This window comes from Shewanella sp. BJSY2023SW007, assembly GCF_047314525.1.
GTDB lineage: Bacteria > Pseudomonadota > Gammaproteobacteria > Enterobacterales > Shewanellaceae > Shewanella > Shewanella chilikensis.
Window position 1 is genome coordinate 1 of sequence record NZ_JBKORL010000096.1, and the last position, 57671, is coordinate 57671.

The window sequence follows — 57671 nt, forward strand, 5'->3', positions numbered from 1 at the left end:
TGTTGGGCTTGTATATCTCAGACACTGAAGGTGCACATCAGTGGCTAAGTATACTAACCGATCTTCATAGTCGCGGAATTAAAGACATCCTGATTGCCTGTGTCGATGGCCTTAAAGGCTTCCCTGAAGCCATTGAAACCATTTACCCACATACAGAGGTGCAGTCATGCATCATTCATCAAATTCGTAACTCAATGAAATACGTAGCGTCTAAAAACCAGAAGGCGTTTATGGCTGATTTAAAGTGTGTCTATAAAGCCACAACCCTCAATGCAGCTGAGATGGCGCTGGACGAGCTGGAAGCCAAATGGGGCGACAAATATCCTGTGGTCATCAAGTCCTGGCGCAACAAGTGGGCGCTGTTATCGACCTATTTTAAGTACCCGGAATACGTGCGTAAGGCTATCTACACCACGAACGCGGTTGAGGCCGTACATCGTCAGTTTCGTAAACTGACGAAAACCAAGGGTGGTTTTGCCAACGAGAACAGTTTACTCAAACTGCTCTACGCCGGTATATTGAAGGCTCAGGAGCGGTGGTCACACCCGATTCAAAACTGGAATTTAACGCTATCTCAGCTGTCCATCCATTTTGAAGGACGACTGGATGCTCACATCGATCTGTGATTTTTAACGTGACACAGAATTTTGAACACCCTCCGCGCCCTCGCCGAACTCAAATCAGCCTTGAAGATACGCCTTACTACCACTGTTGCAGCCGCGTGGTCCGGCGTGCCTTCTTGTGTGGTGATGATGCCTACTCGGGCAACAATTATGACCACCGCCGTGGTTGGGTGGAATCGTTATTGTTTGAACTGGAGGCCGTTTTTGCCATTGATGTGGCGGCATTCGCCATCATGAGTAATCATCTGCATCTGGTGTTGCATATTGATATAGAGACAGCAAACCGATGGACAGACAGAGAAGTGCTTTGTAGTGCTCAAATCCCCTACCGGTGCTTGAATACAGACAGAAAGAAGATTAAGTTATTGTTTTACAGTGGGTGGCTTGATTTTTCCTGAAAATTACAAAATAGATTATAGATTAAAGAACGAATATGGATATTTTAATAGAAACACCTCGTCTCTTAATGAGAGAGTTTTGCTTGGATGATGTAGATGCTGTCTTTGAATTTTCTACTAATCCAGAGGTTATGCGTTATACGGGTGATGTGGGTGCCGTTAATACCAAAAAAGATGCAGAGAATTTAATTGTTAATTGCTGGCAAGCAGAATATAAGAAGTATGGTTACTCTCGGTATGCATTGATTTATAAAGAAGATGATAAAGTCATAGGGTTCTGCGGAGTTAAGTACGAACCTGATTTGAACTGTCCAGACATAGGTTGTCGGATGCTACCCGAATACTGGGGAAATGGATTGGCCACAGAAGCTGTAAAAGCCACTTTAGAGTATACAATAAATACGCTTGGGCTTACTAAAGTAATTGGTGAGGTCTTAGTTGAGCATCCAGCATCAGGTAACGTTTTACTTAAATCTGGTCTACGTAAGGTTGACACTTATGAAAAAGATGGGTTTATATTGAATAGATATGAATAAAAACTTAAGTTTACAAGTAATAGTAAAGAAAGATAACAAGTTACTGAATTCGATAAACGAATTGGCGGAGCGTTATTTTTCAAGGAAGATATTATGAGAATTTGGCACGTCGCTTTTTTAAGCCTCCTGTTACCAGGTTGCTCTTCGTCCAATAAAACCACCTATCAACCTGTTTGTTTTCAATCCGTAGAACAAGCAATAAACATTGGTGAATCTCTTATATCCGCGGGGTATTTTGAAAAAGTAAGTTACTGGGTTAACGGAGACCCCAGCATACCTGTTCGTGGGTTGGGTTTGGAATGGGATGGATTCGAACATTCAAAGTATTGTCCCAGCGGCGGGTATCCTGTCCTCATCTCTTACCTGGATAAGGATGAACTTGGGAACTCTGAAATAGTAATTAAATGGGCTCAAATAGTTTTTAAAAATATGCTTAAGGAACGAGGCATTGAAACATAACGAGTGACGGTGGCAACCCGTCAATAAGTATTTCGCTAATTGTGATAGCTTTCACCCATCGGGTTCGATTTTTCATCATGGTATTGAGCGTAACCAACGGCTCTCGCATACAGGATATCAACGCTACTTTGGGAAGCGATTATTTCCTGAGGGGCGTCCCTTTGCAATGTTATTTGTGCCAACGGCTTTCGGCGACACCGAGGGGGGAATTGGTGCAACTCTGTTAGTCCTAAATAGCTTGAAATATTTGAGAGATCTGCAGACATACACCTATTTTCCAGGCATAGGCGGAACTGTGACCGTCGAAAACAGGGTCGAATTTTGTTCCCGACAAATTCGGCATTTCCTACGTCCTTGTAGGTCAGACGTTTTCGTCGAGCGCCCAAGGATGGGTTCACAACAACTTCCCTGTTTAACGGCCAGCTCACCATCCCTGTTTAACGGCCAGCTCACCATCCCTGGTTCGCGCTCGAAAGCATGTTGCTATGCAACTCTCGCCGAGTCACAGGATCGCCTGTGCGAAAGGCGCACCGCAGGTGATTGGCTACAACTAGCTAGCCGCTAGGATTAAGTTCATTGGTGAGTTTTGGCTTAAAGCCATGCTAGCCACTGTGCCAGTGGCCTAAAGTCGTGGAACAAGTGCATCCATGCACAACGGCCAGCTCACCATCCCAGGTTTGCGCTTGAAAGCATGTTGCTGCGCAACTCTCGCCATGTCACAGGGGAGTCTGTGCGAAAGTTCGTCTCGAACATCCTGTTTTTCAATTGCATTCTTGCTTCTTGCCCATCCCAGCGGCAGGCAACGAGAAACATCCATTGCCGGAAACTTGACCAGTGCTTATTGGCAGCATCAAGGGGGGCATTATCGCCATTTGGCAAGATTAGCCTTGTTGGAAATAGGTAAGGATGGGGAATGAATGTACCATTCCCCAATCTCAACTTCTGGGTAAAAACAGAGTGAAGCGGGCGCCGCCCAGGGGAGATTGATCTATTTGCCACTGGCCTTGGTAGCTCTGCAGCAGATCTTTGACTATCGCCAGTCCTATACCATGACCTTGTTGGTAGTTATCGGCTCTGACACCGCGCTCGAACAGCTGGGTTTTCTGCTGCTCTGTAATGCCCGGGCCATCGTCTTCGATGCAGATGTTCAGCCCTTTTTCGCTAACCCAGGTTTTGAGGGCGACCTTGCTATTTGCTGCCTTGCAGGCGTTATCCAATAGATTGCCGAGGAGTTCGGCCAGGTCGGCTTCATCACCGTAAAACAGGGCATTTGTTGCCAGGTCAGCCTCAAACTCCAGCACCTTGTCGGCATAAATCTTGCCAAGGGTTCGCAGTAGTTTGTCGGCCACGGTTTTGCTGTTTACCCCTTGATGCCAAGGGCCGCTGCCGGCACTTTGGGCTCGCTTCAACTGGTGCCCTATGCTGGCGTTAATTTGGCTGATGGGCTCTTGGGCATCGCTTGGCAAAGACTTGAGGCTTTGCAGTACCGCCAGCGGTGTTTTCAGGCTATGGGCCAGATCCGACAGGGCGTTGCGATAACGTTGGCGTTGGCGCTGCTCGTTGCTTATCAGGGCATTGAGCTGGGTCGCAACCTGTTGCAGCTCCTTGGGATAGTCACTGCCGAGATGTTGCCGTTTGCCTTGCTCAACCGCTTCGAGCTCGGCGCGAAAGCGCGCCAGTGGTTTGAGTGTCCACCAGAGCCAGCCTCCTTGTACCAGTAACAGGAACAGCATCAATAGTCCCAGGTATTGCCAGAGCTGGCGGCTGAAGGCGCCTTGGGTTTGCTCAAAGCCGGTCTGATCTTTGATGATGTGTACGGTAAAGGGAATATCCCGGCCATTATCCGAGGCCGAGGCAAAGCTGGCGCTGAAGCTGTAATTGAAGTGGGGTTTGCCCAGGAGAAGCATTTCGCCAAAGCGGCCTTCTCCGAGTGGTGGGCTTGGAAGCTTGCCCGGAGGCGGCATACCGATAAAGGAAGGCGAATGCCATACCAGTTTGCCTTGGCTGCTGACCAAGGCGTAGAGCCCGGATTGATCTATGTTGAACTGTTTGTCCTGTAATTGATCCGGCAGAACCAGTTCGCCCTGTTCCACTTCTGCCAATGCCAATACTCCATAAAGGGCGGCGCTGAGTTCATCTTTTACCGCGTGGGCCAATTGGGCACGAAAGGCATCGCTCAGGGTCACGCCGATAAGCGGCAAGAGTACCAGATTCAACAGCAGGGCGCTGATCACCAGCCGGCCCTTGAGTGAACCGGGCAAAAGCCTTGCTGGCAAGGGTTTCATCAGGGGTTATCTCTAACTGGAAGCGCGTTGAGGCGATAACCCTGACCACGCAGGGTTTCAATAAGCCCAAGCGTGCCCTCGGGATCCAGCTTCTTGCGCAAACGGCGAATAAATACCTCAATCACATTGGAGTCCAGATCAAAGTCCTGATCATAGATATGCTCGATAAGCAGACTCTTGGAAGTGACTTCTCCCTGATGCAGCATCAGATACTCGAGCAATTTGTATTCGGAGGCGCTGAGGCTGACGCTGTGTTTGCCAAGTCGGACTTCACCGCTGCTGGTATTCAGGGTGACAGGGCCACTTTGCAGCAAGGGGCTGGCCTTTCCGGCGCTGCGGCGGATTAAAGCCTTGATCCTGGCGGTGAGTTCCATGGGGTGGAAGGGTTTGGTGAGGTAGTCATCAGCGCCGGCATCCAGGCCTTCCACCTTGTCCTGCCAGCCATCTCTGGCGGTGAGGATCAGCACAGGGTAATCCAGTCCCTTGGCTCGCATCTGTTCAATCAGTGCTATGCCGCTGAGTTTGGGCAGGCCGATATCGATAATGGCGGCATCATAGGGATATTCCGCCGCCAGAAACAGGCCTTCTTCGCCGTCTGATGCCGTATCCAGATTGAAACCTGCCTCTTGCAGATGTTGTTTTAAGTTGGCTTGTAAGGCGGCATCATCTTCTACCAATAACAGTCGCATAAGCTATTTCCTGTCAGTTTGCCTGCAGTCGGCCGCTGCGGGCATCCACAGAGACATAGACAATTCGGCCACTGTCCTGCAGCAGTTTGACCCGATAACCCGGGTTGCCGTTGACCTTCACAGACTGCACCCTGAGTACTTTACCGCCATAAGCCTGCTTCACCAGTCTGGCGGCTTCATCGCCGCTGCGGACTTTCAGCTTGGCCTCCTGGCCCTGAGTTGTTCGTTCCGGCTTGGCAAAGGGGCCGGCATGCAGGGGCTGAGCGAAAGCCAGCGACAGCAATAGCATGCTTGCCGCGATAATTCCGCTTGAGTGATAAGCTTGATGCTTGATTTTACTGCCCCTTTTCATGGTTTTGCCCTTTTGGAAACGCTTGGCCCAGTGTAAAAGATCCCCGCGGTGGATGAAATAGCCAGCCGGGTCTTCACTCTCTATCTGTCCTTCCCCCTGGTTTTCGCTCTGGCCCGGTCAGTTGTACTCCTTCCAAGATGAACATCGGCTGACAGAAACCGTTCATCTCATGTTCACCCAGGCTGACTTTTAATAATGCCAACAACCCGGATAAGCGCGAGATGCGCCCTGTGGAGAAGCACTATGAAATTATTATCTTACACTGTATTTGGCCTGTCGCTGTTTTTGGCTCTGTTTTGGGGGGCGCCCGCTGCCTATGCCAAGGAGCCTGTCGGCGGACAAGCCTCCATCGGCCAAAAAGCGCAGCAACCAAGCGATGAACAGGATAGCCCAGGCACCGAGATACGGGCGGCACAACACAGGCAGTTGCTCAAGCAACTGCAGCAGGAGTGGCAATTTGCCGGAGCTCAAGTTTCCGGTGAGCGCATGACCCGCGAGCAGATGATTGCCAAGAAACAGAAACTGCCCGAGAGCCAAGCCGCGCCGCAGCGGATGGTCTCCACTACGGCCCACAGCTATTACCATGAGTTCAGCTTTTATGAGGCGGCCAGCTACCTTTATGACGATTATGACTCTGATGGCTTTTATCGCAGCTTTGCGGTGCGCTTCGATGCTGATGTTTACGGCAATGATCCGGCCGAGTCTGTGCCCGTTTATGCCGAGCTTTATCTGAGCCGCAACGGCGGTGACTGGGAGCATTACTACAGCACTGAGGTGTTCTACATTCAGGGAGACAGTACCCAGGATGACTTTGAAGTGCTCACCACGTTAGAGAGCGGCTATCCCAGCGATCACTATGATGTGCTGATCGACCTTTATGAACCCGGTTACAGTGACATAGTGGCGACCATAAGTTCTTATGAAAGCAATAGCCTCTATGCCTTGCCGCTGGAAAGTCGCGAATGGGACAGAGATGATGGCGCGACCGTGATAGTCGATGCCGGCGGCAGCCTGTCAGTGGTGGCGCTCGTAAGTCTGGTACTGCTTGGCGGCTTGCGTTACAGACGCGGCCGAGTTGCCCCCTGAAATCACAAAATTTAACTACACAGGCCGGGGTCTCCCCCGGCCTGTTTCTTTCCGGGTTCCCAACGGGGGCCGGAATGGGTCAACAAGGTTTACGCTTGTTGGCTTTTTATTTAGAGGCTTGCAGGATCACAAACTTACCATTGGAGGCTATGGTTTTACAGTTGCCGAACAGGCGCTTGAGCTTGATGTGGTAACCCAGGTGACGGTTGCCGACCACATGCAGTATGCCGCCGTTCACCAGGCGCCGTCTGGCATCGAGGAACATCTGCCAGGCAATATGATCTGTGATGGCCTCTCCCTGATGAAAAGGCGGGTTACAGAGCACCAGATCCGGTGCGACCCCGGCGCTCAAATGACTCAGACAGTCGTCCCAATAGAAGTGGCCGCGTTCGGCTTCAAAGCCATTGCCGTGCCAGTTGAGCCTGGCACTTTCCACGGCCATCTCTGAGTCATCGACAAAGTGAATACTCGCCTCGGGATAACGCTTGGCCGCCGCCAGCCCCAAAACGCCATTGCCGCAGCCCAGGTCCACCACAGAGCTAAACTCACCTTCGGGGAGGTTGGCCAACATCAAACGGGCGCCGATATCCAGTTTGCCGGCGGCAAATACATTGCTGAGATTACAGATATTGAGGCCGAACTCGCCAAGGGGCCACTCGCTGGGGGCCGGCAATTCGCGTGTCTGGCCATCGGCGAAGGCGGTAATCACCCGGGTCTTTTTCCATGCCAGACTGGCGCTGGCCTGGCCCAGATGTTTGCCAATCAGGGCCAACAAGGCTTGATTGATGGATTTGGCCTTGGCGCCAATCAATACCCGGGTACCGGCGGGAAGCATATTGGCCAGCAGGGTCAGCTGCCAGGCAAAGAAGTTGAGGTTCTTGGGCAGCTTCAGCAATATGGTATCGGGTACACAAGCAGGTATTTCCCGACTGTTTAGCCAGTGAATGTCGGCATCGCTGAGATGGTTTTTCTCAAGATTTTGTCGAGTGCCAAGGTGGGAAGTGCGGGCATCCGAGCTCCAGTGAATCTTTGCATCGGGGTAACCTTGACGAATGGCGCACAGCAGGGCACCAAAGCTGTCGTTGATAATAAGCACAGATTGAGGTGCCTCTTCCTCGGCGAGCTGTTTGAGCAGGTGTTCATCGGCGGCATCCCAGGCCTGGAGGTTGGATTCCTGCTCTTCGGGATAGCGGTGCAGAGTGAGCTGAATATCAGCGGCTGAGAACTGGCTGGTCATATAACTGGGCTTAAAGGACGAATTTGCGCGGATTATCGCAAATACTGGCGCTCAAGGCGATATTTGCGAAAATCTGCCTTGGTCATTATCTAATAAAGAAGGCTTAAGCCTGGCAATAAGCCACAGAGAAACAATGCCATGAAGTTCAAAGATGAGTTCAAAGATGAGTTCAAATATGAGTTCAAAAGAGATACAGCAGTCGCTGTTTGCGCTTGAGCCTGGGTCATCTGCTGAGTCGGCAACAGGCGTGCAGCGGTTTGAGCAACCGCCTATGTTGCTGGTGCGCGGTTATCTCAATCCAGCCCAGCAGGATGCCATTTGGCGCGAGGCGGAGCATTATCCCCTGACTCGCCCCGAGCTTGAGATATTCGGTAAGCGTCACGCCATTCCCCGTACTCAGGTGTGGTTCGGCGATCCCGGCTGTGATTATCGTTACTCAGGGTTATTGGTCAGGGCGCTTCCCTGGCCCAAATATCTGTTAAGGCTAAGGCAAAAGCTGGATCGGGATTGGCAGCTTGGCAGCAATGGCGTGCTGGTAAACCGTTATGCCGATGGCCGCGACGCCATGGGTTGGCACAGCGACGATGAACCTGAGCTGGCAGAGGGGGCCGATATCGCGTCAATCAGTCTGGGCGCCGGGCGCGATTTTGATTTGAGACACAAGCAAAGCGGCGAGAAGCTGCGGCTCAGGCTTAACTCGGGCGATCTCTTGTTGATGCGCTGGCCGATGCAGCAGGAGTGGCAACATGCATTGCCAAGAAGGCTGAAACTCACAGAGCCCAGGCTCAATCTCACCTATCGGCGGCTCAAACCGGGTTTTCATCCTCCTGGTGGTTGAAAATTGTCGGATTGATCTTTGTTCGCCGAAGCAGTAACCTGCCGCCAATCCCAACAGCTTATATCAGGTTTTACCATGTCCGTTGCTCAGACCATAGAGCAGAAGTTGCGCCTTGCCCTGACGCCGAGTCATATAGAGGTCATCAACGAGAGCCACAATCACCATGTGCCGCCTAATTCAGAGACGCACTTCAAGGTGATCATTGTCAGTGAAGCCTTTGATGGCAAGCGTCTGCTGGCTCGCCATAGAGAAGTGAACCAGGAATTGGCGGAAGAACTGGCCAATGGCGTGCACGCTCTGTCCATGCATACTTATACTCAGGCCGAATGGGATGCTCAAAGCGCCGTGCCTGAGTCGCCCAAGTGTCGTGGTTAAAAGTCCCTGCTTGATAAACCGCCTCCAGGGGCTGCATTTGTGTTTTGGCGCTGTAATAATAGCGCTTTGAGACGCGAAACCATTTAACAGTGCAAGCCAGCTTGCCATCCAAGGGAGAATACCCATGCCATTGTTAGACAGCTTTACCGTGGACCATACCAAGATGGAGGCACCGGCAGTGCGGGTGGCCAAGACCATGAGCACACCAAAGGGCGATACCATTACGGTATTTGACCTGCGTTTTTGCGCGCCCAACAAGGATATTCTCAGCGAGCGCGGCATTCATACACTGGAACACCTGTTTGCAGGCTTTATGCGTGATCACCTCAATGGTGACGGAGTGGAGATCATAGATATTTCGCCAATGGGCTGTCGCACCGGCTTTTATATGAGCCTTATCGGGACACCGGAAGAAGGCCGGGTTGCCGATGCCTGGTTGGCAGCCATGGAAGATGTGCTCAAGGTACAAGATCAAAAGGCTATTCCTGAGCTGAACGAATACCAGTGCGGTACCTATCAGATGCATTCTCTGGAGCAGGCACAGGATATTGCCCGCAATATTATTGCCGCCGGTGTCAGCGTTAACCGCAACGACGATCTCAAGTTGAGTGAGGAACTGCTGAAGCAGCTCTAATCCCGCCCGGCTTACCTCGCACAATCAAGCGACTTGATATTTACTCAAGTCGCTTTTTTTTTGTCCGCAAATCAGTTAGTTTACAAAAATATAACATCAAATATGCGGTAACTGCTGATAGGGGATTGGGATATGAGTCAGAGGCGAGGCTTGCTTAAGGTGAGTGCTGTGGCCGGTTTGGTGAGCGGGAGTTTGGCCGGGCAGTGGGCGCACGCTTCCGAATCTTTGGTTGCTGACCATCCGGCTTTTGAGACTGCAGCAATCAATGCCATGTACTATGACTCGGCCGAGCGGCAACTGACCGCCGGTGGCGAGCTTATCCCAACCTTGCCTGGCAGTTTCAGTATTCGCGGCGCCGGTGGTAGCGGCCATTCCGGAATAGCGATTATCGAAGACAGGGTCAATCTGGCGCCGGCGCCTTATTCTGCGCCTTATCTGTGGCAACTGCCGGATCCCGATACCCTGGTTGCCAGCTCGGCCAATGCCGCCGGTAGCTTGCTCTATGGTGGTAGCGGCAGTTTTGGTGTTTTGGAAACCCAAAGCCTGGGGTTGCATGATACTCCGGGCAACAGTTTGCGGCTTCAGGGCAATGAGGATAAAGGTTGGGGCGCCGAGGGCCGCGGTCTGATTGATGCCGATGACTATAAGGTATTGCTGCAGGCGAGCCACAGGCGCCAGCAACCCTGGCAAGAACCGAGAAGCGCTGAGCTGGGGCAAGATGACAGCCAGACCAAGGTCCTTTTCAAGATAGCGGCCAACAGCTTGCCGGGTGCCCGCAGTCGGCAACATACTGAATTTAAGTATCAATATTCACAGCAGCGACAGTTTTTACCGGGAATGGGGCTGACGCCTGCCGATTGGCAACTGAACCCTGAGCTGTTGTATGGCGCTGCCACGCAGGATAGACTCAAGAGCCGCAGCCACAGATATCAGCTGTCACACCGCGTTGAGCCTACCGCCGGCTCCCGGGTGTTTACCGAGCTTTACTACCATAGCCATCACAGCTCGCAGTTGCAGATGAGTTTTGCCGATGGCGCCTTTATTCAAGGTGACGCGCTTGAGCAACTGGCGGCCTTGGATGCCGCTGCTATCGGCGCGGTTTCATTGGTCGACTTTCGCCGTGATGATGACTTCGAGGCTATGGGGATCCAGACTCAGGCCATTACTCAATATGGTCGTCACAAGGTGAGTTACAGTGCCCGTTGGCACAGAGACAAGGCCGAGCTGGCACCCGGCCTGGGGAGTTGGCTGTGGCAGGGTGGACGACTGAGTGATACTGCGCAGAGTCTGAGTATCAGGATTGATGACAAGGCCAGTGTTTGGAGCTCGGCGGTGACGGCTGAGCTCAACTGGTCGGCTGTGACTCTGGAGCTCGGCGTCGGCTATGAAGATGTCAGCTTGGAGCGCAGTAGCGAAACCGTGCCGCTTTCAGCCGCGGATTTCTCCGAAAGTGAATGGTTACCCACGGCAAAGCTTAGTTGGCGCGGGGAGGCACTGAGCCTGTTCATCAGTGTCGGCAGAGCTTGGGCGGCGGCGAGCCCCGGCAACCAGGGGCAACGCTCCCAGCAAGCCTGGCAATATGAACTGGGTGGCCGCTTTGAATCAGGTAGGCTGAAAAGTGCACTGAGCCTGTACCAGCGAGACTTCGATAATCTGCATTTTGATTGCACGGCAAATAGCTTCTGTGACCCAGCGCTGCGCCTCAATCAATACAATCTCGGAGAAGTCGATGTCAAAGGCGTCGAACTGGCGCTCGACTACCGCCTGGACTCAGGTAGTGTCAATTGGCCCATGGGGCTCAAGTACCATTACACCCAAGCCAAGGCGCTGCACTCGGGTTGCCTTATGCTGAGCGGACCTTGCCTGATGGCAGATGAACAGTTGCCCTGGTTGCCCGAGCATGCCTTGAGTCTCCATGTTGGGTTGGAGTGGGACGGCTTTAAGGCCAAGGCTCAGGGAATTTATCGTTCAGAAGTGGCAAGTCTTAGCCCTCAGGAGACGGCAAAAGACAGCATGCAGCTGGATCTGCTGCTGAGTTATGACTTCAACTCAAAACATCAGCTCTATTTTCGCGCTGAGGATCTGCTTGATGACGCTAGTCCGTTACGTGAAGATGACAGTGGTTTATTGGCAAGTGTTGGCCGACGTTTACAGCTGGGCTACCGAATGAAATTTTGAAGCAGAGCCTCCCCGGCAAGGCCCTGAAGATGAAATAAGTATTTTTGACTATTTAGTCTATTATTTCTTTAAAAATTAAAGGTATAACTTTGTGCGTCAGGACAAAATCCTGCCTTTTGCCTACTTGTCGCTATCTCTGGTTAACTCGTTTGGCTCAATTCTCTCTTGGTCACTTTGAAAGCAGGTTAAAACACTACAATTTTCGTGGCGATAGCGTTGCAATTGGGGTAAAATGCGCGCGACCAGCGTGATTGCGATCGCATTTCTGTGATAAATCTGCGCTAGCTCAACGCTCGATTTTTTTGTGTGAGAGTCGGGGGTTAGCAGGAACGCGGCGCATTGTCTTTCCTTCAAAACGTAGTGCATGTGGATATGATTACAATTAAGAAAGGATTGGATTTGCCTCTAGCAGGCGGACCAAAGCAAGTTATCCATGATGGCCCAGCCATTAAACACGTAGCTACTTTGGGTGAAGAGTATATTGGCTTACGTCCGACGATGAAGATCAAAGTGGGCGATAAAGTGCAAAAAGGTCAGGTGATTTTTGAGGATAAAAAGAATCCTGGCGTTAAATATACGGCTTTGGCCAGTGGCACAATATTAGAAATCAACCGCGGCGCCAAACGTGTTCTGCAGTCGGTCGTCATAGAGATAGAAGGGGACGAAGCCGTCTCTTTTGCCAAGTATGATGTCCAGGCTCTGGATACTCTGGAACCGCAGCAGGTTCGCGATAATCTGATTGAATCAGGTATGTGGACCGCATTGCGCACCCGTCCTTTCAGTAAGGTGCCGGCAGTGGATGCGACAGCAGCGGCTATCTTCGTGACAGCCATGGACACCCAGCCACTGGCGGGCGATCCTCAAGTTGTTATCGCTGAGCATAAAGACGATTTCGTCAACGGCCTGAAAGTACTGGCCCGACTGACAGACAAAGTCTTCGTCTGTAAAGCACCAGGAGCAGACATTCCAGCGGGTAATGCCCAAGTGGAAGAGTTTGCCGGCCCCCATCCGGCGGGTCTGCCTGGGACTCATATCCACTTCTTGATGCCTGCCTCTGCCCGTCGCAGCGTATGGTACCTGGGTTATCAGGACGTCATCGCGATAGGTCAGCTGTTTACCTCAGGTGAATTGAACAACCAGCGCATAGTGGCCATCACAGGCCCCAAAGCCAAGAACCCTCGCTTGGTGCGTACTCTGCTGGGTGCCAGCACTCAGGCCCTGACCCAAGACGAAGCCGATGGCCAAGTTCGGGTTATCTCAGGTTCTGTGCTTAACGGCCGTACAGCAATAGGTCCTCATGCTTATATGGGACGCTACTTCCAGCAGTTGACCCTGATTGAAGAGGGGACCGAGAAAGAGTTCTTCGGTTGGGTGATGCCCGGATCCGATAAATACTCCATTACCCGTGCCTTCCTGGGGCACTTGAGTCCTTCCCGACTGTTCAATATGACCAGCAGTACCGGTGGTTCCGAGCGGGCCATGGTGCCTATTGGCAACTATGAGCGGGTGATGCCTCTGGATATTCTGCCCACTATGTTGCTGCGCGATCTGCTCTCCGGTGATACCGATGGCGCCGTGGCATTGGGTGCGCTGGAGCTGGATGAGGAAGACCTGGCACTGTGTACTTTCGTATGTCCCGGTAAGTATGACTATGGTTCATACCTGCGTGACTGCTTGGAGACCGTCGAGAGGGAAGGCTTATGAGCTTGAAAGATTTTCTTGAGCGTATTGAACCGCAATTTGAAAAGGGCGGTAAATACGAGAAGTGGTATGCGCTCTATGAAGCCGCAGCGACCATTTTTTACACCCCGGGTAAAGTGAACAAGGGCAAGACCCATGTGCGCGATAACCTGGATCTGAAACGCATGATGATTACCGTTTGGGCCTGTACTTTCCCCGCCATGTTTGTCGGGATGTACAACGTGGGTCTACAGGCACAAATCGCCCTGGCCGCTGGTTTCGGTACTCCCGATGTTTGGCAGGTGGGGCTGTTTGAGCTCTTCGGTACTCAACTGACTGCCGATTCCGGCTGGGCCACCTTGATGTGGTATGGCGCCTGCTTCTTCTTGCCTATATATGCAGTGACCTTCGCGGTTGGTGGTATTTGGGAAGTGCTGTTCGCCTCGGTTCGTGGCCATGAAGTCAACGAGGGTTTCTTCGTAACCTCAGTACTGTTTGCCTTGACCTTGCCGGCAACTATCCCATTGTGGATGGTGGCACTGGGTATCACCTTTGGTGTGGTCGTGGCCAAGGAAGTGTTCGGTGGTACCGGACGTAACTTCCTCAACCCTGCACTGGCCGGTCGTGCTTTCCTGTTCTTTGCCTATCCGCTGAATATGTCCGGTGACACTTCTTGGGTCGTTGCTGACGGTTTCTCCGGCGCCACAGCGCTGAGTCAAGCGGCTTCAGGTACTCTGGACTACGCCTTCAACCAGAACTGGTGGGACGCCTTCTTTGGCTTTATTCCTGGTTCCGTCGGTGAAGTTTCTACCCTGGCTATTCTGCTCGGTGGTCTGGTTATCATCTATACCCGTATCGCTTCCTGGCGCATCGTCGGCGGCGTGATGGTAGGTATGATTGCCGTCTCTCTGCTGCTGAACCTGGTCGGTTCTGAAACCAACCATATGTTTGCCATGCCTTGGTACTGGCACCTGGTACTGGGTGGTTTTGCCTTCGGTATGATGTTTATGGCCACTGACCCAGTGTCGGCTTCCTTCACCAACCAGGCCAAATGGGCTTACGGTATCCTGATAGGTGCTATGGCAGTATTTATCCGTGTCATCAACCCTGCATTCCCTGAGGGCATGATGCTGGCGATTCTGTTTGCCAACCTGTTTGCGCCACTGTTTGACCATTTTGTAGTCCAGGCAAACATCAAGCGGAGGATTGCTCGTGGCTAGTAATAAGGATTCGTTCGGAAGAACGCTATTTGTTGTCGTTGGCCTGTGTCTTGTCTGCTCGATTTTCGTATCGACTGCAGCGGTATTGCTCAAGCCAACCCAGCAGGAAAACAAACTGCTGGATAAGCAGAAGTTTATTCTGGAAGCCGCCAACCTGATCGATACCAAATCCGGCAAGGTCAGCAAAGATGTGGTTCTGGAAACTTACAAGAAGTATGTTGAAGCCAAGGTTATCGAGCTGAAAACCGGTGACGAAGTCACAGATATCAACGGCGATACCTATGATCAACAGAAAGCCTCTCGCGATCCTGCCACCTCAGTGGTGCCTGAGCATGACATAGCTTCGGTTAAGCGGATCGCCAAAAACGCCGTGGTTTATCTGGTGCGTGATGATGCCGGTAAAGTGACCAGCGTGATCCTGCCGGTTCATGGCTATGGTCTGTGGTCAACCATGTACGCCTTCCTGGCTTTGGAACCGGACATGAATACCATCCAGAACCTGGTGTATTACAACCAAGGTGAAACCCCTGGACTTGGCGGTGAAGTTGAAAACCCAAGCTGGAAAGCCAAATGGCAGGGTAAGAAGCTGTTTGATGAGCAGGGCAACATAGCTATTACCGTGACCAAAAACCCAGCCGTTGCCGAGTCAGCTCATGGTGTTGATGCCTTGTCTGGTGCAACTTTGACCAGTAATGGTGTTCAGCATTCGCTGACATTCTGGCTGGGCGAGGAAGGTTTTGCTCGCTTTATTGAAAAAGCACGCAATGGAGGATTGAGCTAATGGCCGATAGTAAAGAACTCAAACAGGTTCTCACTGGACCTATAGTCAGCAATAACCCTATTGCGCTGCAGATCCTCGGGGTGTGTAGTGCCCTGGCGGTAACCAGTAAGCTGGAAACCGCATTGGTGATGACCATAGCATTGACGGCGGTAACCGCGTTTTCCAACCTGTTTATCTCCATCATACGTAACCATATTCCTGCCAGTGTTCGGATTATCGTACAGATGACCATTATTGCCTCGCTGGTAATAGTGGTGGATCAGGTACTGCAGGCATACGCCTATGACATCGCCAAGCAGCTGTCGGTATTCGTTGGTTTGATTATTACCAACTGTATCGTGATGGGCCGCGCCGAGGCCTATGCGATGAAGACCCCACCGCTGATGAGCTTTATGGATGGTATAGGTAACGGCCTGGGTTATGGTCTGGTACTGATGAGTGTTGGTTTTGTCCGTGAACTCTTTGGTAACGGTTCGTTGTTTGGCGTCGAGATACTTTCCAAAGTATCAGACGGTGGCTGGTATCAGCCCAACGGCCTGTTACTGCTGCCGCCAAGTGCCTTCTTCCTGATCGGTATTCTGATTTGGATAATCCGCACTTATAAGCCAGAGCAAGTAGAAGCAAAAGGGTAAGCGCGATGGAACATTATATCAGTTTGTTAATTCGCTCTGTTTTCATCGAAAACATGGCACTGGCCTTCTTCCTGGGGATGTGTACCTTCCTGGCCGTTTCCAAGAAAGTGAAGACGGCCATGGGGCTTGGGGTTGCGGTTATTGTGGTGCTGACCATTTCAGTACCTGTTAACCAGATAATCTATCAAGGTATTCTGGCTCCTGGCGCACTGGCTTGGGCTGGTGTCCCGGATGCCGATCTGAGCTTCCTTAAGTTCATTACCTTTATCGGTGTTATCGCAGCTTTGGTTCAGATCCTGGAAATGGCTCTGGATAAGTACTTCCCGCCACTGTACAACGCCTTGGGGATCTTCCTGCCGCTGATCACAGTAAACTGTGCGATTTTCGGTGCGGTATCTTTCATGGTTGAACGTGACTACAACCTGGGTGAGAGCCTGGTGTTCGGTTTCGGTTCCGGTTTTGGCTGGGCATTAGCTATCGTCCTGTTGGCCGGTATCCGTGAGAAGCTGAAGTATGCTGATGTGCCTAATGGTCTGCGTGGTCTGGGTATTACCTTTATCACTGCGGGTCTGATGGCCTTAGGTTTCATGTCGTTCTCTGGTGTGTCCCTTTAAGGGGCACCAAGCGGCTTCCGAAATTGAACCTCTAAGGATAAGTTAATGGATATTCTTGGTATTTTTAAGTCTACTCCACTCGAGGTTTACCTCGGTGTGAGTATGTTTACCGCGATAGTTCTGATCCTGGTACTGGTGATCCTGTTCGCCAAATCCAAGTTGGTCTCCAGCGGTGATATTACTATTGGCATCAACGGTGACCCAGAGAAGGCAATCACCACTGCTGCCGGTGGCAAGTTGCTGGGCGTTTTGGCCAACAACGGTATCTTCGTGTCATCAGCCTGTGGTGGCGGTGGCTCTTGTGGTCAGTGTCGTGTCAACGTTAAGTCCGGTGGCGGCGATATTCTGCCAACCGAACTGGATCATATCAGCAAGGGTGATGCCCGTAAGGGGTGCCGACTGTCTTGTCAGGTTAACGTCAAGTCAGATATGGAAATTGAGCTGGATGAAGAGATCTTCGGCATCAAGAAATGGGAATGTACTGTTATCTCCAACGATAACAAGGCAACCTTCATTAAAGAGCTCAAGCTACAGATCCCCGATGGCGAGTCAGTACCTTTCCGTGCCGGTGGTTATATTCAGATTGAAGCCCCGGCTCACCATGTGAAGTATAAAGACTTCGATATTCCAGCAGAGTATCGTGGTGACTGGGAACACTTTGGTTTCTTCAACCTCGAATCCAAGGTTGATGAAGAAACCATTCGTGCATACTCTATGGCAAACTATCCGGAAGAGTTCGGCATTATCATGCTGAACGTGCGGATTGCTACGCCTCCACCACGGAATTTGAGCCTGCCTTGTGGTAAGATGTCGTCTTACATCTGGAGTCTCAAGCCAGGTGATAAAGTCACTATCTCCGGCCCATTCGGTGAGTTCTTTGCCAAAGATACCGATGCTGAAATGGTCTTTATCGGTGGTGGTGCAGGTATGGCGCCTATGCGTTCTCATATCTTCGACCAGCTCAAGCGTCTTAAGTCCAAGCGTAAGATGAGTTTCTGGTACGGTGCCCGTTCCAAGCGCGAAATGTTCTATGTTGAAGATTTCGATGGCCTGGCGGCAGAGAATGATAACTTTGTCTGGCATGTGGCCTTGTCCGATCCTCAGCCTGAGGACAACTGGGATGGCTACACAGGCTTCATTCACAACGTGCTCTATGAGAATTACCTCAAGTCGCACGAAGCCCCTGAAGATTGCGAGTTCTACATGTGTGGACCTCCAATGATGAACGCAGCGGTAATTGCTATGCTGAAAGATCTTGGCGTTGAAGATGAAAACATCCTCCTGGATGACTTCGGTGGCTAAGCATTAGTTCATTCCCTGGCACTGCCTTTTGGCAGTGCCAGTTTGTAAGGGAAATTCATAGTATGCAGTTCAAGACCGCTAAGTTTACAACGCTGGCAAATTGGCTGGTCCTTATGGGATTGGCCTTTTTTGTTTCTGGGTGCAGCAGTCAGGATGATGTGATAGCACTTTCCGGAAGCACTATGGGCACCACTTATCATATTAAAGTGGTCAACAGTGAGCGCTTGCCGGATGCCCAGCTATTACAGGCTGAAATCGATATGGCGCTGGAGCAGGTGAACGACCAGATGTCCACCTACAGACCCGACTCCGAGCTTTCACGTTTCAATCAGCTCAAGCAAGGCCAGAGCCTGGCCGTTTCTGCTGATACTATTACCAATATTCGTGAAGGTATCAGGTTATATCAGCTCACCGATGGCGCGCTCGATATTACCCTGGGGCCCTTGGTCAACCTGTGGGGCTTTGGCCCGGACAAACGGCCTCTGGAAGTGCCTTCTGCCGAGCAGATAGCCGAGGCCAAGGTACGAATGGGGATAGATGCCATTCAAATAGAAGGGGATAAGCTCAGCAAGAGTCAGTCCAGCGTCTATGTGGACTTGTCATCCATAGCCAAAGGATTCGGGGTCGATAAAGTGGCTCGTTTGCTGGATAAGTATCAGCCCAAAGGTTATCTGGTGGAGATTGGCGGTGAGATTAGCGTTAAGGGAAGCAAAGGCGATGGCAAACCCTGGCGGGTGGCGATAGAGCAGCCGGCGGAGAATGGCCGGGCAGTGCAACAGGTGATAGAGCCTGGCACCATGGCCATGGCTACCTCGGGCGATTATCGCAACTATTATGAGGAAGACGGACAGCGCTTTACTCATATTATCGATCCCCGCAGTGGCTTTCCGGTCGAGCACAGATTGGCCTCTGTCACTGTGTTGCACCCTGACTGCATGACGGCTGATGGTTTTGCCACTGCCATGATGGTGATGGGCACAGAAGCATCACTGGCCTTAGCTGAAGAAGAGAAGCTGGCCATCATGCTGATTGAAAAACAGGACGAAGGGTTTAAGGTATACTATAGCTCTGCGTTTAAAGCCTTCGTTCACTAGAGTAATTGGAGCCTTTATGAGTACTTTTATTGCAGCCTTTGTGATACTGCTGGCGTTTTTCCTGCTGATGTCTGTGGGCTATTTAATCAAGCGCAAGGCGGTGCAGGGCAGTTGTGGTGGCCTCGGGGTCTTGGGTATAGAAAAGGCCTGCGATTGTGATGAACCTTGCGATAAACGCAAGGCCCGTGAAGCGGCTGAAGAAGCCCGGCGCGAGCGTTTAACCAAAGATAGAATTATTTGAAAAAGGGCCTCTTCGGAGGCCCTTTCTTCATTCATCGCCCTCGTCATTTTCTCCTGTACTACACTCAGTGGCAAAGCGGTCTGTAGAGGAGATATGCCCATGAGCCGGGAGCCGGAAGCTATTCTCGATTCAGTGGTACAGTTGACCGAGCAGCGGCAGTTGGATTCGCTGGCTGAGAGCCTGGTGTCCACAGTATCGCAAATGCTCAGTATAGATGAGGTGTGTATCCTGGATGTGGATAAGCTCACCAAGCGTAAAGGGGGCCTGGATGGCCAGCGCAATGTCAGTAGCGCCAGCTTGGCGGTGTCGGTCAAACTCTGTATCGAACAGCAAAGGGAGATCTGTTTCTCCAACGGTCTGCATCAGGAGTTGGCCGTTCCCATCATCATCAATGATAAACTCACCAAGGTGCTCTTGGTCAGCGCGCCTTTATTGACTGAGCAAGACAGGGTTCTACTCAGAGGTTTCGCCAAGGTCTATGAGAACTATTTTCACATAGTGGTGGAGAGCGAAACTGACAGCCTGACCAATTTATTAAACCGCAAGGCTTTTTTGCCACAGCTTTACAGTTCGGTAGAGATTGCCTGTGACCTCCTGCAGGAACAAGCGCAGGCAAGTCAGGATGCCGACGAGGAGCTCAAGCTGTGGATCTGTATCTTCGATATAGATTACTTCAAGAAAATCAACGATACCTTTGGTCATCTCTATGGCGATGAAGTCTTGTTGCAGGTTTCGGCGCTGATGAAGCAGGTGTTTAATCCCCAGGATCTTATGTTTCGTTTCGGCGGTGATGAGTTTGTTATTTTGCCGGCACCGCGAAGCCGCAGGGCGCTTATCGAATTGTGTCAGGAGTTCACCCAGAATTTGGCTCAATTGCAGCAAGAGCGTTTAGGCGGGATCCGCATCTCTATGGGCATTGTGGGAATCGATCCCCGAGTTGATCCCGGCACCTTGCTCAATCAGGCTGACAATGCACTGTATTTTGTTAAAGGCAATGGCCGTAACCAAGTAGCGTTTTATGGGCAACTGCTGGCGGAAGGCAAGCTACAGAGACCAGAGATAGAAGATGATATCGAGCTTTTTTAATCACTTGAACACAAAATCGGCTTGCTAACCTTAGTCAATATGATAATGATTATCTTTTGTAAGCTGGTGAAATTAAAGGTTAATTTGTAATACCCTCTACTTTAGGCTAGGCTGGAAAAACTTGACTTGGATCAAGTTTAATCAAAGCTAAAGGACGAGATAATGAAAGGTCATCCCAAAGTGGTTTCCCAGCTCAACAAGGTGTTGACCTGCGAGCTGACAGCCATCAATCAGTACTTCCTTCATGCCCGCATGTTCAAGAACTGGGGCCTGGAAGGACTCAACCATAAAGCCTACAAGAAATCGATTCAGGATATGAAACACGCCGATAAGCTTATCGAGCGGGTGTTGTTTCTCGAAGGCCTGCCCAACTTGCAACAGTTGGACAAGCTGCGTATAGGTGAACACAGCGAAGAGATGCTGGCCTGTGACAAACAGATGCTGGAAGAACAACTGACTGTGCTGCGTGATGCCATTGCCCTGTGTGAGATTGAACGTGATTATGTCAGTCGCGATATCCTCGAGGATCTACTGGAAGATGAAGAGGAACATCTGGATTGGCTGGAAGCTCAGTTTGAGCTGATAGGCCTGACCGGACTGGCTAACTATCTGCAATCACAGATTGAGACAGAATAAGGAGACAGATATGAAAGGCCATCAGCAAGTCATAGATGTGCTCAATAAGCTGCTGACCGGGGAACTGTCGGCAATGGATCAGTATTTCGTACATGCTCATATGTATGAAGACTGGGGGCTAAATGAGCTCTATGAGCGTATTAAACATGAGTCGGATGATGAAAGAGAGCATGCCGCCAAGTTGATTGCACGGATCCTGTTTCTGGAAGGCACTCCGGATGTTGCCAGTCGCGATGCCCTCACCATAGGTAAGAATGTGCAGGAGATGCTGCACAACGACTTGCAATATGAATACAAGGTTGCCGCCAATCTGAGAGAAGCCATCACCCTGTGTGAACAACTCAAGGACTATCAGAGCCGGGAGTTATTGGAGCTATTACTTGAAGAAACGGAAGACGACCATATGTATTGGTTGGAGAAGCAACTGGGCCTTATTGGCAAGGTTGGACTACAGAATTATATCCAGTCCAAGATGTAATGGTATTAAAGCCGTCACCACAGGAGCCGCTATTGCGGCTCTTTTGCTATCTGGTGTTGGTTGAATGCACTTAAGTTGGTAATAAGATACTGAATCGCTTCGGTTTGGTGCGGGCGATTGTTTACATAGAAAATTATATTGTTTCTTGTCATTTAATAGTCAAACTTGTTAACGGATTCTGATACATTGCTGGTTTCCTTAAATAAAAATATAACAAATAGGACTCGCAATGGAGCAGATAAGACGTTCCCTCAGTTTGCAACTTGTATTGGCTATCGCCGGTGCCCTGGCGCTGTTGTTGTCTATAGTGGCCGCAGTGATGGTTAAGAGCAGCAGCGACGATACCCGTGCCCGCATAGATCAGGACATATCGGCGCTGATCACCCTCAAGGCAAATGAAATCGGCAACTACTTCTACGCCAAGGGGCAGATTATTCACTCTGTCTTTGCTAACCCTGCCATCAATAACTGGTTTGCCAAATACCATAGCCGTGGCTCAGATCTCAGTCTCGATCCCGGTTATCAACAGCTGGTTGATTATTTCCACTTTTTCTCCGAGCAGGACAAGGAGATCAAGTCGGTGTTTTTTGGCTCGGCCAATACTTTCGAGTACTTTGATCTCAATGGTCGTTACGATGGCGATCCCGACTACTACACCAACAAACGTCCCTGGTGGCAGGAGGCGATAGCCAAAAATGGTTTGTTTGTCGGCGATCCGGCTGTGGATGCCAACGACGGCTCAATCTCGGCCACGGTCAAGACAGTAGTCAAGGATGCCAATGGTCGCCTTATAGGCATAGGTGGTATGGATATTCTCATCGATACCATAGGTAAAAATCTGCTGGCGCCAATCAAATACCGGGGCGAAGGTCAGGCATTTTTGATGACTGAGCAGGGAAAGTTGGTGTACTTCCCGGGTTTTAATCAAACGTTCCCCGCCGGCTCTGATGCGGCCGTTATTGACAATCTCAGCGGTGACAATCAGGGCTTTAGTGAACTGAAACGTGAAATGCAAACCCGGGATGCCGGTATCGCCGAAGTCACTTATCAGGGAGAGTTGCAGCGAGTGAGCTATATTGCCATTCGCGGTGATTATCCCAAGGTGCGCTGGTATTTGGGGTTCATGTTGCCCAATGAAGTGTTTCAGGCTCCTGTGAAGCAAAGCCTTTGGCAAACCAGCCTGGTTTCAGTGGGGATTATTTTACTGGTGGCGTTAACCGTTTTCCTGATGATGCTGCCGTTTCGGCGTAATCTCAATAGCCTGCTGCACACCATGGAAGATATCGCCGAGGGTGAGGGCGACTTGTCACGCCGCATTGAAATCAACCGCACCGATGAACTTGGGCGTCTTGGCGCAGCATTCAATCGTTTTGCCGCCAAGGTGCAGAGTCTGTTGCTGGAAACCCGTGAGCTCAGTGGTCGGGTGGATAATGGGGTTGCCGCCGCGGCTGAGGTGTGTGACAACGCACTGGCCTCTGTCAGTGCCCAGAAACAGGAAATTGCCTCGGTGGCTACAGCTGCTACCGAAATGGCCCACACAAGCCAGGAGATGGCGACCAACGCCCAACGAGCCGCCGAGTTTGCCGAGACGGCACTGTTGCAGTCCAGAAACGGCGCAAATGTGGTGCAGCAGGCCAGTCAGGGAATGCACTCACTTTCCACACAGGTCAACCAGGCTGCCGGGGTTATTCGGGCGCTCAGAAGCAGCTCGGAGGAGATAGGCGAGGTGCTCAGTGTGATCCGCGCCATTGCCGAGCAAACCAATCTGCTGGCACTCAACGCCGCCATTGAAGCGGCCCGCGCCGGGGAGCAGGGAAGGGGCTTTGCGGTTGTTGCCGATGAGGTGCGCACCCTGGCATCCCGCACCCAGGACTCGACGACCAATATTCAGGGCATTATCCAGACTCTGCAGCAACAGGCACAGCAAGCCGAACAGGTGATGGAAGCCGGAGTCAGGGAGGCCAACCAGGGCCAAAGCCTGACTCTGGAAGTGGAGCGAGCATTGACAGAAATCACCGCGGCAGTGGATGCCATCCAGTTGCAAACCATGGAGATCACAGCGGCTATAGGCCAGCAGGCTGTGGTGGCCGAAGAAGTGGCCTGCAATATTGAAAATGTTCGTGGCCGCTCCGATGAATCCCTGAGCGCCAGCGAAGAATTGTCACAAAAGATGCGGGCATTTCAACAGTTGGCCACGGCTCTGGGGCGCAACATAGGTCAGTTCCGCATAGATTAAGACGAGCTTTAAATCCATAAAGGAGAGCCCAGGCTCTCCTTTTTTGCTCCCGATTGAAATACCTTTACGTTATCCTGGCTTGTTAACTGTGTTTATATACAGTACTCTGTTTGTGTCCGGCTCGACCGAGCCCTTTGAGATCCGGAAAGTAAGCTTGAGAAAGATCATACATATCGACATGGACTGCTATTTTGCCGCAGTGGAGATGCGTGATTTTCCAGAATATCGTGGCCGACCTCTGGCCGTAGGTGGCAGCAGTGACAGACGCGGGGTGATAAGCACCTGCAATTATGAGGCGCGTAAATTCGGCGTTCGCTCTGCCATGGCCTCAGCCTATGCGTTAAAGCTTTGCCCGGATCTGCTGCTTATCCCCGGACGCATGTCTGTCTACAAGGAGGTCTCGGCAGAGATCCGGGCCATCTTTGCCCGGTATACCTCACTGATTGAACCTCTGTCGCTGGATGAAGCCTACCTGGATGTATCCGATAGCTCGTTATGCCAAGGCTCGGCCACCCTAATTGCCGAAGCGATTCGCGCCGATATCCTGGCGGAAACCGGCCTGACAGCCTCTGCGGGTATCGCCCCGGTCAAGTTTCTCGCCAAGGTGGCCTCGGATCTCAACAAGCCCAACGGTCAATATGTGATAACGCCACAGGCGCTGCCTGAGTTTGTTAAAACCCTGCCGCTTATCAAGATCCCCGGTGTCGGTAAGGTCACCGCCCAGAAGCTGGCTGATATGGGGCTGCATACCTGTGCGGATGTGCAAAAGGTGCCTCTGGCCATATTGCAGCAGCGGTTTGGGAAGTTTGGAACCTTACTTTATGAAAGGGCTCAGGGGATAGACGAACGGGAGTTGACTATTAACCGAGAACGTAAATCGGTCGGGGTAGAGACCACGCTGGCAGAGGATATCCATACTCTGGCTCAGTGTCGTCAGGTGATGCCACAGTTGGTTCAGGAGTTGGCCCGCCGTTTGGAGCGCGGAGCCAAAGACAGGCAAATTCAAAAGCTGGTGGTCAAACTCAAGTTTAGTGACTTTAAACAGACCACTATAGAAACCCGCTCGAATGAGTTATCTGTGCGTCTGCTGGATGACTTGCTGACCCAGGCATTGCAAAGAGCCAACGGTCGTGGCATCCGCCTGCTGGGGGTAGCTGCCGGCCTGGTCAGCCAGGATGACAGCCACTCATCGGCAGAGGAAACTATACAGCAGTTGGATTTGGCTTTCTAAATTTACAGTTTGGATTAGTTTACAGAAATGCATTCGGCTATCGGTTCTTGGGGTAACGGAACTGTTGGGCTAAAAAGCTCCTTCTACGGCATTACCTAGGCGCCAGTTCACCCAGCGCTTACTGTACGAGGCGATTCCTGGGTATTGGGCCATCATCATAGGGCCATCACCAATTTCCAACATTAGGCGAGCTGCACAGATGAGGCCGAGAATCTTCATTGCCCTTCAACAATGGCTGAATATGGCGTATCACACTAGCTTCACTTTCGGCGCCTTGGGTTTCAGTACTTTCTGTATCAAGAGTGCTGACAGGATAAGTCCCATGCCGACCAGAGTCGCCAGTGTGATGGCTTCTTTCAATATCAGCGCAATAAACACCATGGACAGGAGTGGCGTCAGAAACACCAGGTTGGTGATGCTGGCTGCTCGCTCTGTGGTTCTCAGTGCCATTAGCCAGAGCACAAAGGTAACGCCCATTTCAAACAGCCCCACATAGATACCGGCCCCTAGCGCTTGCCAATGCAAAGAGGGCAGACTTTCTGTTGCCAGCAGGGTGATGGTTATTAGCGGTAGACTCACCAAAAAACTCAGCAATAGGCTGACAATGGCATCGCCCTTGTCTTTGGTATTAATGATCCAATATAAGCACCAGAGCAGGGTACTGGAGAGTGCCAGCAGGATACCGAAGGGGTTTTCAAAGTCCATCGATAACAGGTTACCGCCGGTGGCGATTACCAATACTCCAAAGTAGCCGGTGATGGCCGCCAGCATGTCGCTGAGTTGCAGCTTTTGCTGCAACATGGGGGCGGCAAGCAGTGGCAGCAGTACCGCCCAGGTGTAGTTCAGCGACAGCGCCTGCTGCGCCGGCAAGAGATCATAGGCTTTGAACAGTACCAGATAATATAGAAAGGGATTCAGTATTCCGGTTTGCAGATAAAACCAGGGCCGGGCGCGAAACTGCTGCTTTAATAATGTGAGTTTTTTCTGCCAGGCAAGAATAAGCCCCAGACAGATGGATGAAGTGATAACGGCAACAAACACCAGTTGCAACGGCGAGAAGAAGCCAAGGGCGATTTTAAAGGCGGTCGCAACAGTGGACCAGAGGAATACGGCGGCCATTCCGTAGATCAGGGCCAGCTGGGATTTTTTCACTTTAGAGGTCTCTGTTTCTACTCTTGTTTTATGGCTGGTTCGGCCACGGTCGCAATCGACACTATTTTATTCAGCACTGCTAAACAAAAAAAGATCTTCGGCACCGACGATGCGAAAAAAGATTGTACAAAAGATCCATTTTTTTCTTCCTGGCCCTTGTAAAGCAGTTTTACGCCCTTATATAGGGGGTAAGGCAAGATTGGGGGCCATCTACAACGGGCTTGAAAACAGCGAGTTTACCCCCATATCTGAAATCAGATAAACATATTCAGTTCGAAAGAAAAGATTTTTCGGAGGACCTCATGGGTAAAATTATTGGTATCGACTTAGGCACAACAAACTCTTGTGTAGCTGTCCTCGATGGTGACAAGGCTCGCGTATTGGAGAATGCCGAAGGCGATCGTACTACACCTTCTATCATCGCCTTCACTGAAGACGAGACGCTGGTTGGCTCACCTGCAAAGCGTCAGGCTGTTACCAACCCTGCCAACACTTTCTTTGCCATCAAGCGTTTGATTGGCCGTCGCTTTACTGACGATGAAGTTCAGCGCGATGTCAGCATCATGCCTTTCAAGATCATCAAGGCCGACAACGGCGATGCTTGGATTGAAAGCCATGGCAAGAAAATGGCACCTCCTCAGGTGTCTGCTGAAGTACTGAAAAAGATGAAGAAAACTGCTGAAGATTTCCTGGGTGAGCCAGTGACTGAAGCGGTAATCACAGTACCTGCTTACTTCAACGACTCTCAGCGTCAGGCCACCAAAGATGCCGGCCGTATTGCGGGTCTGGAAGTAAAACGTATCATCAACGAGCCAACTGCAGCGGCACTGGCCTATGGTATCGACAAGAAGCAGGGCGACAACATTGTTGCTGTATATGACCTGGGTGGTGGTACTTTTGATATCTCCATCATCGAAATCGACAGCAACGACGGCGACCAGACTTTCGAAGTACTGGCAACCAACGGTGATACTCACCTGGGTGGTGAAGACTTCGACAACCGTCTGATCAACTACCTGGCTGACGAATTCAAGAAAGAGCAAGGTCTGGATCTGCGTAACGACCCTCTGGCTATGCAGCGTCTGAAAGAAGCTGCCGAGAAGGCCAAGATTGAGCTGTCCAGCACCACTCAGACCGAGGTGAACCTGCCTTACATCACTGCCGATGCGACAGGTCCCAAGCACTTGGTGGTTAAGATCACCCGTGCCAAACTGGAATCTCTGGTTGAAGACCTGATCCAGCGCTCTCTGGAGCCTCTGAAAGTGGCTCTGGCTGATGCCGACCTGTCAGTGTCTGACATCAACGAAGTGATCTTGGTGGGCGGTCAAACCCGTATGCCTAAGGTTCAGGAAGCGGTAACCAACTTCTTCGGTAAGGAACCACGTAAAGACGTGAACCCTGATGAAGCGGTAGCCGTAGGTGCTGCGATTCAAGGTGGTGTACTGGCCGGTGACGTGAAAGACGTACTGCTGCTGGACGTAACGCCTCTGTCTCTGGGTATCGAAACCATGGGCAGCGTAATGACTAAGCTGATTGAGAAGAATACGACTATTCCTACCAAGGCACAGCAGACCTTCTCTACAGCAGACGACAACCAGAGCGCAGTGACCATTCATGTGCTGCAGGGTGAGCGTAAGCAAGCCAGCGCCAACAAGTCACTGGGTCAGTTCAACCTGGAAGGTATTGAGCCTGCTCCACGCGGCATGCCACAGATTGAAGTGACTTTCGACATCGACGCCGACGGTATTCTGCACGTGTCTGCCAAAGACAAGAAGACAGGCAAAGAGCAGAACATCACCATCAAGGCCTCTTCCGGTCTGTCTGATGATGAAGTCGAGAAAATGGTTCGCGACGCCGAGGCTCATGCCGAGGAAGACAAGAAATTTGAAGAACTGGTCAGCGCCCGCAACCAGGCTGACGGTCTGGTACACGCCACCAAGAAACAGGTGGAAGAAGCCGGTGACGCTCTGGCAGCAGACGACAAGGCCAAGATCGAAACCGCTATGGCTGCTGTAGAAACTGCCACCAAGGGTAACGACAAAGAAGCTATCGAGAAGGCGACTCAAGAGCTGATAGAAGCTTCTGCCAAGCTGATGGAAATCGCTCAGGCCAAGGCACAACAAGGCCAAGGTCAAGGCGAAGCCCAGAGCAGCAATGCCCAGGCCGATGACGTTGTCGATGCCGAGTTCGAAGAGGTTAAAGACGACAAGAAGTAATTGGGTGGTAACACTCGATTAATTCCGGCGGGCGTTACGGGGCAACCCTAACGCCCGCTTGTGTGAATCCAGCTTGGAAAGCGTGAGATTATGTCAAAGCGAGATTATTACGAAGTATTGGGCGTCGGTCGCGACGCCAGCGAGCGGGAGATCAAGAAGGCCTATAAGCGCCTGGCGATGAAGTATCACCCTGACCGCAATCCGGGCGATAAGGCGGCCGAGGCCAGCTTTAAAGAAGTCAAAGAAGCCTACGAGATCCTGACCGACGAAGACAAAAAAGCTGCCTATGATCAGTTTGGTCATGCCGGGGTTGACCCTAACCGTGGCGGTGGTGGTTTTGGTGGCGGCGCTGATTTCGGTGATATCTTTGGTGACGTGTTCGGGGATATCTTCGGTGGTGGTCGTCGCGGCGGGCATCGTCAAGCTGCCCGTGGTTCAGATCTGCGTTACAACCTGGAACTGTCGCTGGAAGAAGCGGTGCGTGGTATTACCCGTGAGCTTAGGATCCCAACCTTGGTTAGCTGTGATCTCTGTGATGGCAGCGGCGCGAAGAAGGGTACCTCGGCGACCACTTGTGGTACCTGTCATGGTGCCGGTCAGGTACAGATGCGTCAGGGTTTTTTTGCTGTGCAGCAACCTTGTCCTACCTGTCATGGTCGCGGCAAGATCATCAAAGAACCTTGCAGCAAGTGTCACGGTGATGGCCGCATAGAAAAGAGCAAGACACTGTCGGTGAAAATTCCGGCCGGTGTCGATACCGGCGACCGTATCCGCCTGGCCGGTGAAGGTGAAGCCGGTGAATTCGGAGCCCCGGCGGGGGATCTCTATGTACAGGTTACTGTGCGCGAGCACCCGATCTTTGTCCGTGACGGCAATAACCTTTATTGTGAAGTGCCGATATCCTTCGCCAAGGCCGCCCTCGGCGGTGAAGTGGAAGTGCCGACACTGGATGGTAAGGTCAACCTGAAGATCCCGGCGGAAACCCAGACCGGCCGCATGTTCCGCATGCGCGGCAAAGGGGTTAAGTCGGTGCGCAGTCACGCGGTTGGCGATCTGCTTTGCAAAGTGGTGATGGAAACGCCGGTGAACTTGTCAGAGCGTCAGAAAGAGCTGCTGCGTGAATTTGAAACTTCAGTCACCGGCGCATCCAAGAAACATAGCCCCAAGGCTGAAGGCTTCTTCGATGGAGTGAAAAAGTTCTTTCAGGATTTGAATAGCTAACCGGCGCTCTACCGAAACAAAAAACCGATGCTCAAGGCATCGGTTTTTTTTGGGGTCATACTTGAGCTGGCGTTAATGTCGCACTCGATACTTATGCTGTTGCTGCTGTTTCCGGCCGCGGATTTAAGCACTTTTAGAATAGCAATGTTCAGAGTTACTGTCTGGTATTCAGAGCCCTGATATTCAGGCACCCAGCTTATGGAGCAGGCTTAGCCACAGTTGTTGCTCTTGCTCACTCAAGCGTGACATAAACTCATCGGCGACTTGCTGAAATGATACCTCGGCCTCAGTAAAAATCTTAGTGCCCGCCGGTGTCAGGGCTACCAGGCTGACTCTGGCATCACGGCTGGCGGTTTCCTTTTCTACCAGACCCATTTTTTCCATTGGGTTAAGCAGGCGGGTGATCCCCGAAGCGCTGAGTCCGGCACCCTGGGCCAGGTCGATCCTTCTGAGTTTATTGCCCTCGGCCTTTGCCAATTGTCTCAGTACCAAAAACTCGCTGAAGCTGATACCGTGCAGCGACAACCTGCCTGCCAGACTGCGTTGCAGTTGACTGTGCATCTCGGTTATAGCAAGCACAATGCTTGTCGTTATGGGTTGTGTCATCTGTGAAACCTCTGGAAACGAAATTAACTTGACCAATGCTTTATTAATACTTGATTGTGCAAGTATTAGTCTATTTGCTTGAGCAGTCAAGTAGTTTGCAAGTTTCTATCGGGTTGGATGACTTATGGCGCTGAGCTTCAGGTCTTTGCCTAAGGCTTTTGTTCGGAAGAAGACTCTTGCTCTTGCGGTGGCGCAGACTCTTGCCCTTGCTTTGGCGCAGACTCAGCTTGGGTTACGGGTGCATTGGCATTGCTTATCATGGCGGAGCTGCGCTCAAAGGTCATTATCAGGCGCTCAAACATCCCCTGAACCATTTCCAGTTGCTCCTGTGTCAAACCATCGGTTTGCAGCCGGGCTAAAAGGCGTTCGCAACTGCTACGGAAATCAGGTGGATTTTCGCCGCGGGAACAGAAGATAAAGGCGTTGGCGAGCGCCAGTTGCCAGTCTTGCAGTAGTTCGTCGAGTTGGCTGTCGCTGATGCTGGCCAGCAGGCGGCGCAGACGCATTGATACATGGCCCAGGTTAAGGCCGGTGAGGCCTAAGTCGGTCAGGGTTCGGTTGCTGCTCTGGCTGCTGCGTTCATAATTGGCCAAGCGCAGCAAGCGATCAGCCATACGGGCATTAAACCAGTCTTCAGGCTTGTCCTGTTTGACCATCTCAATCAGATCTTTGCGGGTGGCGTTGAGTAGGCGTTGCTGCATCATTTTGACCCCGGGCTCAGTCACCAGCTTAAACAGCCAATAGAGGATGCTGACGCCGACAAAGATGGCCATCGCCTTGCTCAGGGTGTTGTCTACGGCAAAAGCCTGGCTCATGTCTTTGCCGGGGCTGACCAAAATAGCAAATGGGATGCAAAATCCAAGGCCGTAGGGCAGGGTGGCCTGATTGGCCAGCGCCATCAGGCCAATAAAGAAGGGGCCTGCCAATACCAACAACATGATCTCAATATCGCCGCTGCTTTGGGCCAGTAGTCCGAGGGCGTAAAATATTGCGACAGGAATGGCGATCATTACTCCTATCAGCAGTCGCCGCAGGATCATGCTCAAAAGGGGTAAGGGCAGTCTGGCCATCATGATGGAGAAGATCACCGGCATGGTCATTATCATCAGGGCCGCACTGGAAGCGGTGCCAATCCACATCCCGGCACCTATCAGGAAAATCAGCATGGTTCTGACACCCGTGATAAGCCCCAGCAGGGGATCTCTGTGGGTCTGCATCGCGGGAGCATTGAGCAGCGTTTTATCCGGTGACTCCAACGCCTTGAATGCCCGCAGCACCAGCACCAAATCGCTGGCCAGCTCCGAGGCGGTTTTCAGCAGCCGCGATTCCAGTGGGCTGATACAGGTATGAGTGTTGCGAAAGTGGATGATTTCGCGCCTTTGCCTGTGTGCCAATTCATAACAGAATTGGAAATCGTCCGACTCGGACATCGCCTTGAAGTTGCTTTTTAGGGTACGGATTAGCCCTGAGAGAGTGCTTGTCATCAACTCTTCGTGGTTACGCTGCAAACGGCCGAATATCTGGATCACGGCGAGCAATGATAACACCTTGTTGAATAACAAATTGGCCGCACGACTGCGTCCCGGGCCTTCCGGACCCTCGTAGCTGAGAGCGTTGGCATCGTCGCTGGCTGCTGCCAGTGATTCAAGAATTGCGTCTATCTGATTATGGCGATTTTCATGGGAGCCGTTGAGATCCAGCTCCAGTGTGAGGTATTCCAGGGTTTGGTTGACTATTTTACGGGTTTGTTTTTGTAGCCCTTCGGTGACTCTGACTGGCCACAGCAACTGGCTCATCAGAGTGGCACAGATGGCACCGACTATAATTTCGCTGACCCTGGAGTGGGCGACGGCGAAGATGGTTTCACTGTTTGCTGTAGCTGGGCTTACCATCACCAAGAGCACAATAAGACAGGGGGTGATCCCCGCCATGGCAAAGGCGTAGACAAAGTTGATATGGCGTACCATGGCCGACAATGCAGAGTTGAGCCCCAACCACAGCGCCAGGGTGAGCATGGCCAGTTCGGGGGCACCGTAAAAAATGCTGAGAATAGCTATGCCGGCAACCCCGCCTACCAGGGTGCCTATTATCTGGCAAAGACCTTTTTCCAGCACCAGGCCACTTTCGGGGCGCATCTGCAGGAATATTGCCGATACCAGCGCCCAGTAGGGGCGCTCCAAGTCCAGATAGAGCGCCGCCGTCAATGCCAGTGCCATGGCAATCACCCCTTTGGTGGCGAAGATTAGCGTGCGCTTGTCCGGGGTCAGAAATACCGCCAGCGTGGGAGATAGGGGCATATTATTTTTCGGCTTGCAGTTGGATGGAAACCGTCAATCCGGCGCTGAGTTCATGTTGTTCCGAAGCCGGGTCCAGCTTGATATCAACAGGGATCCTCTGTGCCAGCCTGACCCAGTTGAAGCTCTGTTGAATTTGCGGCAACAGTTGACCATTGGCATTGGTATTGGTATCGGCAATTGCTTTGCCTATGCTGATCACTTCGCCCCTGAGCGGCTCGCCACCGCTCATTAGGCTGATTTTGGCCTTTTGGCCTACCTTTATTAATGGCAGTTTGGTTTCTTCAAAGTACCCTGTGACATAGAAAGAGCCTTGTTTAACCAGAGATAATACCGCCTTGCCCTGGTTAACATAGTTGCCCCGACGCAGGCTGAGGTTGATTATGGTGCCATCGGCGGGGGAGTGAACCTGAGTGCGCTGCAGATCTATTTTGCTGCTGTCGAGTCTGGCCTTTGCCAAGTTGTAGCTGGCTTTGGCCAACTCTGTGTTGATCCGTGCAGTTTCCAAATCCTCTTCACTGATCACCTCGCGGCCGGTGAGATTCTTGCGCCGTTCATATTTGTGCTTGGCCAGTTCCCATGCATGTAGCTTGTTTTCCAGCTCGGCGGCCAATTCGGTACTGGCGGCTTGATAACGGGTATCGTCCACCTTAAACAGCAGATCGCCACGTTTGACTTGTTGGTTATCTTTAACATTCAGTTGAGTGACCCAGCCTGAGACATCGGCCGAGAGGGTAATGACTTCGGCCCGCACCCGGCCATCACGGGTCCAGGGGGAATAGAGGTAGTGATTCCAAATCCAATATCCGGCCACTAAGGCAGCCAGCACGAGAAGCAAGGTAATGGAGATGCGCAGTACTTTTGCCATGATAAGTGTCAACTCTCAAACAGGTAGATAATCAGTGCCAGATAGCACACGAACAGGGCGACTTCGAACCAGGCCACTCGCCAGATTTTTGTGTACAGTCCGGTCCAGTGAAGAACCAGTCTGGTCAGAAACCAGAGTGCGAGCGCAAGAGGTGCGAAGAGAACCAAAGGACTGAACAGCAATCCCCCCAAGGCTAATTCTTCAAGCATTGTATGAGTTGGAACCTATAAAAAGACGTTTGGTAAAGAGTAACTTATAAGTGGATAACGGCGTTTGCCGTATCCATGTATCTCAATCAGTGTCGTGCCTGACAAGCCAGAGGTCAACTTTTTTCAAGCCTTGGCTGTACGCGCAGCTGGCTGTACGCGCAGCTGGCTTTTGGCCGGCGGGATCATTGGCGATACGAGAAGCTGTGCTTGCGTGTGACACTCAGGTAAAATCCAGGGAAACTTTATCACCGGAAGATAAAAGATGAATAACCGAATTTTCGGCCTACTTGCCATACTCTTTGTGGGAGCTCTTTCAGGCTGCTCCACTACTCAGTCGCCCACCGGGCGCTCGCAGATGCTGTTGTTTTCGCCCGAGCAGATAAACCAGATGGGTACCGCCTCTTTCGAGCAGATAAAAGCAAAAGAGAAGCAGAGCCAGGACAAGGCCGCCAGTGCCTATGTTGCCTGTGTGGCGCAGCGTATTACCTCTTTATTGCCGCAACAACATTGGCAATGGGTACTGTTTGAGTCGGATCAGGTCAACGCCTTTGCCTTGCCCGGTGGTCATATCGGTGTCTATACCGGGCTTCTTAAGGTGGCCAACAATGAAGACCAACTGGCAACGGTAATCGGCCATGAGATAGCGCATGTGTTGGCGCAGCACGGTAATGAACAGGCCTCACGGGCCCAACTCAGCAATACCGGTATGCAGTTGGCCGGTACGGCGTTGGGGATGGGGCAAGTAGCCAATGCCGATCTTTACATGGCGGCCCTGGGGCTTGGGGTGCAGGTGGGCTATATCTTACCCTATGGCCGGGCGCAGGAATCCGAGGCCGATGTGATGGGGCTGGAGCTGATGGCCAGGGCCGGCTTCGATCCTGGAGCCGGGGTGACCTTATGGCAAAACATGGCCAAGGCGGGGGGCGGTCAGGGGCCGGAGCTGTTGTCGACTCATCCATCCAATGAGAACCGCATTGCCCAGTTGCGTGATTTACAAGCGCAGATGATGCCGCTCTATCAGGCGAGCAAGGGTAAATTTAGCTCTTGCCAAAAATGAGGTTAACAAAGTCGGCTTGAGGCTCGGCCTTCTGTCCATTTTGGCTTGAGACTCGGCGAATGAACAAAGCGTAAGGATACGAATAAGCGCAACACTTGAACCCGGATAAGTGTTACACTGTGCCGCGAAAAATTCACAGATAAACTGAGAGTAAACTGATTATGTCTGATAAGTTCACCAGTGTTGAACAACAAGCCAGCTACGGCGTAGGCCGCCAGTTGGGTGAGCAACTGGCCGCAAACTCTTTCGAAGGTCTGGATATTCCAGCCGTTCAAGCCGGTCTGGCCGATGCATTTGACGGCAAAGAGAGTGTTGTTTCCATGGAAGATATGCAGGTTGCTTTCTCTGAAATCAGCCGTCGCTTGCAAAAGGCGCAGGAAGAGGCTGCCGAAGCCGCTTCTGCCGAAGGTAATGCTTTCCTGGCCGAAAACGCCAAACGTGAAGGTGTGGTGACTACCGAATCAGGTCTGCAGTACGAAATCATCAACGAAGGCTCAGGCGAGAAGCCAAGCTATGATTCCAACGTTCGTACTCACTATCACGGTACCTTTATCGACGGTAAAGTATTCGACAGTTCAGTAACCCGTGGTCAGCCTGCCGAATTCCCGGTTTCCGGCGTGATTGCCGGTTGGACCGAAGCGCTGCAACTGATGCCGGTTGGCGCCAAGTACAAGCTGTATGTACCGCATCACCTGGCCTACGGCGAGCGCGGTGCCGGGGCGGCTATCCCGCCTTATTCCACTCTGGTCTTTGAAGTGGAACTGCTGGACATTCTGTAATACCAAAATCGCTTGAGTCTGACTCAGGCGATTTTTTTAGCCTGTATGTGGAGAAAGTTATGAGTGGACATGTCAGAGTTGCGGTTGCCGGAAGCAGCGGCCGTATGGGGCGTACCTTGATAGAAGCGGCCGCGCATTCCAGCCGGATCATTCTGGGCGCGGCCATCGAGCGCGCTGGCTCGACTCTGGTGGGAGTCGATGCCGGAGAGTTGGCCGGGGTCGGTTGTCTTCATGTCCGGGTCTGCGATAGCCTGGATCAGGTTGCTGATGACTTCGATGTGCTGGTGGATTTCACCAGCCCGGAAGGCACCCTCAGCAATCTGGATTGGTGCGCCCGCCATCATAAGGCGATAGTGATAGGCACTACAGGTTTCAATTCGGCGCAAAAGGCGCAGATTGAGGCCTTTGCCGAGCAGATCCCTGTGGTATTGGCACCCAATATGTCGGTTGGGGTTAACTTGATGTGGAAGCTGCTGGAATTGGCGGCGGAAGTCATGGGTGATTATACCGACATAGAGATCATCGAAGGCCATCACAGGCACAAGAAGGATGCACCTTCAGGTACCGCCTTGAAGATGGGGGAAGTGATTGCCAACACACTGGGGCGGGATCTGGAAAAAGTCGCCGTCTATGGCCGCGAAGGGATCACCGGCGAGCGTGAGCGCGACACCATAGGTTTTGCCACTATCAGGGCGGGCGACTTGGTGGGTGAGCATACCGCCATGTTTGCCGATATGGGCGAGCGTTTGGAGATCACTCACAAGGCTTCCAGCCGAATGACCTTTGCCAACGGCGCCATGCGTGCGGCACTTTGGTTGCAGGAACAGGATGCCGGGCTCTACGACATGCAACAGGTATTGGGGTTGAAACCCCTATGACATTATTTAAAAAACCGCCGATTGGCGGTTTTTTTTTGAATTCCTCCGTCTGGCTATAGACGGATTGATATTTATCGTGTAGGATGCGCGGAATTTGTCAAAATTTCGTATTTTAGCGGAAATTGGTACTTTAAACAAAGATAAAAACATTACATTTCAGTGGCTTGGCTCTTTTCTCGGAGGTCGCGTTGACAAAGTCTGCCTTACTCGTACTCGAAGATGGAAGCGTATTTTCCGGCACAGCAATCGGTGCCGATGGGATCGCAGTCGGAGAAGTCGTTTTTAACACTTCGATGACCGGATATCAAGAAATCCTCACCGATCCATCTTATTCTCGCCAGATAGTAACTCTAACCTACCCACATATCGGTAATACCGGTACTAACAATGAAGACACAGAATCCGATGCAGTTCATGCCTGTGGTCTTATTATTCGTGATCTTCCCCTCCTCGCCAGTAACTTCCGTAACCAACAATCCCTCAGTGATTACCTCAAAGCCAACAAGGTAGTCGGTATCGCCGATATCGACACCCGTAAGCTGACCCGTATTCTGCGGGAGAAGGGCGCTCAGGCCGGTTGCATTCTGGTGGGTGAGCAGGACGTAGACAAGGCGCTGGCCGCCGCCAAGGCATTCCCTGGGCTGAAAGGCATGGACTTGGCCAAGGAAGTGACGACCGACAAGTCTTACACCTGGCGCAAGGGAACCTGGCGTTTGGAGAGCGGCCTGCCGGTCGATACTCCCGAGTCAGAACTCAAGTACAAGGTAGTGGCTTATGACTACGGCGTGAAGCAGAACATACTGCGGATGCTGGTAGACAGAGGCTGTGATGTGACTGTGGTTCCTGCACAAACGCCTGTCAGTGAAGTACTGGCGATGGCACCGGATGGGGTATTCCTCTCCAACGGCCCCGGTGACCCGGAGCCATGTGACTATGCCATCAAGGCGATTCAGCAAATTCTCGAAACCGATATCCCGGTATTCGGCATCTGCCTTGGCCACCAACTGCTGGCGCTGGCCAACGGTGCCAAGACGCTGAAGATGAAGTTTGGTCACCACGGTGCCAACCACCCGGTAAGCGATATTGACAAAGGCACTGTGATGATCACCAGTCAGAACCATGGTTTTGCTGCCGACGAAGCCACACTGCCTGCCAACATCAAGGTGACTCACAAGTCGCTGTTTGATGGCTCACTGCAGGGGATCCACCTGACAGACAAGCCGGCCTTCAGCTTCCAGGGTCACCCTGAAGCGAGTCCGGGGCCGCACGATTGTGCACCACTGTTCGATCACTTTATCGAACTGATTGAGCAATACCGTCACCAAGTCAAGCTGTAATCGCCGGGAGAAGATAGAAGAAAATGCCAAAACGTACTGATATCCAAAGTATTCTTATCCTGGGTGCCGGCCCAATCGTTATCGGTCAGGCCTGTGAATTTGACTATTCGGGAGCCCAGGCCTGTAAGGCGCTGAGAGAAGAGGGTTACCGGGTTATTCTGGTGAACTCCAACCCTGCAACCATCATGACAGACCCGGAAATGGCCGATGCCACATACATCGAGCCTATCCACTGGGAAGTGGTGCGCAACATTATCGCCAAAGAACGCCCCGATGCGATTCTGCCAACCATGGGCGGCCAGACGGCGCTGAACTGTGCCCTGGAACTGGAAGCCAAAGGCGTATTGAAAGAGTTTGATGTCGAGATGATCGGTGCCACTGCCGATGCCATCGACAAGGCCGAAGACCGTGCCCGTTTCGACAAGGCGATGAAGAGTATCGGCCTCGAGTGTCCTCGTGCCGGTATTGCCCACAGCATGGAAGAAGCGCACAAGGTACTGAATGAAGTGGGCTTCCCCTGCATCATTCGGCCCTCTTTCACCATGGGCGGCAGCGGCGGCGGTATCGCTTACAACGTCGAAGAGTTTGAAGAGATCTGTACCCGGGGTCTGGACTTGTCGCCGACCAATGAGCTGCTGATTGACGAGTCGCTGATTGGCTGGAAAGAGTACGAAATGGAAGTGGTGCGCGATCGCAACGACAACTGCATCATAGTCTGCGCCATCGAAAACTTTGACCCCATGGGCGTACACACAGGTGACTCCATCACAGTTGCACCGGCCCAGACCCTGACCGACAAAGAATATCAACTGATGCGTAACGCCTCCATGGCGGTGCTTCGGGAAATCGGCGTTGAAACCGGTGGCTCCAACGTGCAGTTTGGTATTAACCCCAAAGATGGTCGCATGGTGATCATCGAGATGAACCCAAGGGTATCGCGCTCATCTGCGCTGGCTTCCAAGGCGACCGGTTTCCCGATTGCCAAGGTTGCGGCCAAGCTGGCGGTGGGCTTTACCCTGGATGAGCTGATGAACGACATTACCGGCGGCCTGACCCCGGCTTCGTTCGAGCCCTCTATCGACTATGTGGTTACCAAAATCCCTCGCTTCAACTTCGAGAAGTTTGCCGGCTCCAACGACCGCCTGACCACTCAGATGAAGTCTGTCGGTGAAGTGATGGCCATTGGCCGTACCTTCCAGGAGTCGATGCAAAAAGCTCTGCGCGGTCTGGAAACCGGGATGACAGGTTTCGACCCTATCGTGGATATCAACGAGCCGGAAGCCCTGGCCAAGATACGTTACGAGTTGCAGGATGTCGGCCCTGAGCGTCCTTGGTATATCGCCGATGCTTTCCGCGCCGGTATGTCCATGGAAGGTATTCGCCGCATCACCAACATAGACCCTTGGTTCCTGGTGCAGATTGAAGATCTGGTGCTGCAGGAAGAGAAGGTCAAGGAAAGCGGCTGGAGCGGTCTTACCCAAGAGTTCCTGCGCAAGCTGAAACGTAAAGGTTTCTCCGATGCGCGCCTGGCGTCACTGCTGGGGGTTTCTGAAAGTGAAGTGCGCAAACTGCGTCACAAGTATGAGCTCTTCCCTGTCTACAAGCGGGTAGATACCTGCGCCGCCGAGTTCGCCACGGATACCGCCTACATGTACTCCACCTACGAGGAAGAGTGTGAGGCCAATCCGTCCGATAAAGACAAGATCATGGTGATAGGTGGCGGCCCCAACCGTATCGGTCAGGGTATCGAGTTCGACTACTGCTGTGTGCATGCAGCGCTGGCGATGCGTGAAGACGGATATGAAACCATCATGGTTAACTGTAACCCTGAAACCGTTTCCACCGACTATGACACTTCTGACAGACTCTACTTTGAACCTGTTACCCTGGAAGACGTACTGGAAATTGTGCGGGTTGAGCAGCCCAAAGGGGTTATCGTGCAGTATGGTGGCCAAACACCACTGAAACTGGCCCGAGCCCTGGAAGCCGCAGGTGTACCCATCATAGGAACCAGCCCGGATGCTATCGACCGCGCCGAAGACCGTGAGCGCTTCCAACAAGCGGTTGAGCGTTTGGGGCTGAAACAGCCTGAAAACAGCACTGTGACCAACCTGGAGCAGGCGGTACTGGATGCCGAGCGTATAGGCTACCCTCTGGTGGTTCGTCCCTCCTATGTTCTGGGTGGCCGGGCGATGGAAATTGTCTACGACGAGCAGGATCTGCGCCGTTACTTCAACGAAGCCGTCAGTGTATCCAACGAGTCGCCGGTACTGCTGGATCGCTTCTTGGATGACGCCACCGAAGTAGACGTGGACGCTATCTGTGATGGTAAAGATGTGGTTATCGGCGGCATCATGGAGCATATCGAGCAGGCCGGTGTTCACTCAGGTGACTCAGGTTGTTCATTGCCTCCTTACACTCTCTCCAAGGCGATTCAGGATGAGATGCGCGAGCAGGTACGCAAGCTGGCGCTGGAGCTAGGCGTTGTCGGTCTGATGAACGTGCAGTTTGCGGTCAAGAGTGATGTGATTTACCTGATTGAGGTAAACCCGCGCGCCGCCCGTACAGTGCCTTTCGTTTCCAAGGCCACAGGTGTGCCTCTGGCCAAGATTGCCGCCCGGGTGATGGCCGGTACTTCACTGGCCGAACAGCAACATACTCAGGAAGTGATCCCGCCTTACTACTCAGTGAAGGAAGTGGTTCTGCCGTTCAACAAGTTCCCGGGTGTTGACCCTCTGCTCGGCCCTGAAATGCGTTCTACCGGTGAGGTGATGGGTGTGGGTGATACCTTCGCCGAAGCCTACGCCAAGGCGCAACTGGGCTCAGTGAAGGATGTGCCCAAGTCAGGCCGCGCCCTGTTGTCTGTTCGTCACAGCGACAAGAAGCGGGTTTCGGATCTGGCGGCCAAGCTGATTGAACTCGGCTATGAGCTGGATGCCACCCACGGCACGGCTGTGGTGCTGGGTGAAGCGGGTATCAATCCCCGTCTGGTGAACAAGGTGCATGAAGGTCGTCCACACATTCTTGACCGGATCAAGAACGGTGAATACACCTACATAGTGAATACCACAGAGGGTCGTCAGGCCATCGAGGATTCCAGACAGCTGCGCCGCGGCGCGCTGCAGCACAAGGTGAACTACACCACCACCATGAATGCGGCTTTTGCAACCTGTATGGCCCATGATGCCGACGACAGAAGCAATGTTGCCTCGGTGCAGGAACTGCACGCCAGGGTCAACAAGTAAACGCTGTCAGTCAGTAACTGAAAGTGACCAGGCCACCCATTAGGGTGGCCTGTTTTTTTGTAAACCGGATGATTTGGGTCAAACGCCTTGGCTTTGGGATCTTGGCAGCTCTTGCTAAACTCGCCCACTATCAAGGCGTTTCATTTAAGACGCTGCAATCAAGATGTTTCAGGGAAAGGAAGTGATGATACTCGAGTCTGTCTCAAAGGAGCCCAAGGGCCGGGAAAGCGTTGCGGGGCGAGTCACAGGGCTGTTTAACCGGCGGAGCAAATCACGGGCTCTTGCCTTGAGTTTTGGCTTGGCTTTGAGCCTCGGCAGCAACGGCGTGCGGGCCGATATCAACACTGTGCCTTTGGTGGCGCCTTTGTATCACGGCGGCGATCTGCTGCAAAAGCAGCTGTTTAAAGGGTTGGAGCTCAGTGTCACCACAGGGCGCGATCTGGCGATATTTTCCGTTGCCGGTATGAGTCTGGATGCCTACATTTTAACACTGCCGCTTGATGCGCCGACCAAGGCCAGGGTTATAGCCCGGCTGTCGGATCCTTTCTACAGCATCCCCCTTGGGCATTTTCTCTACCTTTTTTACGACAGATACAGCCGCGCCGAGAACCGGGATCAGTTCCGGGATTATCTGCTGAGCCAATACAGCGAGGAGCAAATCGCACCCTGGCAGCATTCGCTGTTCAGCCTGGAGGAGCAGGTCAAAGACAATACCGAACCGACCGCCGAAGCCAATGACAGACGCGAAGGCATGACGCTCAATCGCCAGTTGGTTGCCATGTTGGTGACTGTCTATGATCGCCTGTTCAACAATGATGACTGGGCCCTTGGCAAGAAACTGCCGGAACATTACCGCTATCTTGGCAACACCCCTGAAGATCTGGCGCTGATTGCCGACATTCAGCCGCTGATCATCACTGAGATTGGCAAGTATGTCGGCAGTCTGCCCGAGGGGGATATGCGCAGCGCCCTCGAGCTGATTATTGAAGATGGCAAGGCGGAAAATGCCGCCAAGGTAAACAACAAGGCGCAGGCGATAACAGTTACTCTTATCGACTTTGTCCGTCTCAATGTGCTCAAGGCCTATCGCCAATATGCATTACCGGCGCAGCGGGCCAAGGCCTTTTCTGCCTGGATGCAGGCCAGTCTCAAGGAAGACCCCAAGGGGCTGAGTGACTTTTTGGCAAGTTGGAGTCAACGCCCAAGAGCGGTGCAGATAACAGTAGATGGTTTGAGCCAGGGACTGATGCAGGCGTTGGTTGCACCCAATTCCGGCCCTTATCTCAAAGAAGTACTAGCCAGGGATGCGGCTTTGTCGCAACTCACGCCCGCGTCAGCCATGGGGCGGCCGCAGCACACTCCCAAACAGGACTTTTTGCGTCAGCTGGTGAAAAATGGCGTCACCGATCAGTACTATCTGCCGTTTTTTAAGTCACTCTATCGCCGGAGTGAAAATGGCATAACCACAGGAGGTATCTCTTCCACGCCTACCATCAGTGTGCGCAATCTGCCGATTATCAAGACAGGCGCCGCAGTGTCCGGTAAGGGGGGCACAGGGATCCCCAATTTTCACTTTGTCGATCGCACCCGTGATCGGGCCTATTACTTCTTCGGCAATGATGCCCTGCAGCTCGAAAATCTGGTGGAAAGCCGTGGCATGCGCACCATGTTCGACCGCCTGAACTATCTCAAGACCTTAAACTGTAACGCCCAATATGACTGGAACGCCCAGACCAGTTTCGATGCCCTGGTCAATTTGGGGCTGGGGGAAGTGATCCGTGATTTTGGCGAGCAGCGCTGTCTCAATGAGTTGTCGCTGCGTGCCGAAGCCGAGAAGGGCTTGCAACATAGCGTGGCGGCGGTTCGCGAGCAACTCGAGGCCTACGACAGGATGGGCGCCTGGCGGTTGTTTTCCCGCATGAGCTTACGGGCCAAGCTCAATGAACAGCTCAATGAGCTGGCCTTGCTGAGTGAGCAGGCAATGCCGGACTATCTGCTTATTTATAACCCCTGGCCGGATCACTTCGCTCATTTCAAGGGGCCGTTCAGCGACGAAATCATAGCGCCGACCGGTGAGCTTAACCGCCTCGATTACTGGCTCGGCCGTCTGGACAAGGTGTATCGGGACGCGGGTATCTATCCGCAGACGCTGTGGGGCATGGCCGGCGATCATGGTTTGGCACCTGTGTATCACACCCTTAACCCTGAACTGGTGTTGCAAGATGCGCTCAAGCAGCGCGGGGTCGAGCTCAAGATAAGCAAAATCTCCTCTGATGAAGGAGAAGGCCCCAAGATAACCAACAACCTCAATCCGCCTTCACTGCATGGGGTAGATTTGGTGATAGCCTCCACTGCCGGTGGCAACTATATGCTGGACTTCTTTAACTCGGACCGAGGTTGGCAGGTGCAACCCCTGTATCAAGAGTTGACCCGTTTTAAGGTTAAAGGAGGTAAGGCGCTGGATATGGTCAGCCTGCTTGCTGATGAGTTGCAGGAATCGCTGGATTATCTGGTGGTGCGCCAAAGCGATTGTACGCTTGATAGCTGCTCTGTGCGTTTGGTGGGATACAGAAACGGGCAGCGCCGCGATGAAATGATTAATCGTGAATCGGGCGTTATCCGTTATCAGGCGCTGGATGGTAAGGGCGCGCCAGAGTTGCTGGCACTGGCTCAGAGCAACCCTTATTTGGCGCCGCTGTCTGATGTTCAGCTGTCTGCCAAGCAACAACTGCTCGAACTGTGCCTGGGGAGTGCCAAGGGCTGCAGCGCCGAGCAGTGGCGCAGCCTGGCGGCCATGAGTCCCAGACCCGATGCCGTGGTGCAGCTGGCACATCTCTATGATGAAGACAGGGCCGGCACCATCAATCTCTTCCCCAAAGAGGGTTTTGGTTACAACACCTTAGTGCCGGGGCGTCATGCGGGGGAACATTATCTGGAAAAAGATGCTTTCATAGGTTTCTGGGGCGAGCCTAGCAAACCCGGCCAGAGATTGGGGCCGCTGGATAACGGCTCACTGGCGCCGACTTTGTATCAGTACCTTACCGGTGAGCAGGTCGAGGTAGGAGACAATGGTTGGGGCTATCCCTCTGTGCTTTCGAGTCTTAACTGAGATGAACTTATTATCGTCGGTGCCACAGAAACAGAGATTTTTGTCGCCATCACTGGCAAGCCTGCCATGGCTTAGGTAAGCTTGTAGCCAAGATGAATTGAGTTTTGGCCGGTGTGTTCCCCGGTATTCCGCTATGCATCCCTGGCGCCGCAGACAAAATGGCGCCCATTCACCCGAAAAATGAGTCTCTGTTGGCCCTTGGCTGACGGAGGCTGCTTTTGTTTGACAGGAGACGAAAGAGATTATGAACAAGGTTCCCATGACCCTGGTTGGGGCAGAACAGTTGCGTAAAGAACTGGATATACTCAAGTTTGATCGCCGTCCCAAGATCACCGAGGCAATTGCCGCGGCGCGTGAACTGGGGGATTTGAAAGAAAACGCCGAATACCATGCCGCCCGTGAAGAGCAAGGCATTTGCGAAGCCCGTATCCGCGATATCGAAGGCAAACTGTCCAACGCCCAGATCATTGATGTGACCAAGATGCCCAACAATGGCCGGATCATCTTTGGTTCTACCGTGACCATACTGAACCTGGACACAGATGCCGAAGTGACTTACCGTATTGTCGGTGACGATGAGGCCAATATCAAAGAGAACCTGATCTCGGTGAACTCCCCTATTGCCCGTGGCCTAATTGGCAAAAATCTCGGGGATGAAGTCAATATCCAAACTCCCGGTGGCCTGGCAGAGTATGAAGTGGTCGCCGTCGAATATATCTGATTGCGTTATCAAGCCGCCTCCGGGCGGCTTTTTTGTACAAGATGGACAAAGTTTAATTTGCCCGCCAGGGCTTGAAAGACTAGCATCCGCCCAAATAACCATTATCAATGGACACCTTGTTGCTGAAAATCATGCGCCTCTTTACCCTGCTGATCGCCATAGGTCTGCTGGGCAATGTGTATTCCGGGATTGCCTCTGATGCAACCTGGAAGGCGTTTGAACAGGCTTTACCCGAGCTCAGTCAGCAAGATGCTGACAAAGAGCCGTTGTCCATAGCTTCATCTACCTCAGTTGGCCAGGAGCCTCAAGCCCAAGAGTCCCGGCATCACAAGTTTGGCAAGCATGATGCTAGTGGCAGAGCTGAGGTGGAAGGCAAGGTTTCCCTGTCTCACTTATCCAAGTTGCTGCGCTCCGAGCAGGGCGACCAACTCTATTCGGCGCCCGGAGCCAGCCAGCGCTGCCTCAGCACTGCCGCTCCGCATGATGTGGCCGAGCCACCCTATGAATTGGCGTTTGAAATCGCTATGCCACCGGCGCCTTTGCTCAGCATAGGTTTTGCCGAGCAATTGCCTATTGAGCAATATTGGACCTTAAAGCACCCAGGAGCCGGTTTGCGCCTTGGAGGCTGGAAAGACGCCAACCTCCGCTATCGCTTCAGTCAGCAAGCCGCCTGACGCTCTCTACCGGGCTTTTCTGTCCGGGTTTCACTTCATCTGTTGTCAGTCACTCCTTCATTGGATGGCTGCGACTGTGATATGTGGCTTAAGCCACGAGTCGAAAAGAGAGCGTAAATATGATAACTGACTCATTATTAAAGAGTAATGCCCGCGGGCGCCAGCCTAAAAAACTGCTGAATCACTACAGCGCCTGGAAATATCTGGTACTGGTAGTCACCCTGGTGGTGATGGCGCTGAGTGCCTTGCCGACTTGGTATGGTGAAGATGCCGCGGTGCAAATATCCCCCAAGGCCGGAATCGCCTTATCTCCGACCCAGATAGTTTCTGAACTGGCCAAGGCCGATATTCTCGTCAAGCGCCTGGACAGCAAAGATCAGCAAACCCTGGTTATTCTCAATGACGAAGGCCAACAGACGCTGGCCAAGTCATTGCTGGCCACTCATGCCCAAGATCCCGCTGAACTCACTCTGGCCTTGAGTCCGGCGGCGCCCGAGTGGTTGCTCGGCATGGGGTTTGAACCCATTAAACTGGGGCTGGATCTTCGTGGCGGGGTGCAATTCTTGTTGGATGTGGATATCACCCCTGTGTATCAAACCCAGGGAAGTTCACTGGCCGACGCCCTGCGTGCCTTTGCCAGAGAGCAAGGGATCCGAGGCTTGAGTGTGCGTCAGGGCGCTGAAGAGCAACTGACAGTGGTTATGCCAGAGGCGGCTCGCGCCGAGGTGCGGCAGTTTATGGCCAAGCAATACCCACTCTGGCAGGTGAGCAGCAATAACAGTCAGCTCAAGTTGGCGCTGACTGAAGCCGAGAAAATCAACTTGCGTAACCTGACGGTGCAGCAAAACCTGCAGATCATGCGTACCCGTATCGAAGAGTTGGGGATCACCGAAGCACTGGTGCAGCGTCAGGGCGAGAGCCGCATCCGTATCGAGCTTCCCGGTGTTCAAGACCCGGCGGCCGCCAAGAGCGTGATAGGGGCAACTGCGACTCTGGCCTTCTATGAGGTCAAGGACAGCGCCACCGGCGCCATCTTGATTAAAGACAAGACCGGCAATCCTGTGCCCGTGGCGCGCAAGCCTGTGCTGACCGGTGAGCATATTGTCGATGCCCGTGCCGGCATAGGTGAAATGGGCACTGCCGAGGTCAATATTACCCTGGACAGCGAAGGCGGTCGCCGTATGACCGACTTCTCCCGAGGCCATATCGGCAAACCTATGGCCACGGCATATAGTGAGTACAGCCGCGATGCCAACGGTAAGGCGGTGCAAAGCAATGAAATTATAAGTGTCGCCACCATTCAGTCTGTGCTGCCGGAGCGTTTTCGGATAACCGGCGCCGGTAGTTATCAGGATGCGCAGCAACTGGCTCTTTTGCTGCGGGCCGGTTCTATGACTGCGCCTGTCACCATAGTTGAAGAGCGCACCATAGGCCCGACGCTGGGTGCAGAAAATATTCACAACGGCTTTGCCGCCCTGGCGCTCGGTCTGGGGATCACCCTGGTGTTTATGGCGCTTTGGTATCGCAGGCTAGGCTGGGTCGCCAACCTGGCATTGCTGGCTAACATGGTGTTGCTGTTTGGCTTGCTGGCTTTGATCCCCGGCGCGGTATTGACTCTCCCCGGGATTGCCGGTTTGGTGCTGACAGTGGGTATGGCGGTGGATACCAATGTGCTGATTTTCGAGCGGATCCGCGACAAGCTTCGTGAAGGGCGAGCATTGGCTCACGCCATTGACAAGGGCTTTGACAGCGCCTTCTCCACCATTTTCGATGCCAACTTCACCACTATGATCACAGCCGTAGTGCTCTACGCCATAGGTAATGGCCCTATTCAGGGGTTTGCGCTGACGCTGGGGCTGGGGTTATTGACCAGTATGTTTAGCGGGATTTTTGCCTCAAGGGCGATTATCAATCTGGTTTATGGCAAGAACTTCAGCCGCGATGTGAGGGTTTAATATTATGATTAATATGAAAAATGCAACCAAGTGGCGTTATTTCAGCAGCGCGGTTTCTGTAATTTTGATGATAGTGTCCATCAGTGTGATTGCCGTCAAGGGGCTCAACTGGGGGCTGGATTTTACCGGCGGCGTGGTCAGTGAAATCCGTATCGACAGCTCAATCAGCGCCAAGACGTTGCAACCTGTGTTGCAGCAGGCCTATGGCCAGGAAGTCAGCCTGATTGCAGCCGGTGAGGCTGGACGCTGGGTGCTGCGTTATGCCGCGCCAAGTGCCGGGCAAACCATGCCCGAACTACCGGAGGTACTGGCGGGTATGAACACTCAGGTGGAAGTGCTCAATACCAGCATAGTCGGGCCTCAGGTCGGCCAGGAGTTGGCTGAGCAGGGCGGTTTGGCTTTGCTGGTGGCTATGCTGTGTATTCTGGGGTATCTCTCTTATCGCTTTGAGTGGCGCCTGGCATCCGGCGCGGTATTTGCTCTGGTGCATGATGTTATCTTTGTGCTGGCTTTTTTCGCCGCCACTCAGATGGAGTTCAACTTGACTGTGCTGGCGGCTGTGTTGGCCATTTTGGGATATTCGCTCAACGATTCCATCATTATTGCCGACAGGATCCGCGAATTGCTGGCGGCCAAACCCAAGTTGGCGGTAAAAGACATCAATAACCAGGCGATTGCGGCCACTTTTGCCCGAACCATGGTGACATCCGGTACTACACTAATGACCATTTCAGCACTGTGGATCATGGGTGGAGGCCCCTTGGAAGGATTTTCCATCGCCATGTTTATCGGGGTGTTGACCGGTACCTTCTCATCGATATCCGTTGGTACTTCATTGCCGGAATGGCTGGGGCTGTCCAGTGAGCATTATCGGGTGACGCCTGTGACCCAAACACCTTGATTGAACTCGTCAATTAATACTGATTTAATCCGCCGGCGCCACAATGTGCGCGCCGATGGGATTATGGCAACAAAAAAGCCACCGGTTAAGGTGGCTTTTTTGTGGGGAAAGGGCTTATCTGGCCTTGGGCAGAGCGATTTTCATCTCTTCGGATTGACGGAAGAGCACCAAAACATGGCCGATTAGCTGCACCTTGGTTGCCTGGGTTTCACGGACAATGGCATCAACGATAGCGGCTTTCAGTTCTCTGTCTTCAGAGGCGACTTTAACTTTAATCAGCTCATGGTGAGAGAGCGCATTATCAATTTCAGCCAGTACCCCTTCAGTCAGGCCATTGGCACCAAGCAGCACTACCGGCTTGAGGCTGTGTGCCAGGCCCTTTAGATGCTGTTTCTGTTTGGTTGTTAAGTTCATTTCTACCAACTTTTGCTGAGTTACTGTTGAAAAGCCGCTATTCTACCCTCATATAGCCCTTGTGTAACTCTCATTTGTTGCGGATTTTGAATGTCAGGTAAGAAACGTACGGCCAGTTCCACCCGTTGGATGCAGGAACACTTTGATGATCACTATGTCAAATTGGCACAAAAACGGGGGCTGCGTTCGCGGGCCGCGTTCAAGTTAGAGGAGCTGCAACAAAAAGATCAGCTGATTAAACCCGGGATGACAGTGGTCGACCTGGGGGCGGCTCCCGGAGGTTGGTCTCAGGTGGCGGCCAAGTTGGTCGGTGAAAAAGGTAAAGTGGTTGCCTGTGATATTTTACCGATGGACCCAATCGTTGGCGTCGATTTCCTTCAGGGAGACTTCCGTGAGGAAAAAGTCCTTGAGGCCTTGCTGACCCGGGTAGGGGAAGATAAGGTTGACTTGGTGCTATCGGATATGGCGCCCAATATGAGTGGTTCAGATGGTGTGGATCAGCCCAGAGCCATGTATTTAGTGGAGTTGGCGCTGGATATGTGTCATCAGGTGTTGGCAGCCAATGGTAGTTTTGCTGTTAAAGTCTTTCAGGGGGAGGGCTTTGACGAGTATATGAAAGCAGTCAGACAAGCGTTCAAGACTGTAAAAACCCGTAAGCCGGATTCCTCCAGGCCACGTTCTCGCGAGGTCTATCTGGTAGCGACAGGGTACAAGTTGTAGTACCCTGATTGAAGTAAATCTCAAGACTTTGTGAGGTTCAGTAATTGAGTGACATGGCAAAAAATTTGATTCTCTGGGTGGTCATCGCCGTGGTGCTGATGTCCGTGTTCCAGGGTTACTCCCCCTCTTCTTCGTCAGCGCAGAAGATGGATTATTCGACTTTCCTGGACGATGTTCGTAGCGGCCAAGTCAGTAACGTGGAAGTGAAAAACGACCAACGTACGATTGAAGGCGTCAAAAAGTCCGGTGAAAAGTTCACCACCATTATGCCCTTGTATGACCAGGATCTGATCAATGACCTGGACCGTAAAGGCATCCGCATGAAAGGGCAGGAAGCCGAAGAGTCAGGTTTCCTGACACAGATCTTTATCTCCTGGTTCCCCATGTTGCTGCTTATCGGGGTGTGGATCTTCTTTATGCGACAGATGCAGGGCGGTGGCGGTAAAGGCGCCATGTCCTTTGGCAAGAGTAAAGCCAAGCTGATGAGCGAAGATCAGATTAAGACCACCTTTGCCGATGTGGCCGGTTGTGACGAGGCCAAGGAAGAGGTGAAGGAGATGGTGGATTATCTGCGTGATCCCAGCAAGTTCCAGAAACTCGGTGGCCGTATTCCTACCGGTGTATTGATGGTTGGTCCTCCAGGTACAGGTAAAACCTTGCTTGCCAAGGCGATTGCCGGTGAAGCCAAGGTACCTTTCTTTACCATTTCAGGTTCTGATTTTGTGGAAATGTTTGTCGGTGTCGGTGCCTCTCGGGTACGTGACATGTTCGAGCAGGCCAAAAAGTCGGCGCCATGTATCATCTTTATCGATGAAATCGACGCCGTGGGTCGTCAGCGTGGTGCCGGACTCGGTGGTGGTCACGACGAGCGTGAGCAAACATTGAACCAGATGCTGGTGGAAATGGATGGCTTTGAAGGTAATGAAGGTATTATTGTTATTGCCGCAACCAACCGTCCAGACGTATTGGATGCCGCGCTGCTGCGTCCAGGCCGTTTCGACCGCCAGGTTGTTGTAGGGTTGCCGGATGTTCGCGGTCGTGAGCAAATTCTTAAAGTGCACATGCGTAAAGTGCCTTTGGGTGACGATGTCAAAGCCAGCGTTATTGCCCGTGGTACGCCTGGGTTCTCAGGTGCGGATCTTGCCAACCTGGTTAACGAGGCGGCACTGTTTGCTGCTCGCGGTAATCGCCGTGTGGTGACCATGGAAGAGTTTGAGAGTGCCAAAGATAAGATCATGATGGGCGCCGAGCGCCGCTCCATGGTGATGTCTGAGTCCGAGAAAGAGATGACGGCTTACCACGAAGCCGGCCACGCGATTGTGGGCTATCTGGTGCCTGAGCACGACCCTGTGCATAAGGTAACCATTATCCCTCGAGGCCGTGCCTTGGGTGTGACCTTCTTCCTGCCGGAAGCCGATGCCATCAGTGAGAGCCGCCAGAAGCTGGAGAGTAAGATCTCTGTGGCCTACGGTGGTCGACTGGCAGAAGAGATTATCTTTGGCACTGAAAAAGTCTCTACCGGCGCATCTCAGGATATTAAATATGCTACGGCCATTGCCCGTAACATGGTGACCCAATGGGGCTTCTCCGAGCGACTCGGTCCGCTGCTGTACGCAGAGGAAGAGGGTGAGGTATTCCTGGGCCGCTCCATGGCCAAGTCCAAGCATATGTCTGATGAGACTGCGGCCATCATAGATTCTGAAATCAAGGCTATCATCGACCGCAACTACCAGCGAGCCAAACAACTGCTGGATGAGAATATGGATGTACTGCACGCGATGAAAGATGCGCTGATGAAGTATGAGACCATAGACTCGCGCCAGATTGAAGACCTGATGGAGCGCCGTGAAGTACGCCCTCCGGTCGATTGGCATATGGATGACAACGGTTCTTCCAACGGTAATAATGGCAATAAAGCCGCCAAGCCGGAAGAAGCCGAGGTTGAAGAGCATGAGCCGAGTGAGACGACTGCTGATTTGGGTAAGCCCGGCGAGAGCCCACTGAAATAGGCCCATTTTGAGGTTAAAGAAAACCCCGCAAGGGGTTTTCTTGTTTCTGCCTGAAGGCACAATACGAAATCCAATAAAGATGTTCTCGCGCTTGACGCGTAAGGGAGTAATGAGTGTTTGAATTGAAGTCCGGTGCTCACCAACTACTACTCGATGAGCCTAAGGTGATGGGGATCCTCAACGTAACCCCGGATTCGTTTTCCGATGGCGGCCGTTTTTCTTCCTTTGAACTGGCCTGCCGACGTGCCGACCAAATGGTGGCCGATGGCGCCGTGTTTATCGATATCGGCGGCGAGTCCACCCGTCCAGGTGCTGCCGATGTCAGCGTCGAAGAGGAGCTTTCCCGGGTTGTTCCCCTGGTGGAGTATATTGCTGCCAAGCATCCCAAAACCTGGATCTCTTTAGATACCAGCAAAGCCGAAGTGATGCGCGCCGGTATCAATGCCGGCGCTCACCTTATCAATGATGTGCGGGCCTTGCAGGAGCCGGGCGCCCTGCAAGCCGCTGCTGAACTGCAGGTGCCTGTATGTCTGATGCATATGCAGGGGCAGCCCAGAACCATGCAGAATGAGCCTCACTATGAGGATCTGCTCGCCGAGGTGAACGACTTCTTTGCCAAGCGTATTGAGGCCTGTATTGAAGCGGGGATCGCCAGAGAGGCAATATTGCTGGATCCGGGTTTTGGATTTGGCAAGACGCTGGAACACAATTATCATCTGCTGGCTCATTTGCAAGAGCTGGCAAAATTTGATCTGCCTTTACTTATCGGACTGTCGCGAAAGAGTATGATAGGAAATCTGCTTGAGCGCAGCGTAGATAGTAGATTGGCAGGTAGCCTGGCTGGCGCCATGTTGGCTGCTCAGCGGGGAGCTCATATTATTCGGGTACATGATGTTGCAGAGACTTGCGATGTACTTAAGGTGATGGCTGCCAGCAAACGTTTTGGATAATAAATGTATTTGGGATAAAAGCATTTCAAGCCAATAGGTCAGCCAATATTAGGTTTACAGTATATAGAATAGCCATTTGAAGATGGTTCTCAGTAGGAGTGAACGTGAGAAAGTTTTTTGGTACGGATGGGATCCGCGGCAAGGTCGGAGCGGGCAAGATGACTCCGGAGTTGGCTCTTAAGCTTGGCTGGGCTGCCGGTAGGGTCTTGTCCCGCAGTGGCACTCGTAAAGTGATCATAGGCAAGGATACCCGGATCTCTGGTTATCTGTTTGAGTCGGCTCTGGAAGCCGGCCTGTCTGCCGCCGGGCTCAATGTGATGTTGATGGGCCCTATGCCGACGCCTGCAGTTGCCTACCTGACCCGAACATTCCGCGCCGAGGCCGGAGTGGTTATCAGTGCATCTCACAACCCCTACTACGATAACGGTATCAAGTTTTTCTCCACAGATGGCAGTAAGCTGGATGACGAGTTGGAACTTGAAATTGAAGCCGAGCTGGAAAAGCCTCTGGTTTGTGTCGAGTCACACCTGCTGGGGAAAGTCTCCCGCATTGATGATGCTGCCGGTCGTTATATCGAATATTGCAAAGGTAACTTCCCGGCGGACCAAACCCTCGCCGGACTCAAGATAGTGGTAGACTGTGCTCACGGCGCAACCTATCACATCGCCCCCAATGTGTTCCGCGAACTGGGCGCCGAGGTAGTGACCATAGGGGATAAGCCCAATGGCATCAACATCAATGATCAGGTTGGCGCGACCTCCATGGCCAAGATTTGTGAGACCGTGGTCAGCGAAGGCGCCGATCTGGGTATCGCGCTCGATGGCGACGGTGACCGTATCATGATGGTCAATCGACAGGGTGAAGTGATAGACGGCGATCAGATCCTCTATATTCTTGCCTGCGACGCGCAAAAGCGCGGCATTCTTAAAGGCGGGGTTGTCGGTACTCTGATGTCCAATCTGGGGCTCGAATTGGCGCTCAAACAGCTCAATATCCCTTTTGCCCGTTCCAAGGTCGGTGACCGCTATGTAATGGAGTTGCTGAAAGAGAAAGATTGGCGCATAGGTGGGGAGAACTCTGGCCATATCCTCAATCTGGATCATGGCACTACGGGTGATGGCATAGTGGCAGGTATTCTGGTGCTGGCGGCAATGCGTCGTCACAATGCGTCACTGGAAGAGCTGACTGAGTCGATGCAGATGTTGCCTCAGGTCCTTATTAATGTTCGCTTTGAAGGCAACTCAGATCCACTGGCGTCACAACTGGTGAAAGACGCCCAAGTTCAGGTCGAGTCGCGACTTGGCGAGCGTGGCCGGGTACTGCTGCGTAAATCCGGAACTGAGCCTTTGATCCGGGTAATGGTGGAAGGGGACGATGAAGTCCTGGTGCGCGCCCATGCCGAAACCATAGCCGCCGCAGTCAAACAAGCGGTTTAAACTGGCATTCTTCAGCTTAATCAAAGTAAAATTAACGACTTAAGTTGGAATTGTGAGCGATTTACTGAGTGTGAGCATAAAAAGTAGCCGAACACACAGTAAATCGCAAAAATTCCGTAATCAGGTATTGTAAGTTAATAAGTGGTTCGCTATTATTCACGCCGCTTTCAGAGGAGATGGTGATGGCACTCAGACGTCCAATGGTAGCAGGCAACTGGAAAATGAATGGCAGTGCACAGTTGGCACAAGAGCTGTTCAAGAAGTTTGCCAGCAAGCTACATAATGATTCTGTTGAAGTGGTTTTATGCCCACCAGCGATTTACCTGGAAAGCGTAAGGCAACTGCTCGAAGCTAACAAAGAAACCCTGAATGGTTCTCTGGTTAGAATGGGGGCTCAAAACCTGAGTCAGCACGATTTTGGTGCTTATACAGGTGAAACCTCGGGGCGGATGCTGAAAGATGCCGGTTGTCGTTATGTGATAATTGGTCACTCGGAACGCCGTCGTATGTACGGTGAAACGAGTAATATAGTGGCAGAGAAATTTGCCGCGGCTCAAAAGCACGGTCTGACTCCGATACTTTGTGTTGGTGAATCTGGCCCGGCTCGTGAAGCAAGACGTACCTTTGAGGTGCTTGCCGAGGAGCTTGATGTGGTAATCGAAAAGAACGGTACCATGGCTTTTGATAATGCGATCATCGCCTATGAGCCCCTTTGGGCTGTAGGGACAGGAAAGAGCGCAACACCAGAGCAGGCGCAAGAAGTTCACGCGTTTATACGCAATCGCCTCTCTGAAGTGTCCCCTTATATTGGGGAAAACATCAGGATCTTGTACGGCGGCAGTGTCACACCAAGTAATGCTGCAGATTTATTCGCCCAACCTGATGTAGATGGTGGACTGATAGGCGGTGCTAGCTTAAACTCTACCGAATTCTTGAGTTTATGTTCAATAGCAATGAGCGCTTAATATGAAAGAAGTACTGATGGTTATTTACTTGTTGGTGGCTTTGGGTCTGATTGGACTCATTCTTATCCAGCAAGGCAAGGGAGCTGACATGGGCGCATCTTTTGGTGCCGGTGCTTCAGGAACCCTGTTCGGTTCAGCAGGTTCAGGTAACTTTCTGACTCGGACAACGGCGATTCTCGCTATCGCGTTTTTCACTCTCAGCCTGGTTATCGGCAATATGAGTGCGCATCACGTGAAGCAGGATACCAACATTTTGGGGCCTGAGGTAGAACAGACCCAACAGTCTGAGAGCAAAATTCCAGACTAATACCGAATATGCCGAGGTGGTGAAATTGGTAGACGCGCAGCCTTGAGGTGGCTGTGACCTAACGGTCGTGCGGGTTCAAGTCCCGCTCTCGGCACCAATCTTTAACTGAGTTAATGAATGTGAAATTTTTCTCAGTTATTGCAAGTGAAAGCTGAAATCAGTAAACTTGCAGCAGTTGACGCGGGGTGGAGCAGCTTGGTAGCTCGTCGGGCTCATAACCCGAAGGTCGTCGGTTCAAATCCGGCCCCCGCAACCAGCTCCCAGTGATGAATTAAGCTAATATTTAATTCATCCTGTTTACAGGTTCTTGAACATAATGACCTCGTGATTACGGGGTTTTTTGTTATCTGGGACTTTTAAATTTGCTGCCTTTTACGGCAGCTCAATACTGGGGCTATTAATAGCCCTTTTTTGTTTTTCGGGGGTTACCTTGGCAACATTAGAATCCAGACTCACAGAAATGCTTACTCCAGCAGTGGAAGGCCTCGGCTACCAGCTCTGGGGTATTGAATTTGTTAAGGCCGGCAAGCATTCAACCTTGCGGCTCTTTATTGACAGTGAGAACGGCATTAATATTGAAGATTGTGCCAATGCCAGTCGTCAGGCGAGCGCCATTCTGGATGTCGAGGACCCAATCACTTCCGAATACACGCTGGAAGTCTCCTCTCCCGGTCTCGATAGGCCGCTGTTCACCTCTGAGCAATATGGTATGTACCTTGGAGAGGAAGCAAAGATTCAACTGACTATGCCGGTAGCGGGTAGTCGTAACTTAAAAGGTACCATCACTAAGGTGGAAGGGCAGATGCTCACTCTGACAGTGGATGGAAAAGACTTGATTATTGCCTTGGATAACATCCGTAAAGGCAACCTGATCGCTAAGTTTTGATGGTTTCAAGGTGAACGAGGCAAGACGATGAATAAAGATATTTTGCTGGTCGCTGAAGCGGTTTCCAACGAAAAGGCTGTACCGCGCGAAAAGATTTTCGAGGCGCTCGAAATTGCGCTGGCTACCGCAACCAAGAAAAAGTATGAAGGCGATATCGATGTTCGTGTTGCCATAGATCGCAAAACTGGCGATTACGAGACTTTCCGTCGCTGGTTGGTGGTTGATGATAACGGTGAAGCGTTGGAAAACCCTTACCGTGAAATCACTCTGGAAGCGGCTCGTTATGAGAACCCTGAGATCCAGCCTGGCGAGTTCATTGAAGATGAAATCGATTCGGTACAATTTGACCGTATTACTACTCAAACCGCCAAGCAGGTAATAGTACAGAAAGTCCGTGAAGCCGAGCGCGCCCAAATCGTCGAGCAGTTTATCGACAAAGAAGGTGAGTTGGTTACCGGTGTGGTCAAAAAGAGCAACCGCGACAGCGTAGTGGTTGATCTCGGCAACAACGCCGATGGCGTGCTGTTCAAAGAAGACCTGATCTCCCGTGAGACTTTCCGTCCTGGTGACCGGGTACGCTCCCTGCTGTATGCTGTGCGTCCTGAGGCTCGTGGTGCTCAGTTGTTCCTGACCCGCACCAAGCCTGAAATGTTGATCGAACTGTTCCGTGTTGAAGTACCGGAAATTGCCGATGAGATGATCGAAGTGATGGGCGCCGCCCGCGACCCAGGTTCACGTGCCAAGATCGCCGTGAAATCAAACGATCGTCGTATCGACCCTATCGGGGCTTGCGTCGGTATGCGCGGTGCCCGGGTGCAGGCTGTATCCAATGAACTTGGTGGCGAGCGTGTTGACATAGTGCTGTGGGACGATAACCCGGCACAATTTGTTATCAACGCTATGGCACCAGCCGATGTGGCCTCAATTATTGTTGACGAAGATAACCACTCAATGGATATCGCCGTCGAAGCCGATAGTCTGGCACAAGCTATCGGCCGCAATGGTCAAAACGTTCGTTTGGCGACACAGCTGACAGGCTGGGTACTGAACGTGATGACAGTGGAAGACATGAACAAGAAACATCAGGCCGAAAGCGCCAAAGTGATGGAGCTGTTCGTGGGTGCGTTGGATGTGGACGAAGATTTCGCCCAGGTGCTGGCCGACGAAGGATTCACCTCTCTGGAAGAGGTGGCTTATGTTCCTGTTTCCGAGCTGTTGGCCATCGAAGGATTTGATGAGGACATAGTTGCCGCATTGCGTGAGCGCGCCAAGGCTGCCTTGTCTACCCGTGCACTGGCATCCGAAGAAGCACTGGATGGTGCCGAACCTAGCGAAGAGTTGTTGTCCATGCCTGAAATGGAGCGCCACCTGGCGTACGTTTTGGCAAGTATGGGTGTGATAACTCTGGAAGATTTAGCCGAGCAAGGCATTGACGATTTGATCGAAATTGAAGAATTGACAGAAGAAAAAGCAGGTGAGCTCATCATGGCAGCCCGCAACATCTGTTGGTTTGGCGAAGAAGCATAGTCGATCAACAGGGGGATTTAACTGATGGCAGAGACAACAGTAGAGAAACTGTCCACTGAAGTGGGAAAAAGCGTAGAGCGATTGATCGAGCAGTTTTCCAAGGCCGGTATCAAGAAAGGCAAGGATGACAGTGTCACCGAGGCCGAGAAACAGCAACTGCTGGACTACCTGAAAAAACAACATGGTGCGGACAGTGCGCCCACCAAGATGACATTACAGCGTAAAACTGTATCGACTTTGAGTGTTGCCGGCAGCGGCGGCCAGTCCAAAGACGTCAAAGTCGAAGTACGCAAGAAACGCACCTTTGTGAAGCG

Annotated in this window: 52 protein-coding genes, 2 tRNA genes and 1 pseudogene (1 of these 55 running past the window's edge); 45 read left to right on the forward strand and 10 right to left on the reverse strand. The window is 52.2% G+C overall.

Annotated features, from left to right (window positions below):
* From ACMHXE_RS16640 to ACMHXE_RS16655, 4 genes and pseudogenes are all read left to right on the forward strand, one after another.
* A partial coding sequence (locus ACMHXE_RS16640) for an IS256 family transposase (protein WP_224868444.1) occupies nucleotides 1–626 on the forward strand: 626 nt, incomplete at its 5' end.
* A gap of 8 nt (nucleotides 627–634) precedes the next feature.
* A pseudogene (locus tag ACMHXE_RS16645) lies at nucleotides 635–931 on the forward strand (transposase); the annotation flags it as partial.
* A 125-nt stretch (nucleotides 932–1056) separates the two neighbouring features.
* Nucleotides 1057–1557: a GNAT family N-acetyltransferase gene (locus ACMHXE_RS16650; protein WP_101053873.1), complete on the forward strand. Its 501-nt coding sequence runs from the start codon at nucleotides 1057–1059 to the stop codon at nucleotides 1555–1557.
* Between the two features lie 93 nt (nucleotides 1558–1650).
* Nucleotides 1651–2016 carry a hypothetical protein gene (locus ACMHXE_RS16655; RefSeq protein ID WP_413732845.1) on the forward strand — a complete coding sequence of 122 codons (366 nt, stop codon included), beginning with the start codon at nucleotides 1651–1653 and terminating at the stop codon, nucleotides 2014–2016.
* Nucleotides 2017–2951: 935 nt separating this feature from the next.
* Here ACMHXE_RS16655 and ACMHXE_RS16660 read toward each other — a convergent pair.
* Genes ACMHXE_RS16660 through ACMHXE_RS16670 form a run of 3 tightly spaced genes read right to left on the reverse strand, consistent with a single transcriptional unit; the run spans nucleotide 2952 to nucleotide 5342 of the window.
* A complete protein-coding gene (locus ACMHXE_RS16660) occupies nucleotides 2952–4301 on the reverse strand; it encodes an ATP-binding protein (protein WP_101053879.1) in 1350 nt (449 codons plus the stop codon).
* Entirely contained in the window at nucleotides 4301–4990 is a 690-nt protein-coding gene (locus tag ACMHXE_RS16665) for a response regulator transcription factor (RefSeq protein WP_025011881.1), read from the reverse strand. Before ACMHXE_RS16665 ends, ACMHXE_RS16660 begins: the two co-directional genes overlap by 1 nt.
* 13 nt (nucleotides 4991–5003) lie before the next feature.
* Nucleotides 5004–5342 (reverse strand): PepSY domain-containing protein, encoded by a 339-nt coding sequence (locus tag ACMHXE_RS16670; protein WP_025011880.1) that lies wholly within the window; start codon nucleotides 5340–5342, stop codon nucleotides 5004–5006.
* Nucleotides 5343–5585: 243 nt separating this feature from the next.
* Between ACMHXE_RS16670 and ACMHXE_RS16675 the strand changes: the two genes are divergently transcribed.
* Nucleotides 5586–6428 carry a choice-of-anchor H family protein gene (locus tag ACMHXE_RS16675; RefSeq protein WP_101053882.1) on the forward strand — a complete coding sequence of 281 codons (843 nt, stop codon included), beginning with the start codon at nucleotides 5586–5588 and terminating at the stop codon, nucleotides 6426–6428.
* A 106-nt stretch (nucleotides 6429–6534) separates the two neighbouring features.
* On the opposite strand, the gene ACMHXE_RS16680 is transcribed toward ACMHXE_RS16675, so the two are convergent.
* Nucleotides 6535–7665: a methyltransferase gene (locus ACMHXE_RS16680; protein WP_101053884.1), complete on the reverse strand. Its 1131-nt coding sequence runs from the start codon at nucleotides 7663–7665 to the stop codon at nucleotides 6535–6537.
* Between the two features lie 175 nt (nucleotides 7666–7840).
* Between ACMHXE_RS16680 and ACMHXE_RS16685 the strand changes: the two genes are divergently transcribed.
* The 17 genes from ACMHXE_RS16685 (at nucleotide 7841) to dinB (ending at nucleotide 24921) form a co-directional block, all read left to right on the forward strand.
* Entirely contained in the window at nucleotides 7841–8503 is a 663-nt protein-coding gene (locus tag ACMHXE_RS16685) for an alpha-ketoglutarate-dependent dioxygenase AlkB family protein (RefSeq protein ID WP_101053888.1), read from the forward strand.
* 75 nt (nucleotides 8504–8578) lie between these two features.
* Nucleotides 8579–8878: a BolA family protein gene (locus ACMHXE_RS16690; RefSeq protein WP_101054037.1), complete on the forward strand. Its 300-nt coding sequence runs from the start codon at nucleotides 8579–8581 to the stop codon at nucleotides 8876–8878.
* A gap of 124 nt (nucleotides 8879–9002) precedes the next feature.
* Nucleotides 9003–9512, forward strand: coding sequence for an S-ribosylhomocysteine lyase (luxS, locus tag ACMHXE_RS16695; RefSeq protein WP_039033608.1), 510 nt, complete (start codon nucleotides 9003–9005; stop codon nucleotides 9510–9512).
* A gap of 132 nt (nucleotides 9513–9644) precedes the next feature.
* Nucleotides 9645–11690 (forward strand): TonB-dependent receptor domain-containing protein, encoded by a 2046-nt coding sequence (locus ACMHXE_RS16700; protein WP_101053890.1) that lies wholly within the window; start codon nucleotides 9645–9647, stop codon nucleotides 11688–11690.
* A gap of 372 nt (nucleotides 11691–12062) precedes the next feature.
* Nucleotides 12063–13394 carry a Na(+)-translocating NADH-quinone reductase subunit A gene (locus ACMHXE_RS16705; RefSeq protein ID WP_101054040.1) on the forward strand — a complete coding sequence of 444 codons (1332 nt, stop codon included), beginning with the start codon at nucleotides 12063–12065 and terminating at the stop codon, nucleotides 13392–13394.
* Nucleotides 13391–14590 carry an NADH:ubiquinone reductase (Na(+)-transporting) subunit B gene (locus ACMHXE_RS16710; RefSeq protein WP_039033611.1) on the forward strand — a complete coding sequence of 400 codons (1200 nt, stop codon included), beginning with the start codon at nucleotides 13391–13393 and terminating at the stop codon, nucleotides 14588–14590. The genes ACMHXE_RS16705 and ACMHXE_RS16710 overlap by 4 nt, the downstream gene beginning before the upstream one ends.
* The gene (locus ACMHXE_RS16715; RefSeq protein ID WP_039033612.1) at nucleotides 14583–15371 is read left to right on the forward strand and encodes a Na(+)-translocating NADH-quinone reductase subunit C; all 789 of its coding nucleotides are present in this window, start codon (nucleotides 14583–14585) and stop codon (nucleotides 15369–15371) included. Before ACMHXE_RS16710 ends, ACMHXE_RS16715 begins: the two co-directional genes overlap by 8 nt.
* Nucleotides 15371–16003, forward strand: coding sequence for an NADH:ubiquinone reductase (Na(+)-transporting) subunit D (locus tag ACMHXE_RS16720; RefSeq protein WP_039033613.1), 633 nt, complete (start codon nucleotides 15371–15373; stop codon nucleotides 16001–16003). The genes ACMHXE_RS16715 and ACMHXE_RS16720 overlap by 1 nt, the downstream gene beginning before the upstream one ends.
* A 5-nt stretch (nucleotides 16004–16008) precedes the next feature.
* Nucleotides 16009–16617 (forward strand): NADH:ubiquinone reductase (Na(+)-transporting) subunit E, encoded by a 609-nt coding sequence (nqrE, locus tag ACMHXE_RS16725; RefSeq protein WP_039033614.1) that lies wholly within the window; start codon nucleotides 16009–16011, stop codon nucleotides 16615–16617.
* A gap of 45 nt (nucleotides 16618–16662) precedes the next feature.
* A complete protein-coding gene (gene nqrF, locus ACMHXE_RS16730; protein ID WP_101053896.1) occupies nucleotides 16663–17919 on the forward strand; it encodes an NADH:ubiquinone reductase (Na(+)-transporting) subunit F in 1257 nt (418 codons plus the stop codon).
* Between the two features lie 62 nt (nucleotides 17920–17981).
* Nucleotides 17982–19013, forward strand: a complete 1032-nt coding sequence (locus ACMHXE_RS16735) for an FAD:protein FMN transferase (RefSeq protein WP_101053899.1) — start codon at nucleotides 17982–17984, stop codon at nucleotides 19011–19013.
* A 16-nt stretch (nucleotides 19014–19029) separates the two neighbouring features.
* Entirely contained in the window at nucleotides 19030–19254 is a 225-nt protein-coding gene (nqrM, locus tag ACMHXE_RS16740; RefSeq protein ID WP_025011868.1) for a (Na+)-NQR maturation NqrM, read from the forward strand.
* 99 nt (nucleotides 19255–19353) lie between these two features.
* Nucleotides 19354–20340: a GGDEF domain-containing protein gene (locus tag ACMHXE_RS16745; protein ID WP_157822663.1), complete on the forward strand. Its 987-nt coding sequence runs from the start codon at nucleotides 19354–19356 to the stop codon at nucleotides 20338–20340.
* A 162-nt stretch (nucleotides 20341–20502) separates the two neighbouring features.
* Nucleotides 20503–20976: a bacterioferritin gene (gene bfr, locus ACMHXE_RS16750; RefSeq protein ID WP_101053905.1), complete on the forward strand. Its 474-nt coding sequence runs from the start codon at nucleotides 20503–20505 to the stop codon at nucleotides 20974–20976.
* A gap of 10 nt (nucleotides 20977–20986) precedes the next feature.
* Nucleotides 20987–21454, forward strand: a complete 468-nt coding sequence (gene bfr, locus ACMHXE_RS16755; protein ID WP_039033619.1) for a bacterioferritin — start codon at nucleotides 20987–20989, stop codon at nucleotides 21452–21454.
* 229 nt (nucleotides 21455–21683) lie between these two features.
* Nucleotides 21684–23690: a methyl-accepting chemotaxis protein gene (locus tag ACMHXE_RS16760; RefSeq protein ID WP_413732850.1), complete on the forward strand. Its 2007-nt coding sequence runs from the start codon at nucleotides 21684–21686 to the stop codon at nucleotides 23688–23690.
* Nucleotides 23691–23844: 154 nt separating this feature from the next.
* Entirely contained in the window at nucleotides 23845–24921 is a 1077-nt protein-coding gene (gene dinB / locus ACMHXE_RS16765) for a DNA polymerase IV (protein ID WP_101054042.1), read from the forward strand.
* Between the two features lie 249 nt (nucleotides 24922–25170).
* Here the strand turns inward: dinB and ACMHXE_RS16770 are convergent, their stop codons facing one another.
* On the reverse strand, nucleotides 25171–26073 hold the full coding sequence (locus ACMHXE_RS16770) for a DMT family transporter (protein ID WP_101053911.1): 903 nt from the start codon (nucleotides 26071–26073) through the stop codon (nucleotides 25171–25173).
* Nucleotides 26074–26375: 302 nt separating this feature from the next.
* Between ACMHXE_RS16770 and dnaK the strand changes: the two genes are divergently transcribed.
* On the forward strand, nucleotides 26376–28289 hold the full coding sequence (gene dnaK, locus ACMHXE_RS16775; RefSeq protein ID WP_039033622.1) for a molecular chaperone DnaK: 1914 nt from the start codon (nucleotides 26376–26378) through the stop codon (nucleotides 28287–28289).
* Nucleotides 28290–28379: 90 nt separating this feature from the next.
* Nucleotides 28380–29510 (forward strand): molecular chaperone DnaJ, encoded by a 1131-nt coding sequence (gene dnaJ / locus ACMHXE_RS16780; protein ID WP_039033623.1) that lies wholly within the window; start codon nucleotides 28380–28382, stop codon nucleotides 29508–29510.
* Between the two features lie 183 nt (nucleotides 29511–29693).
* Here dnaJ and ACMHXE_RS16785 read toward each other — a convergent pair whose 3' ends face one another.
* From ACMHXE_RS16785 to ACMHXE_RS16800, 4 genes are all read right to left on the reverse strand, one after another.
* Nucleotides 29694–30116 carry a MarR family winged helix-turn-helix transcriptional regulator gene (locus ACMHXE_RS16785; RefSeq protein ID WP_101053917.1) on the reverse strand — a complete coding sequence of 141 codons (423 nt, stop codon included), beginning with the start codon at nucleotides 30114–30116 and terminating at the stop codon, nucleotides 29694–29696.
* Between the two features lie 149 nt (nucleotides 30117–30265).
* Nucleotides 30266–32413, reverse strand: coding sequence for an FUSC family protein (locus tag ACMHXE_RS16790; protein WP_101053920.1), 2148 nt, complete (start codon nucleotides 32411–32413; stop codon nucleotides 30266–30268).
* Between the two features lies 1 nt (nucleotide 32414).
* Nucleotides 32415–33278 (reverse strand): HlyD family secretion protein, encoded by an 864-nt coding sequence (locus ACMHXE_RS16795; protein WP_101054045.1) that lies wholly within the window; start codon nucleotides 33276–33278, stop codon nucleotides 32415–32417.
* An 8-nt stretch (nucleotides 33279–33286) separates the two neighbouring features.
* A complete protein-coding gene (locus ACMHXE_RS16800; protein WP_039033625.1) occupies nucleotides 33287–33487 on the reverse strand; it encodes a DUF1656 domain-containing protein in 201 nt (66 codons plus the stop codon).
* A gap of 262 nt (nucleotides 33488–33749) precedes the next feature.
* On the opposite strand from ACMHXE_RS16800, the gene ACMHXE_RS16805 reads away from it, so the two are divergent.
* The 10 genes from ACMHXE_RS16805 (at nucleotide 33750) to secF (ending at nucleotide 48143) form a co-directional block, all read left to right on the forward strand.
* Entirely contained in the window at nucleotides 33750–34544 is a 795-nt protein-coding gene (locus ACMHXE_RS16805; protein WP_039033626.1) for a M48 family metallopeptidase, read from the forward strand.
* 161 nt (nucleotides 34545–34705) lie between these two features.
* A complete protein-coding gene (locus ACMHXE_RS16810; RefSeq protein ID WP_039033627.1) occupies nucleotides 34706–35323 on the forward strand; it encodes an FKBP-type peptidyl-prolyl cis-trans isomerase in 618 nt (205 codons plus the stop codon).
* A 59-nt stretch (nucleotides 35324–35382) separates the two neighbouring features.
* A complete protein-coding gene (gene dapB, locus ACMHXE_RS16815; protein WP_101053923.1) occupies nucleotides 35383–36201 on the forward strand; it encodes a 4-hydroxy-tetrahydrodipicolinate reductase in 819 nt (272 codons plus the stop codon).
* A gap of 188 nt (nucleotides 36202–36389) precedes the next feature.
* The gene (carA, locus tag ACMHXE_RS16820; protein ID WP_101053927.1) at nucleotides 36390–37538 is read left to right on the forward strand and encodes a glutamine-hydrolyzing carbamoyl-phosphate synthase small subunit; all 1149 of its coding nucleotides are present in this window, start codon (nucleotides 36390–36392) and stop codon (nucleotides 37536–37538) included.
* 23 nt (nucleotides 37539–37561) lie between these two features.
* Complete coding sequence (carB, locus tag ACMHXE_RS16825) at nucleotides 37562–40783, forward strand: carbamoyl-phosphate synthase large subunit (protein ID WP_100144222.1); 3222 nt, start codon at nucleotides 37562–37564, stop codon at nucleotides 40781–40783.
* A 163-nt stretch (nucleotides 40784–40946) separates the two neighbouring features.
* Entirely contained in the window at nucleotides 40947–43892 is a 2946-nt protein-coding gene (locus tag ACMHXE_RS16830; RefSeq protein WP_229839764.1) for an alkaline phosphatase family protein, read from the forward strand.
* Nucleotides 43893–44136: 244 nt separating this feature from the next.
* A complete protein-coding gene (greA, locus tag ACMHXE_RS16835; protein WP_039033631.1) occupies nucleotides 44137–44613 on the forward strand; it encodes a transcription elongation factor GreA in 477 nt (158 codons plus the stop codon).
* A gap of 119 nt (nucleotides 44614–44732) precedes the next feature.
* Nucleotides 44733–45287 carry a hypothetical protein gene (locus tag ACMHXE_RS16840; RefSeq protein WP_413732855.1) on the forward strand — a complete coding sequence of 185 codons (555 nt, stop codon included), beginning with the start codon at nucleotides 44733–44735 and terminating at the stop codon, nucleotides 45285–45287.
* 119 nt (nucleotides 45288–45406) lie between these two features.
* Nucleotides 45407–47242, forward strand: coding sequence for a protein translocase subunit SecD (secD, locus tag ACMHXE_RS16845; protein ID WP_101053934.1), 1836 nt, complete (start codon nucleotides 45407–45409; stop codon nucleotides 47240–47242).
* Between the two features lie 4 nt (nucleotides 47243–47246).
* Entirely contained in the window at nucleotides 47247–48143 is an 897-nt protein-coding gene (gene secF / locus ACMHXE_RS16850; RefSeq protein WP_373296815.1) for a protein translocase subunit SecF, read from the forward strand.
* 114 nt (nucleotides 48144–48257) lie between these two features.
* Here the strand turns inward: secF and yhbY are convergent, their stop codons facing one another.
* Entirely contained in the window at nucleotides 48258–48557 is a 300-nt protein-coding gene (gene yhbY / locus ACMHXE_RS16855; protein ID WP_025009926.1) for a ribosome assembly RNA-binding protein YhbY, read from the reverse strand.
* A 90-nt stretch (nucleotides 48558–48647) separates the two neighbouring features.
* Here yhbY and rlmE point away from each other — a divergent pair, with 90 nt between their 5' ends.
* The 11 genes from rlmE to infB all read left to right on the forward strand — a co-directional run.
* A complete protein-coding gene (rlmE, locus tag ACMHXE_RS16860) occupies nucleotides 48648–49277 on the forward strand; it encodes a 23S rRNA (uridine(2552)-2'-O)-methyltransferase RlmE (RefSeq protein ID WP_025009927.1) in 630 nt (209 codons plus the stop codon).
* 53 nt (nucleotides 49278–49330) lie between these two features.
* Nucleotides 49331–51286 (forward strand): ATP-dependent zinc metalloprotease FtsH, encoded by a 1956-nt coding sequence (gene ftsH, locus ACMHXE_RS16865; protein WP_413732857.1) that lies wholly within the window; start codon nucleotides 49331–49333, stop codon nucleotides 51284–51286.
* 113 nt (nucleotides 51287–51399) lie between these two features.
* The gene (gene folP, locus ACMHXE_RS16870; protein ID WP_101053942.1) at nucleotides 51400–52236 is read left to right on the forward strand and encodes a dihydropteroate synthase; all 837 of its coding nucleotides are present in this window, start codon (nucleotides 51400–51402) and stop codon (nucleotides 52234–52236) included.
* Nucleotides 52237–52334: 98 nt separating this feature from the next.
* Entirely contained in the window at nucleotides 52335–53672 is a 1338-nt protein-coding gene (glmM, locus tag ACMHXE_RS16875; RefSeq protein ID WP_101053944.1) for a phosphoglucosamine mutase, read from the forward strand.
* 182 nt (nucleotides 53673–53854) lie between these two features.
* Nucleotides 53855–54637 carry a triose-phosphate isomerase gene (gene tpiA / locus ACMHXE_RS16880; RefSeq protein WP_039033635.1) on the forward strand — a complete coding sequence of 261 codons (783 nt, stop codon included), beginning with the start codon at nucleotides 53855–53857 and terminating at the stop codon, nucleotides 54635–54637.
* A gap of 1 nt (nucleotide 54638) precedes the next feature.
* Nucleotides 54639–54944, forward strand: a complete 306-nt coding sequence (secG, locus tag ACMHXE_RS16885) for a preprotein translocase subunit SecG (RefSeq protein ID WP_101053947.1) — start codon at nucleotides 54639–54641, stop codon at nucleotides 54942–54944.
* 10 nt (nucleotides 54945–54954) lie between these two features.
* A tRNA-Leu gene (locus tag ACMHXE_RS16890) sits at nucleotides 54955–55041 on the forward strand.
* 82 nt (nucleotides 55042–55123) lie between these two features.
* A tRNA-Met gene (locus ACMHXE_RS16895) sits at nucleotides 55124–55200 on the forward strand.
* A 174-nt stretch (nucleotides 55201–55374) separates the two neighbouring features.
* Nucleotides 55375–55830 carry a ribosome maturation factor RimP gene (gene rimP / locus ACMHXE_RS16900; RefSeq protein WP_025887922.1) on the forward strand — a complete coding sequence of 152 codons (456 nt, stop codon included), beginning with the start codon at nucleotides 55375–55377 and terminating at the stop codon, nucleotides 55828–55830.
* A 27-nt stretch (nucleotides 55831–55857) separates the two neighbouring features.
* Nucleotides 55858–57357 (forward strand): transcription termination factor NusA, encoded by a 1500-nt coding sequence (gene nusA, locus ACMHXE_RS16905; RefSeq protein ID WP_101053950.1) that lies wholly within the window; start codon nucleotides 55858–55860, stop codon nucleotides 57355–57357.
* A 24-nt stretch (nucleotides 57358–57381) separates the two neighbouring features.
* Nucleotides 57382–57671: the 5' portion of a translation initiation factor IF-2 gene (gene infB, locus ACMHXE_RS16910; RefSeq protein WP_101053953.1), read on the forward strand. It continues 2368 nt past the right edge of the window; the window shows 290 of its 2658 coding nt (coding positions 1–290); it begins with the start codon at nucleotides 57382–57384; the stop codon falls past the right edge of the window.

Coding starts and splice junctions, on each gene's coding strand:
- ACMHXE_RS16700 (WP_101053890.1), top strand. CDS start 9,645: ATGAGTCAGAGGCGAGGCTTGCTTAAGGTGAGTGCTGTGGCCGGTTTG.
- tpiA (WP_039033635.1), top strand. CDS start 53,855: ATGGCACTCAGACGTCCAATGGTAGCAGGCAACTGGAAAATGAATGGC.
- ACMHXE_RS16745 (WP_157822663.1), top strand. CDS start 19,354: ATGAGCCGGGAGCCGGAAGCTATTCTCGATTCAGTGGTACAGTTGACC.
- ACMHXE_RS16805 (WP_039033626.1), top strand. CDS start 33,750: ATGAATAACCGAATTTTCGGCCTACTTGCCATACTCTTTGTGGGAGCT.
- ACMHXE_RS16735 (WP_101053899.1), top strand. CDS start 17,982: ATGCAGTTCAAGACCGCTAAGTTTACAACGCTGGCAAATTGGCTGGTC.
- secF (WP_373296815.1), top strand. CDS start 47,247: ATGATTAATATGAAAAATGCAACCAAGTGGCGTTATTTCAGCAGCGCG.
- dnaK (WP_039033622.1), top strand. CDS start 26,376: ATGGGTAAAATTATTGGTATCGACTTAGGCACAACAAACTCTTGTGTA.
- ACMHXE_RS16785 (WP_101053917.1), bottom strand. CDS start 30,116: ATGACACAACCCATAACGACAAGCATTGTGCTTGCTATAACCGAGATG.
- bfr (WP_101053905.1), top strand. CDS start 20,503: ATGAAAGGTCATCCCAAAGTGGTTTCCCAGCTCAACAAGGTGTTGACC.
- ACMHXE_RS16650 (WP_101053873.1), top strand. CDS start 1,057: ATGGATATTTTAATAGAAACACCTCGTCTCTTAATGAGAGAGTTTTGC.
- ACMHXE_RS16670 (WP_025011880.1), bottom strand. CDS start 5,342: ATGAAAAGGGGCAGTAAAATCAAGCATCAAGCTTATCACTCAAGCGGA.
- ACMHXE_RS16790 (WP_101053920.1), bottom strand. CDS start 32,413: ATGCCCCTATCTCCCACGCTGGCGGTATTTCTGACCCCGGACAAGCGC.
- ACMHXE_RS16760 (WP_413732850.1), top strand. CDS start 21,684: ATGGAGCAGATAAGACGTTCCCTCAGTTTGCAACTTGTATTGGCTATC.
- ACMHXE_RS16680 (WP_101053884.1), bottom strand. CDS start 7,665: ATGACCAGCCAGTTCTCAGCCGCTGATATTCAGCTCACTCTGCACCGC.
- ACMHXE_RS16655 (WP_413732845.1), top strand. CDS start 1,651: ATGAGAATTTGGCACGTCGCTTTTTTAAGCCTCCTGTTACCAGGTTGC.
- nqrE (WP_039033614.1), top strand. CDS start 16,009: ATGGAACATTATATCAGTTTGTTAATTCGCTCTGTTTTCATCGAAAAC.
- ACMHXE_RS16795 (WP_101054045.1), bottom strand. CDS start 33,278: ATGGCAAAAGTACTGCGCATCTCCATTACCTTGCTTCTCGTGCTGGCT.
- yhbY (WP_025009926.1), bottom strand. CDS start 48,557: ATGAACTTAACAACCAAACAGAAACAGCATCTAAAGGGCCTGGCACAC.
- ACMHXE_RS16810 (WP_039033627.1), top strand. CDS start 34,706: ATGTCTGATAAGTTCACCAGTGTTGAACAACAAGCCAGCTACGGCGTA.
- luxS (WP_039033608.1), top strand. CDS start 9,003: ATGCCATTGTTAGACAGCTTTACCGTGGACCATACCAAGATGGAGGCA.
- ACMHXE_RS16690 (WP_101054037.1), top strand. CDS start 8,579: ATGTCCGTTGCTCAGACCATAGAGCAGAAGTTGCGCCTTGCCCTGACG.
- ACMHXE_RS16800 (WP_039033625.1), bottom strand. CDS start 33,487: ATGCTTGAAGAATTAGCCTTGGGGGGATTGCTGTTCAGTCCTTTGGTT.
- ACMHXE_RS16705 (WP_101054040.1), top strand. CDS start 12,063: ATGATTACAATTAAGAAAGGATTGGATTTGCCTCTAGCAGGCGGACCA.
- carB (WP_100144222.1), top strand. CDS start 37,562: ATGCCAAAACGTACTGATATCCAAAGTATTCTTATCCTGGGTGCCGGC.
- dnaJ (WP_039033623.1), top strand. CDS start 28,380: ATGTCAAAGCGAGATTATTACGAAGTATTGGGCGTCGGTCGCGACGCC.
- nqrF (WP_101053896.1), top strand. CDS start 16,663: ATGGATATTCTTGGTATTTTTAAGTCTACTCCACTCGAGGTTTACCTC.
- ACMHXE_RS16665 (WP_025011881.1), bottom strand. CDS start 4,990: ATGCGACTGTTATTGGTAGAAGATGATGCCGCCTTACAAGCCAACTTA.
- ACMHXE_RS16830 (WP_229839764.1), top strand. CDS start 40,947: ATGTTTCAGGGAAAGGAAGTGATGATACTCGAGTCTGTCTCAAAGGAG.
- rlmE (WP_025009927.1), top strand. CDS start 48,648: ATGTCAGGTAAGAAACGTACGGCCAGTTCCACCCGTTGGATGCAGGAA.
- ACMHXE_RS16660 (WP_101053879.1), bottom strand. CDS start 4,301: ATGAAACCCTTGCCAGCAAGGCTTTTGCCCGGTTCACTCAAGGGCCGG.
- nusA (WP_101053950.1), top strand. CDS start 55,858: ATGAATAAAGATATTTTGCTGGTCGCTGAAGCGGTTTCCAACGAAAAG.
- nqrM (WP_025011868.1), top strand. CDS start 19,030: ATGAGTACTTTTATTGCAGCCTTTGTGATACTGCTGGCGTTTTTCCTG.
- greA (WP_039033631.1), top strand. CDS start 44,137: ATGAACAAGGTTCCCATGACCCTGGTTGGGGCAGAACAGTTGCGTAAA.
- bfr (WP_039033619.1), top strand. CDS start 20,987: ATGAAAGGCCATCAGCAAGTCATAGATGTGCTCAATAAGCTGCTGACC.
- ACMHXE_RS16710 (WP_039033611.1), top strand. CDS start 13,391: ATGAGCTTGAAAGATTTTCTTGAGCGTATTGAACCGCAATTTGAAAAG.
- dapB (WP_101053923.1), top strand. CDS start 35,383: ATGAGTGGACATGTCAGAGTTGCGGTTGCCGGAAGCAGCGGCCGTATG.
- ACMHXE_RS16685 (WP_101053888.1), top strand. CDS start 7,841: ATGAGTTCAAAAGAGATACAGCAGTCGCTGTTTGCGCTTGAGCCTGGG.
- ftsH (WP_413732857.1), top strand. CDS start 49,331: ATGGCAAAAAATTTGATTCTCTGGGTGGTCATCGCCGTGGTGCTGATG.
- ACMHXE_RS16720 (WP_039033613.1), top strand. CDS start 15,371: ATGGCCGATAGTAAAGAACTCAAACAGGTTCTCACTGGACCTATAGTC.
- secD (WP_101053934.1), top strand. CDS start 45,407: ATGATAACTGACTCATTATTAAAGAGTAATGCCCGCGGGCGCCAGCCT.
- secG (WP_101053947.1), top strand. CDS start 54,639: ATGAAAGAAGTACTGATGGTTATTTACTTGTTGGTGGCTTTGGGTCTG.
- ACMHXE_RS16675 (WP_101053882.1), top strand. CDS start 5,586: ATGAAATTATTATCTTACACTGTATTTGGCCTGTCGCTGTTTTTGGCT.